Genomic DNA, 56,010 nt, shown 5'->3' with positions numbered 1-56,010 from the left:
ATGGCCACCGCCATCCGCTATGCCCGCGATGGCTTCCGCCTCGAACAGGGCGATGTCGCCTCGCTCGCCGGCGGTGCGGTGCGTCTCGCCAAGGACAAGGCCGCCGCTGGCATCTTCTTCAAGGACGGCAAGCCCTATCAGATCGGTGATGTCCTCAAGCAGCCGGACCTGGCAAAGAGCCTGGAAGCGATCGCCAAGGACGGACCGGACGCCTTCTACAAAGGCTGGATCGCCGACGACATCGTCAAGACGAGCGAAAACATGCACGGCCTGCTCGCCAAGGCCGATTTCGAGCAATACAGGGTGCGGGAACTCAAGCCGGTAAGCTGCAATTACCGCGGCTACGAGATCATCTCCTCGCCGCCGCCGAGCTCGGGCGGGGTGATCATCTGCGAAATCCTCAACATAATCGAAGGCTATCCGCTGGAAAAATACGGCCCGGCCTCGGCCGAGACCGTGCACTACATGATCGAGGCGATGCGGCATGCCTATGTCGACCGCAACGCCGCGCTCGGCGACCCCGATTTCATCAACAACCCGGTCTCGGCCCTGCTCGACAAGGCCTATGCGAAAAGAATTCGCGACACGATCAGCCCCGACAAGGCCGGCAGCTCGCCGAAGCTGAAGCCGCTTGGCCTCGCCGAAAGCGTCGAAACGACGCATTATTCGATCGTCGACAAGGACGGCAATGCCGTGGCCGTCACCTATACGCTGAACGGCTCCTTCGGCACCGGCATCGTGGCGGCGGGCACCGGGATCCTGCTCAACAATGAGATGGACGATTTCACCTCCAAGCCGGGCGTCGCCAATCTCTACGGGCTGGTGCAGGGCGAAGCCAATGCGATCGCGCCGAAAAAGACGCCGCTGTCGTCGATGAGCCCCACCATCATCACCAAGGACGGCAAGCTGTTCATGGTGATCGGCAGCCCCGGCGGTGCCCGCATCATCACCATCACGCTGGAAGCGATCATCAATGTCGTCGATTTCGGCATGAACATCCAGGAAGCCATCGACGCACCGCGCATCCATCACCAATGGCTGCCGGAAAAGGTGGCGATGGAGCCTTTCGCGCTGTCACCCGACACGCTCAAAGCCTTGTCCGCCATGGGCCACACTGTCCAGGTCGACATGAACTGGCCGATCTGGGGCCAGGCCGCCGGGATCCTGGTCGGCGGCAAGGACCTTGCCGAGATCAGGGACGGCAAGGGCGCAAGACTGAACGGCGCGATGGATAGCCGCGCCTATTCCGGCGCGGCAATCGGTTATTGATGGGGGCCATCAAGGAAGTCTCAGAGCAATGTTGTCTGCTCAGGCCGAGTGCAAGCGCCTGTAAGTGACATAGGCGGCCATGATGAAAATCAGACCGGCATTGAAACAGGCAATGGCAACAAGGAGATTGATCCAGAGCGCCCCATGGGCAAACAACGCCACGAGGAACACGACTGCGATCAGGAAGGCGACCAGGATGACGGCAAGCATCGACCGCAGCAGCGCTGTGGTGAGTCCGATCAAGAAGGATGTAGCCACAACCATCATTGGCTCCTGAGCAATTGTTTCGCCAACCTTGCGCCGGAAGCTTTGAAAATTCTTTGATCTATATCGGGATGATTTTAGTGAAACGATCATTTGCCGCATTTCACTCCCCCACTCCGTCCACCGCCGCATAAAGGATGCAGCAATGGGGGCGTATTTCAAACTATTTTTGGGATGATTTACCCAGTGGATTGAATCCAAACAGTAAAAACTACTGGCCGTGGCGGTGCTTTGTCTTGAAAAATTCACATCTGTCAGTCCAAAGCCGGAATCACCGCATGTGATTCGCATGCGTGAACCCTTCACATGGTTAATATTATCATGACAAAAGGCGCGTCGGGTCTGACGCGCCTTCGGTTTGGCTGAAGCGACTCGCAATGCTCAGGCGGCGATGGCGCCCGGACCGGGCTGCGCCGCCGGCGGGCATTTGCCGAGGATGATCATGCCCAGCACTTCATCCTTGGTCACATGCTCGGTGCGGGCATGGCCGACGACGCGGCCGTTCTTCATCACCGAGACGCGGTCGGCAAGGTCGAAGACATCATGGATGTCGTGGCTGATCAGGAAGATGCCGATGCCGTCTTTCTTCAACTCCTTGATCAGTTCGCCGACCTGCGCCGTCTCCTGCGGCCCAAGCGCCGCCGTCGGCTCGTCCATGATCAGGATGCGGGCGTTGAACAGGATGGCGCGGGCAATCGCCACCGATTGCCGCTGGCCGCCGGAGAGCGCCTTGACCGGCTCCTTGAAGCGCCGGAAGTTCGGGTTGAGGCGCCCCATCACCTTGCGCGCCTCTGCCTCCATGGCGACGTCGTCGAGCGTCCCCCATTTGGTCAGGATCTCGCGGCCGAGGAAGAGGTTGGCAGCCGCGTCGACATTGTCGGCAAGACCAAGCGTCTGGTAGATGGTCTCGATGCCATAGGCCTTGGCGTCGCGCGGATTGTGAATCGCCGCTACCTCGCCATTGATCAGGATATCGCCATGGTCGCGGTGATAGGCGCCGGACAGCGCCTTGATCAGCGTCGACTTGCCGGCGCCGTTATGGCCGAGCAACGCCACCACCTCGCCGGGGAACAGGTCCACGGAAGCGTGATCGACGGCGCGGATACCGCCGAAGGCGATCGAGACGTCCTTCATCTCGACGAGCGGTGTGCCGGAGGGCCTCTGGTACATTGCAGTCATTTGAGATCCTCCTTACTTGGCGTGGCGGCGATAGAGATTGTCGACATAGACGGCGAAGACGAGCACGGCGCCAACGACCAGGCTCTGGATCGAGACGTCGAAGCCGATCAGTGACATGCCGGAATAGAGCGACTGCATCACCAGGGCGCCGATCAGTGCGCCGTAGATCGTGCCGGAGCCGCCTGCCAGGGACGTGCCGCCGATAACCGCCGCGGCGATGACATAGAGTTCGTCAAGCCGGCCAAGATCGGCCGTCGATGCACGCAGGCGCGCCGACGAAATGCAGGCCGAAATACCGACCAGCAGCCCCATCACCGAGAAGATCAGCATCGTCAGACGCTTGGTGTTGATACCGGCGAGATCGGCAGCCTCGGGATTGCCGCCTGTTGCGAAGACATAGCGGCCGAATTTCGTGCGTGTTGTGACAAAGGTCATGATCATGACGACGGCCAGAGCGATCAGAACCGGGATCGCCCAGCCATGACCGATATCCACCAGCGTCGCGGGATCGATATTGTGCTCCTTGGCATATTCGCGAACGATGCCCTTYGGCCAGTAATAGTGGTTCACGGTCCAGGTCGCCGCCAGGATAACGACGGCGCTGGCGATGCCGATCAGATACTCGGCCCAGATCGGCCGCATCGGAAAGCCGAAGCGCGAGCGCTGCCGCCGCGCCGACACGAGACTGAACGCCACGCCGATACAGGCGATCACGGCGAGGACCCAGCTTGCAGAGGCTCCGATCGAACCATAAGGGCCGCCGCCGATCAGCGAGAATGTCGGGTCAAGCGGCGAGATCGTCTCGCCGCGCGCCAGAAGCCACGCGACGCCGCGCCACACCAGCATGCCGCCAAGCGTTACGATGAAGGAGGGAATCTCGAGATAGGCGATCAGGAAGCCGTGAAAAGTGCCGATCAGCGTGCCGATAATCAGGCCGACGATGACGGTGATGATCCAGGTCGTCGGATTGTCGAGCCCAAGATATTTYGGCAGGACCCAGACCTGCAGTATCCCCATGATCATCGCCGTCGCGCCAAGCATGGAACCGACCGACAGGTCGATGTTGCGCGTGACGATGATCAACACCATGCCCGTCGCCATGACGGTGATCGAAGAGGTCTGGACCGAGAGGTTCCAGAGATTGCGGTAGGTGATAAAGGCGCCGAAGCCGTTAAAGATATAGCCGTAGAGGTCAAAGCCGAGCCAGATGACGATCAGCGCTGCGATCATGCCCAGCATGCGCATATCGACTTCCGTCGCCCTCAGAAATGTCTTGATTGGACCTTCACTCACAAGCGTCGGGCCGCTCGTTACCTGCACTTGGGCCATTGGATCGCCTCCCCAAACCCCGAGACGTCAGTCTCTCTGTCGAAATTGTCCGCCGGACCCCGTGATTTGTCCAGCATACTTATTGTTAGCACGAAGAACTTTCCGTGATCCGCCACCACTGGTTCTCCCGGCCTCATTCCTTGAAAAATGCGCCGCCTTTTCTCAAAGGCGGCGCACGATATTACCGTCGTTCCAGCAATTACTTGCAGGCGTCGACCGAACCGGCTGGCACGCTGGCGCAGACAGTGGCCTTGTCGACCCACTTGGCGTCGATGACGTCCTTCAGGTTGGCCTTGGTGATCGGATCCGGCGTCAGCAGGACCGCGTTCATCTCGACATGGCGGGCGCCATCCTTGAACTTGGTGACGTTCGGGATCTGGTCCATCGTCTTGCCGTCGGCGAGCATCAGGGCTGCTTCAGCGGCGAGCTTGCCGAGCTGGCGCGAGTCCTTCCAGATCGACACGGTCTGGGTGCCGAGCGCGACGCGGTTCAGAGCGGCCTTGTCGCCGTCCTGGCCGGTGACCGGGGTGGTACCCTGGAGACCCTGGGCCTGGAGGGCAGCAACGACGCCGCCGGCCATGCCGTCGTTTTCAGACAGAACCGCATCGACCTTGTTGTCGTTGGCGGTCAGGATCTGTTCCATGTTCTTCTGGGCATTTTCCGGCTTCCAACCATCAGACGAAGCCTCGCCGACGATCTTGATCTTGCCGCTGTCGATGGAGGGCTTCAGCACTTCCATCATGCCGTTGTAGAGGAAGGTGGCGTTCGGATCGCCCGGGTCGCCCTTGATGATGGCGAAGCTGCCGGAATCCTTGACCTTGAGCACTTCCTTGGCCATCAGGCGGCCAACGCCCACGTTGTCGAAGGTCATGTAGAGAACGGCGGGATGCTCGATCTGCACGTCATAGGCGATCATCGGGATGCCTTCGGAGGCAGCCTTCTCGACGGCCGGCATGATGGCTTCCGAGTCCCAGGGGCAAATCAGGAGAACGTCGGCACCCTGCGACATCAGCGATTCGATGTCGGTCAGCTGCTTGGCGGCCGAACCCTGCGCATCGGCAGAGATATACTTGTCGCCATTGTCTTCGACGATCTTCTTGATAACGGCTTCGTCAGTCTTCCAACGCTCTTCCTGGAAAATCTTCCAGGAGACGGCAATCGTCTTGCCCTTGGCCAGAACCGGCCCGGCAAGCGACAACGCAAATACGGCGCTCGCAAGCGCAATCGCAAGTTTCTTCATCTTGTCCTCCCGATGCGGATCGCATCAACAAAATTGCGGTCCCTGTCCCCGATGCCCACTCCTGACGCACACACCGGGCGAAACCCTTGTGAGCCTCTTTTTTTCGAGGTTCGAAAAAAGGAGTGACTCACATCGTGTTCCATGTCAAGAATGATTTTCAAATCGATTAGAGTACGTGAGTTTGCTGTTGCGGCGCACTGTTTGACGCTATTGCGACGCGGAAATAATCGTACAAATGGGAGGAACCTGCTTGTCCCTGTTCGTACGTCAGGACGACGTCCGGCGTCAAAACCAATTCGGCGTGCTGATGGCGCTTCGGCGCCAGGGTTCGTTGTCGCGTACCGATCTCAGCGCGCTGACTGGGCTGTCGGCCTCCACCGTGACTGTCATTACCAACAGCCTGCTCGAACGCGGCGCGTTGGTGGCCGAGACGGTCGGCGATTTTGCCGGCGCTCGCCGCGGCCGGCCGCAGGTCAGGCTGTCGCCCAATCCGACGCATGCCACAGTGGCGGCGATCTTCCTCGGCCTGGATACGGTCGAGATCAGACTGGCCGATTATGCCGGCTCGGCGATCGGTCAGGTGACCGTGCACACCCCCACGCACCACATGAGCGCGGACGAACTCTGCGCCGCCGTGGTCGCGCCGCTCAGACGCCTGCTCGAGGCCCAGCCTGCCAATCGCGCCCCGCTCAGCCGTATCGCCATCGGCGCTGAAGGCATTGTCGACGCCGGGGGGCAGACGCTGCTGTCCTCGCCGGTGACGGTGACCTCCAATGTCGATCTTGGTGCAGCGCTACAGAAGGAATTTGGCGCCAGCGTYGAGATCGCCAACGAAAGCAACATGATCGCCGAAGCGCTGCGCTGGAAGGCGCCGGATCGCTACGGCTCGGATTTCGCCACCGTTCTGCTCTCCGTCGGCGTCGGCATGGGACTCTATCTGAACGGCAAATTGTTTTCCGGCGTCCGCTCGTCGGCCGTGGAGTTCGGCCACACATGCTATCGGCTTGACGGTGCGATCTGCCGCTGCGGCCGGCGCGGCTGTATCGAGGCCTATGCCGGCGTCAACGCCATATGGCGGGCCGCGTCCTGCATCGACGAAGACATATTGGTCGAGGACGAACTGCCGGACAATGCGCTGGCGCTGCTCGCTGCCAAGGCGCGCGCCGGCGACGGGCCGGAACGGCGCGCCTTCCGCGAAGCCGGCCGCGCCATCGGCACCGGTCTCTCGAACCTCTTCACCATGTTCGACCAATTGCCCCTCGCCTTTACCGGGCCGGGCGTCGCCTTTCTCGATCTGATGATGGACAGCATCAAGGACGAACTCTCCAAGACCAGCTTCGGGCTGCCGGTGGTGATGAGCATCATCGACAGCTATCTCGACTATCGCGCGCTGATCCGCGAGGGCGCGCTGATGCGGGCGCTGGTCTTCCTCGACCAGACCATGCCGGCGCAGGGCGAGACGCGCGAGCCGGCTGCATCCATGCCGTGAGGAGTGCATGATGCCCTGGTTTCAAACGGAACCGGTCAATCCCGGGGTCCAGCGCTTCATCGAGAAGCCCGTCCACAGCTTCTACCGCGCCAATCTCTACCGGATCAAAGGCCGCGATTTCGATATCCAGCTCGACTTCGGCGTCAGCATCAAGAGCCTGACGGAGGTGTCGCCGGCGGACGGCCATCCGGTGCTCGCCATCGCCTCGCATGCCCATGTCGACCATATCGGCAGCTTTCACGATTATGCCCGCCGCGCCGGCCATCGCCTGGAGGCCGACACATTCGCCAATCTCGATGATGACGGCACGGTCGAATCCTGGTTCCGCCGGCAGCCAGGCGCCGTCGACACCCTCCCCTATCCCAGCTGGACCATGGACGACTTTCGCATCGTCCCGGCACCGTTGACAGAATTCCTCGACGAGGGTGACGTGGTCGATCTGGGCGATCGGAAATTCACCGTCCTGCACCTGCCCGGCCACTCGCCCGGATCGATCGCACTGCTCGACGAACACAATGGCGAATTCTTCAGCGCCGACGCCATGTATGACGGTGGCATCGTCGACGACGTGCCAACGTCTAACGTCGCGTCCTATCTCGGGACCATGAAAAGGTTAGTGGAACTGGACATTGCGGTCGGCTACGGCGGCCACGGCCCGGATTTCGACAGGAAGCGGATGCGGGAAATCGCCGAAGCCTATATCGCCTCGCGCGGCGGCTGACGACTTCCCCGGCCCAACACGCAAAAAAGGCCAGGCATTTGCCTGACCTCCCTGGCTCCCGATCCATCCGCGCCAGTTCATCCGTGGTCGCCAAGATCGGAATGGTTAAAGGATAACTGCCAATTGTTACCGATTTATTACCAGTTTTAGGAAATTTGAAGGCGAGCAGCCATCGAGCTTCCGCTCAATGGCTATCCTTGCCAACGGCATTCCCACGACATCCCTTCAGGAAGTCAAGGTCGGCGCCCGTATCGGCCCCTTGAACGTGCTGCTGATGCAGCCAGGCATAGCCTGATGCCGGTATCTCATGGGTTGGCTCCCATGCAGCAAGCCGGCGCGCCAGTTCCTCGTCGGGAATGTCGAGATGCAGGCGCCGGTTCGGGACGTCGAGTTCGATCATGTCGCCGTTCTTCACCACGGCGAGTGGTCCACCGACCRCCGCTTCCGGCGAGGTGTGCAGCACGACAGTGCCATAGGCGGTGCCCGACATGCGCGCATCCGAGAGGCGCACCATATCGGTGATGCCCTTCTTGAGCACTTTCGGCGGCAGGCCCATATTGCCGACCTCGGCCATCCCGGGATAACCCTTCGGGCCGCAGTTCTTCAGCACCATGACGCAAGTCTCGTCGATATCGAGATTGTCGTCGTTGATCTTGGCCTTGTAGTCGTCGATGTCCTCGAAAACCACGGCCCGGCCGCGATGCGTCAGCAGATGCGGTGACGCGGCGGATGGCTTCAGCACCGCTCCCTTCGGCGCGAGATTGCCGCGCACCACGACGATGCCGCCCGACTGCGTCAGCGCCTTCTCGGCCGGCAGGATCACATCCTCGTTCCAGTTGACGACGTCCTTGACCTCGTCCCAGATCGTCTCACCGGACACGGTCTGCGCATCCCTGTGCAACAGGCCCGCCTCGCCCAGGCGCTTGAGCACGACCGGCAGGCCACCAGCGTAGAAGAATTCTTCCATCAGGTACTTGCCCGAAGGCATCAGGTTGACGATCGTGGGGATATCGCGGCCGCAGCGGTCCCAGTCATCGAGCGTCAGGTCGACGCCGACACGGCCGGCGATGGCCATGAGATGGATGACCGCATTGGTCGAGCCGCCGATCGCCGCATTGGTGCGGATGGCATTCTCGAAAGCCTGTTTGGTCATGATGTCGGAGGGCTTCAGGTCGTCCTTGACCATCTGCACGATGCGGCGCCCCGTCAGCTGCGCCATGACCTTGCGGCGCGAGTCGACGCCTGGGATCGCGGCATTGCCGGACAGCGCCATGCCCAGCGACTCGGCCATGGACGCCATGGTCGAGGCGGTGCCCATCGTATTGCAGGTGCCGGAGGAGCGGCTCATCGACGCTTCAGCCTCGAGGAACTCGGCCTGCGTCATCTCGCCGGCCTTCACCATTTCGGAGAACTTCCACAGATGCGTGCCGGAACCGACGCGTTCACCGCGGAAATAACCGTTGAGCATCGGCCCGCCGGTCACCACGATCGAAGGCAGGTCGCAGGAGGCCGCGCCCATGATCAGCGATGGCGTGGTCTTGTCGCAGCCGACCATCAGCACGCAGCCGTCGATCGGCTGGCCGCGGATCGCCTCTTCCACCGCAAGCGCCGCGAGATTGCGGTACATCATCGCGGTCGGTCGGAAGGTGTTTTCGGATGCCGAGAAGACCGGGACTTCGACCGGGAAGCCACCCGCCTCCCAGACACCCGCCTTCACTTTTTCAGCGAGTTCGCGCAGATGTCCGTTGCACGGCGTCAGGTCCGACCAGGTATTGAGGATACCGATCACCGGGCGACCGTCGAACAGATCGTTCGGGTAGCCTTGGTTCTTCAGCCAACCGCGGTGGTAGATCACGTCACGGCTCGTTCCGCCGTACCACTCCTGAGACCGGAGCTTGCGCGGCCAATCAGCTTTCTTTGTCATTTGGAATTTCCCTTGGCCGGCTGTGTCCCGACCTCAACATCAGAGCATGCCGACGGATACTGTTTCCTCACGGGCGATCTGCAGCGAATTGCGCAGCGGATAGCCGAATTCCGGCACTTCGATTTCGAAAATATCGCCTTCCTGCGGCTTGATGCCCTCGGCGAAGGAGAGTGTCGCGGTGCCGAACATATGCACGTGCACATCGCCCGGCTCGCGGAAGAGCTTGTACTTGAAATGGTGATATTCGAGGTTGGCGAATGTATGCGACATGTTCGCTTCGCCCGACAGGAACGGCTTTTCGAAGATCACCTGGCCGTTGCGGCGGATGCGTGACCAGCCCTGGATATCGTCCAGCGGCTCGCCAACCCAGATTTCCGGGCCGAAGCTCGCCTGGCGCAGCTTCGAATGGGCGAGATAGAGATAGTTGATCCGCTCCGTCACGTGATCGGAGAATTCGTTCGACAGCGCGAAGCCGACGCGGAACGGCTGGCCGTGCTTGTTGATCACATAGATGCCGGCGATCTCCGGCTCTTCGCCGCCGTCCAGGGCGAACGAGGGCGAGGTGAGCGGCTGGCCGCTGGCTATGGCCTGCGTGCCGTTGCCCTTATAGAACCATTCGGGCTGCACGCCCTTCTCGCCAGCCTTGGGCTTGCCGCCTTCGAGGCCCATGCGGAACATCTTCATCGAATCGGTGAGGTTCTCCTCCGCCGTCTCGGCCGTCTTCTTGTGCATGGAATCGCGCGCAGCCGCCGAACCGAGATGTGTCAGCCCCGTACCGGTGAGATGCAGATGCGACGGATCGGGATGCTCGATCGGCACCAGGAAGCGGCCTTCCGCATGCACCCGCATCAGGTCGATCGAATAGTCGCCGAAGCCATGATGCGAGATGACCTCCATCAGCGACCGGCCGCTATCGGCCGCTTCCATGGCCAGCGCATAGACGCTCGACGCATCCTTGACGACGCGCGCCTCTTCGTCGACCGTGTTTCGGACGACGACGGCAGCGCTACCAAAGCCGTTGTTGATTTGCGATATCAGCATTTCCTACTCCTTTTACGGATGGCCGCATGGCGTGAATTCCGCGCTAACGGCGGTCAGCCATGTGGTGGAGCGAGGCCGATGGCCTCAGCCCTTCCTCTTGTTGTAAACGTCGAAATAGACAGCGGCGAGCAGCACCAGGCCCTTGACCAGTTGCTGGTAATCGATGCCCAGGCCCATGATCGACATGCCGTTGTTCATCACACCCATGATGAAGGCGCCGATCACCGCGCCGGTGATCTTGCCGACGCCGCCGGACGCCGAGGCGCCGCCGATGAAGCAGGCTGCAATGACGTCGAGTTCGTTGCCAACACCGGCCTTCGGCGTCGCCGAATTCAGACGTGCGGCAATGATCATGCCGGCGAGCGCGGCGAGCACGCCCATGTTGACGAAGACATAGAAGGTCAGCCGCTCGGTGTTGATGCCGGAGAGCTTTGCCGCCTTCTCGTTGCCGCCCATGGCAAAGATGCGCCGGCCGATCGTCGTCCGCGTCGTAACGAAGGCATAGAGCGCGATCAACAGGCCCATGACGACGAGCACGTTCGGCAGGCCGCGATAGGTGGCGAGCTGGAAACCGAGGAAGATCGCCACGATGCTGGTGATCCCCATCTGGATGGCGAAGAAAACGAAAGGTTCATTCTCGGTGCCGTGCGCTTCGTTGCGCTGACGTGCGCGCAGCCCGTTGAAGACCGCCAGCGCCACCAGCACCAGCACCACGATCAGCGCCAGATAGTTCTTGATCAGGCCGGTCTCGCTGACCGGCAGGAAATCCGGGATGAAGCCGGTCGACAGCAGCTGGAAGTCTTTGGGGAACGGACCGAGAGAACGATTTTCCAGCACCAGATAGGTCAAGCCACGGAAGACCAGCATGCCGGCCAGCGTGACGATGAAGGCCGGTATCTTCTGGTAGGCGATCCAGTATCCCTGTGCGGCACCGACGGCGCCGCCGATGATCAGGCATATCGGCACGACCAGAGCGAAATGCCAGCCCCATTTGACGAACATCACCGCCGATATACCGCCTGTCAGCGCCACGATCGACCCAACCGACAGGTCGATATGGCCGGAGACGATGATCAGCAGCATGCCCAGCGCCATGATGATGATGAACGAGTTCTGCAGCACCAGGTTGGTGATGTTGACCGGCTTGAACAGCACGCCATGGGTGACGAACTGGAAGAACACCATGATGACGACGAGCGCGACCAGGAGCCCATATTCGCGGATGTTCTTGCGCAGATAGTCGCCGATCGAGGGGACATTGCTGGTGGTGGTGGTTTCGGAGACCATTAGTGTTTCTCCCCCGAGCGCATGATGGCGCGCATGATGGATTCCTGGCTTGCTTCCTTCTTCGAAAGTTCGGCGACGATGCGACCTTCGTTCATCACGTAGATGCGGTCGCAGGTGCCGAGCAATTCGGGCATTTCCGACGAGATCATCAGAATGCCTTTGCCTTCGGAAGCCAGCTGGTTGATGATGGTGTAGATTTCATACTTTGCGCCGACGTCGATGCCGCGCGTCGGCTCATCGAGGATCAGCACGTCGGGCTGGGTGAACAGCCATTTCGACAACACGACCTTCTGTTGGTTACCGCCCGAGAGGTTGACTGCCTCCTGATAGATCGACGAGGAGCGTATTCTGAGCCTGGCGCGATAATCGTTGGCGACCTTGGCTTCGGCATGGTTGTCGATGATGCTGGCCCGCGCCACCGCCTGCAGATTGGCGAGCGTGGTGTTCTGCATGATGTTGTTGATCAACACCAGGCCGAGCTGCTTGCGGTCCTCGGTGACATAGGCAAGGCCAGCGTCGATCGCCTTCGGGATCGTGCTGACATCAACCGACTTGCCGCGCATCTTGACTTCGCCGGTGATCTTGTGGCCCCACGCGCGGCCAAAAATGCTCATCGCCGTTTCGGTGCGGCCCGCGCCCATCAGCCCGGCAATGCCGACGACCTCGCCGGCGCGGACATTGAAGGCGACATTGTGGAGGAATTGCCGGTCGCGATGGTTCTGGTGGAAGACGTTCCAGTCGCGCACATCGAGCAGCACGTCGCCGATCGGCACATCGCGCGGCGGATAGCGATCATGCAACTCGCGGCCGACCATGCCGCGGATGATCCGGTCTTCGCTGACTTCTTCGGTCGCGGCATTCAGGGTCTCGACCGTGCCGCCGTCGCGCAGGATGGTGATCTGGTCGGCGACCTTCTTCACCTCGTTGAGCTTGTGGGAAATGATGATCGAGGTCAGGCCCTGCTTGCGGAATTCCATCAGCAGGTTGAGCAGCGCGTCGGAGTCGTTTTCGTTGAGCGAAGCGGTCGGCTCGTCGAGGATCAGCAGCCTGACCTTCTTGGACAGCGCCTTGGCGATTTCGACGAGTTGTTGCTTGCCGACACCGATATCGGTGATCAGCGTGCGCGGCTGCTCCTTGAGGCCGACCTTGCGCAGCAATTCCTGCGTGCGCGAGAATGTCTGCGGCCAGTCGATGACGCCACCGCTCGCCACTTCGTTACCGAGGAAGATGTTCTCGGCGATCGACAGCAGCGGCACCAGCGCCAGCTCCTGGTGAATGATGATGATGCCCAGATGCTCGCTGTCGGAGATCGTGGAGAAATGGCGGACTTCGCCATCGTAAAAGATGTCGCCTTCATAGGTGCCATAGGGATATACACCGGACAGCACCTTCATCAGCGTCGACTTGCCGGCGCCGTTTTCGCCCACAAGGGCGTGGATCTCGCCTTCGCGCACCTTGAAGCTGACGTTGTTGAGCGCCTTGACGCCTGGAAACGTCTTGGTGATGCCGCGCATTTCGAGAAGAATTTTATCCATACTTGGTATTCCATCGCCGGCAGGCCCACGACGGACCCGTCAGGGACTATAGAAAGTCACGCGAGAACTGAGAAGGGGGTCCGCCAACCGGCGGACCCCCGGATTTTACCTTACCGGATCACTTCGTGACCTGGTCTTCGGTGTAATACTTCGAACCGACCAGAATGTCCTTCCAGTTGCTCTTGTCGACGGCAACCGGGGTCAGGAGGTAGGACGGAACGACCTTGACGCCGTTGTCATAGGTCTTGGTGTCGTTGACCGTCGGCGCCTTGCCGGACATGATGTCGTTGACCATGTCAACGGTGGTCTTGGCGAGTACGCGGGTGTCCTTGAAGACAGTCGAATACTGTTCGCCGGCAAGGATCGACTTGACCGACGGCAGTTCCGAGTCCTGGCCGGTAACGATCGGCATCTTCAGGTCGCCAGAGCCGTAGCCGACACCCTTGAGGGCCGAAAGAATACCGATGGAAAGGCCGTCATAGGGCGACAGAACCGCGTTGACATGCGCATCGGTATAGGTCGAGGAAAGCAAGTTTTCCATGCGAGCCTGTGCGACAGCACCGTCCCAGCGCAGGGTACCAACCTGGTCCATGCCCATCTGACCGGACTTGATGACGATTTCCTTCTTGTCGATCATCGGCTGCAGAACAGACATGGCGCCATCATAGAAGAAGAAGGCGTTGTTATCATCAGGCGAACCGCCGAACAACTCGACGTTCCACGGCTTGACGTCGGGGAATCTCTCCTTCAGGCCCTGAACGAGCGAATTGGCCTGCAGCACGCCGACCTTGAAGTTGTCGAAGGTGGCATAGTAGTCGACATTGCCCGAGTCGCGGATCAGGCGGTCATAGGCGATGACCTTGACGCCGGCGTCATGGGCCTTCTGCAGGATGTCGGAAAGCGTCGTGCCGTCGATGGCGGCAACCACGAGAACCTTGGCACCCTTGGTGACCATGTTTTCGATCTGCGACAGCTGGTTCGGAATATCGTCGTCAGCATATTGCAGGTCGGTTTCGTAGCCGGCAGCCTTGAACAGCTTTTCCATGGTTTCGCCGTCGGAGATCCAACGGGTCGAGGTCTTGGTCGGCATGGAAATACCGATTTCGCCCTTGTCGGCGGCGAAGGACGGAGCAGCAAAGGCCGCGACCGAGATTGCGGCTGCGGCGAGCAGCGAGGTGATGAGTTTCATTAGTCTCTCCCTTAGTTATGGCAGGCGGAACACCGGGAGGAGAATGACAGCTTTCGAAGGCTGGTCCCCCGCCTTTTTCAAGGGCTTGCGGCCAAGCGCGACGACGCTCCTCCACATTCCCTCCCATGCGTTCTGTCGTTACCTGCCTATAAACCTGTATACCTGTCAAATAGAATAACTTGCGACTTCTATACCAGATCCGGTATAATATCCAAAAAGTCATACTTTTCAAAAGGAAGAGCGACATGGACCTTCGCGAAAAAAATTCCGACAACCTCATTTTGACGCGGCAAGGGCAATATCTGTCTGAAAATGAGGGCGATTCTCTAATCAAGGCGGGACTCAAACTCAGCCATCTCAGATTGATTTCGGCGCTCTCCCACCACGGCCAGGTGAGTTCGGCGGCCCAAGCGCTCAACATTTCCCAGCCGGCCGCCTCACGCATGCTGAGCGAAGTGGAGTCGATTCTCAAGGCCCCGCTCTGCGAACGTGTCGCCAAGGGCATGGTCATGACCCGATTCGGAGAGGCCATGGCGCGGCGCGCCAGCTCCATCCTGCTCGAAATCCGCGAGGCCAATCGCGAGATCACCGAACTCAAGACCGGCTATGGCGGCTCGGTCAATATGGGCTCGGTAACGGCGCCGGCCATCAGTTTCGCCGTACCGGCGATCCGCAAGATCCGCAGCCTTTATCCGTCGATCCAGGTCAACTGCCAGATCGAGACGAGCAACATCCTGACCCGTGACCTGATGTCGGCGCGCTACGATTTCGTCATCGGCCGCATTCCCGACGAGCTCAATCCGCGCCAGTTCCATGCACAGCAACTCGGTGTCGAGAAAGCCTGCCTGATCGTCCGTGCCGGCCATCCACTCCTCGACGGCACGCCGCGCCGGCTCGATGAGCTCAACCGCTACGATTGGGTGTTCCAGCCGCAGGGCGCCATGCTGAGCCGCGCCCTGGAGACAATGTTCATCGAGGCGGATGTGCCACTGCCCGACAACATCGTCACCACCTCGTCGGTTTTGCTGACCATGGCGCTGATCGCCGGAAGCGACGCGATCGCGCCGATTGCCGAGGAGGTCGCCACCTTCATCGCCAGCCAGCCAAGCCGCATGGGCGAGATCGCCATCCTGAAAACCGATTTCGACATCGTGCTGGCGCCCTATAGCCTGATCACCGCCCGCGGCCGGGCGTTGCCGCCCTCAGCCAAGCTGCTGCATGACCTGATATTGCAAGAGTGTGGGCGCGGACGCGGCTGACGGCATCCCTGAAATGCTCACGCCACAGTCAAGCCTCGCTCAATTGACATTTGCTCCATTGCGCCGCCACCAAAGCACGGGAACCGAATGCCTGTTTTCGGAAAATCGCTGTTCGAAACGGTCCTCGACGGGCTGGACGATCCTGCTGCCGAGGAAGAGCAGGACGCGCCTGCGCCGGTGCGCGGCTTCCACGCCAGCTTCGTCGGCCGTGAATGGAGCGCCGATCCGGATATCGAAGCGCGGTCATCGAAGTTCGACGAATTCCTGGCCGAGCCGTCTCCTATCGAGCCGATTCTGCCAGTCATGCCGGATTGGATCGGGCGTACGAGCGAAGCGGAGATCGCCGAGGACCTCGCACTTTCGGCCTGCCGCAGCGAACAGCAACTACGCGAACGGCGCCGGCTCTTCGCACTCGAAAACCATCCCGACCGGGTGCCGCCGGAATTCCGCGACCAGGCGACGCGCAGGATGATGATCGCCAATCAGATGATCGACGCGGCGCTGAAGAAACTGCACTAGCCGACCGGTTTCCCGTCGCCTTCACCGTCCGGCTTGGAGGCCATTGCTTCCGGCTCGATATCGGCTTCGTCATTCTCGGCAACGGCAGGAACAGCGGGCATATCTTCCGGCGCCTTGTAAGTCCAGAAAAGCGTATAGACACAGTAGACCGCGCAGGCGAGCGAGATCACCGACCAGAACGGCTCGTGATGCCACCCTTCCAGGGCCGCCCAGGCGATCGCCGCCAGGCAGATGACGAGCCGCCGGCCAAGCGGCTTGTAGAAGGGCGAGCTGGTGTCGATCAGGTAAATCGGTGTTTTGTTCTTTTTGTCTGCCATCACATTCCGTCCAAAGTCCCTCCGAAATGGCATTTTTGCCCAGGCCTGACAAGCAGGTGTGATCGGTGCGGCTGAAATGAAACATCGGTGTCGATTGCGGAGATACGGAATAAACATTCCATATTTTGAGAATTGATCATTCCGTTCCGTTTTGCTAGACCGTGGCGACGATATGCGCCGGCCGCAGTCCGGCAAAGAGGAGAGAGAAACAGATGACGGTAAGATTTGGGGTTCTGGGCGCGGGACGCATCGGCAAGGTGCATGCGAAAGCCGTCAGCGGCAATGCGGACGCGAAACTTGTCGCCGTCGCCGACGCCATGGCGGATGCGGCCTCGGCGCTCGCTGCGCAATACGGCGCCGAAGTGCGCTCAATCAGCCAGATCGAGGCTGCCAACGACATCGATGCGGTGGTGATCTGCACGCCGACCGACACGCATGCCGACCTGATCGAGCGCTTTGCCAAGGCTGGCAAGGCAATCTTCTGCGAAAAGCCCGTCGACCTCGACGCCGAGCGGGTGAAAGCCTGCCTGAAGGTCGTGGAAGAAACCAACGCCAAGCTGATGGTCGGCTTCAACCGTCGTTTCGACCCGCATTTCATGGCCGTGCGCAAGGCGATCGACGCCGGCAAGATCGGCGCCGTCGAGATGGTCACCATCACCTCGCGCGACCCCGGCGCGCCGCCGGTCGATTATATCAAGCGTTCGGGCGGCATTTTCCGCGACATGACCATCCATGATTTTGACATGGCCCGCTTCCTGCTGGGCGAAGAGGTCACCTCGGTCAGCGCCCATGCCGCCGTGCTGGTCGATCCGGCCATCGGCGAAGCCGGCGACTATGATTCGGTCACCGTCATTCTCGAAACCAAGTCCGGCAAGCAGGCGGTGATCTCCAATTCCCGCCGCGCCACCTATGGCTATGACCAGCGCATCGAAGTGCATGGCTCCAAGGGCGTCGCCTCGGCCGAGAACCAGCGGCCGGTGTCGATCGAGATCGCCAATGGCGACGGCTATACCCGCCCGCCGCTGCACGATTTCTTCATGACCCGCTACACCGAAGCCTATGCCAACGAGATCGCCGGCTTCATCTCGGCTGTTGAGAAGGGCACGCCGATCAGCCCGAGCGGCACGGACGGCCTGATCGCGCTTCAGCTCGCGGACGCCGCAGTGCAAAGCGTCAAGACCGGCAAGCGCATCAGCGTCTAAGATGGTTGCGCCACCAAGATCCGGGCGGCTTCGGCCGCCCTTTTCTTTTCAGCTCAGTTCGATCTCCACGATCTCCGGCCAGGCGCCCAGTCGGATCGGCAGGATGGAGCAGCCGAGCCCGCGCGACACGATCATATGCCTGTCGTTTTCAACGAAATGCCCACCCGGATAGCGCCGGCCGGATCGGGATGGCGAAAGCGGTATCCAGCCGAAAATATTGATCTGGCCGCCATGCGTGTGGCCTGACAAGGTCAGTGCAACCCGCGGCGTAACTGCCTTGAATATGTCGGGCTCATGCGCCATCAGGATAAGCGGGCTCGTATCGCTGACCTGCGCCAGGGTCGACGGCAGATCATTGATGCCAATGAAAGAGTGCCGGCCGAAACGCTTTCCCGGACGCATTGCCATCTGATCGCCGAGCCCGGCAAGCCAGAAAGGATGCCCGTCCTTTTCCAGTCGCACGGCCTCGTTGACATAGACGGGGATGCCGACATTGCGGAGCGCCTTTTCCCCGAACGTCTCCAGCTGCGGATCGCGCTGATAGGCTACGTCTTCCCAATAGTCATGATTGCCCAGGATCGCATGTACACCGAGCGGCGCTTTCAGACGGGCCATCGCTTTGGACCAGTCCCGCGAGTGGACATGGGCGAGCACTGCATTCATGCCGGTTGCATAGTCACCGAGCAGAAGGATGATATCGGGGCTCAGCGCATTGGCCTGATCGCAGATTGTCTCGATCCGATCCGCCGTCATCCAGGGATCGCAGGCATGGAAATCGGCGAGCGCCACGACCTTGAGCTTCAGCCCGGGCGTCCAATTCGGTGGCGTGAGCCGATAAGATGTGATGCGCGGTTCCGCCATTGCTTCGGCTATCGGATATCCGGCAAGGGCTGCGGCTGCAATCACGCCTTCCGCGACAAGCTTCAGGAAGCCTCTTCTCGTGATCACCCGGTCATCATCCTGAAACAGTGCAAGCTCAGCCGCCGCCAGATGGGCCGGCGGATAAGGCCTGATGCTTCCACGCATTTGCGTTCAAAACACGGCCGCACAACCCGCGTTGAAAAAATCACTGCCGAGGGAGATTCAACCGAGATCGATTTCCAGGATTTCCGGCCAGGCACCCAGCCGGATCGGCAGACCGGAGCAGCCAAGCCCGCGCGAGATGATGATGTGGCGGCCCTCTTCGACAATATGACCGCCGACATAGCGGCTGCCATAGCGCGATGGTACGGCGGGTGTCCAACCGAACAGGTTGACCTGCCCACCATGCGTATGCCCCGACAGCGTCAGCGATATGCGACCAGGAACTTCGGGAAAGATATCGGGCTCGTGGGCCATCAAGATGACCGGAGCCTTGTCTTCGACTTTCCGAAGCGTGGCCGGGAGGTTGTCGATACCATGGTCCAACAGCGCCAACTGGTCGCCGAGACCGAGAAGCCAAAATGGCTGCCCGTTCTTCTCCAATCGGACGGCATCATTGATGTAGACAGGAATCCCCACATTGCGCAGCGCCTTCTCGCTGAACGTCTGTGACGTACGCCGGCGCTGAAAATCGAGATCATCCCAATAATCGTGATTTCCCAGCACCGCATGGACGCCAAGCGGTGCGCTGAGGCCGGTCAGCGCCCGCGACCAGGCCTCCGGCTCGACATCGCCCGCCAGCCGCATGGCGGCGGCAAAGTCGCCGAGCAGCAGGATAATGTCCGGCCGAAGTGCATTCGCCTGGTCGCAGATCGCCTTGATCCGCTCCGCCGTCATCCAGGGATCACAGGCATGAAAATCCGCGAGCACCGCCATCTTCAGCTTCAGGCCGGGCGTCCAGCCGGGCGGCGTCAATTGGTATCGGGTGATCCGCGGCGTCGCCCCGGCCTCATAGAGCGGATAGCCGAACACCGCAGCAGCAGCCACGGCACCGCGCAGGACAAGCTTCAAAAAGCCTCTTCTCGTCAGCAATCAGTCATCATCCTGGAACAGCGCGAATTGGGTCGCCGCCAGGTTGGCAGGCGGTGTGAGGCCCAGATGCTTCCATGCATTTGCGGTCAAAACGCGGCCGCGTGGCGTGCGCTGGATAAATCCCTGCTGGATCAGATAGGGTTCGATAATATCCTCGATCGCGTCGCGCGGCTCCGACAGACCTGCCGAGATCGTCTCGATGCCAACCGGCCCGCCGCCGAAATTCATCGCGATCATGGTGAGATAGCGCCGGTCGAGCTGGTCGAAGCCCATATGATCGACGTCGAGCCGGGTCAACGCCATGTCGGCGATCTCGCGCGTCACCGATTGCGCCTTCGCCACTTCGGCGAAATCGCGCACGCGCCTGAGCAGCCGTCCGGCAATGCGCGGCGTGCCCCGGGCGCGGCGGGCGATCTCGCGCGCGCCCTCTTCCGTCATGCCGAGCCCCATCAGCCGTGCCCCACGGCGCACGATCAGTTCCAACTCCTCGACGGTGTAGAAATTCAGCCGCACCGGAATGCCGAACCGATCGCGCAGTGGATTGGTCAGCAGGCCGAGCCGCGTCGTTGCCGCGACAAGCGTGAATTTCGACAGGTCGATCTTCACCGACCGCGCCGCCGGTCCCTCGCCGATGATCAGATCGAGCTGGAAATCCTCCATCGCCGGATAGAGGATTTCCTCGACGGCTGGATTGAGCCGGTGGATTTCGTCGATGAACAGCACATCGCGCTCTTCGAGATTGGTCAGCAGTGCGGCCAGATCGCCCGCCTTGGCGATGACCGGGCCGGAGGTCGAACGAAAATTGACGCCGAGCTCCTTGGCCATGATCTGCGCCAGCGTCGTCTTGCCGAGCCCGGGCGGGCCGACGAACAGCACATGATCGAGCGCCTCGCCGCGATTCTTCGCCGCCTCGATGAAAATCTTGAGATTGGCCCGCGCTTCCGCCTGCCCGGTGAACTCGTCGAGCGACTGCGGCCGGAGTGCCGTATCGATATCGTCGCCGCGCCGTTCGGGCGTAAGCAATGTATTGGCGCCGGTCATTGCAGCAGTTCCATTTGCGGGACAGACAGCACTGCTTTCCGGTCGAATGTGACGACCCTTTCACATCCTGCTCTTGCGCAAGACCAGGCAATCAGATGATCCGCAAGGTCTCCCTCTGGCTTTTCCTCCCCGTTGATCAACGCGTCCAATTCTTCCATATTCTCAATGATGAATCCGTCCGCCGCGAGCAAGGCTCGCAACATGTCGAAAATGACTGGCATGGAATAGTTCAATCGCCGATGTAGCACCCAAACGGTCTCCGCCAACGCCACCGCACCCAGATAGACCGGATCATCCGCTGTTCGTTCGGCCATGAAGGCGCGTGCGATGGCATTCTGCTTGACGTCATCATCGACCAGGAAGCGCACGAGAACATTCGTGTCGATGCCTATCATTTATTCTGCCCCGACCATTCTTCCGTGATGCGCCGATCATCCGCGGCCGCAGCGTCCATCACAGCGTCGTTCATTTCTTCTATTGTCAGGGAAATGTTGCTCGGTGGTGAACCCAACATGCCTGCCAATTCCGAAAGCCGCCTGTTCTTCGGCATGGCCATGACCGCGCCGTTCCGCTCCGTGACATAGAAACGCGTACCTGGCGCGAGATTCAAGCTCTCGCGGACCTCCTTGGGGATGGTAAGCTGTCCCTTGGAAGTCAATGTCGTGAATGCGCCCATATCTTACTTTTTCCAATTCGTCTTACGTATTTACATTAGTAAGAAATCCACTCAAAGACAATCACCGCGCCAGTTCCTTCAAACCCAGCCGGATCAGCCGGGCGCTGTCCGCCCCCTCGCCGCCGTTCTTGAGCGCCGCAGCAACGGCGCTCGCCGCCTGGTCGCGCGAATAACCGAGATTGGTGAGCGCCGACACCGCATCGGAAACAGGCGCAGGCGCAACACCCTCGCCGAGCTCCTGCTTCAGGCCAATATTGATCGAGGCCTCGCCGGCGAAGGCCGGGGCCTTGCTCTTGAGCTCAGTCAGGATACGGATCGCCACCTTTGGCCCCACACCCGGAGCACGGCTGATCGTCGTCTTGTCCTGTAAGGCTATCGCATTGGCAAGCTCGGCCGGCGTCAAGGTCGACAGCACGCCAAGCGCCACCTTAGAACCCACGCCCTGGACGATCTGCAGCAGCCGGAACCATTCGCGCTCCAGCGCGGTGGTAAAGCCGAACAGCCGGAACTGGTCCTCGCGCACATAAGTCTCGATGAACAACACCACCGCCTCGCCCACGCCCCCGAGCTTCGACAGCGTCCGCGACGAGCAATGGGCGACATAGCAAACGCCATGCACGTCGACGAGGACGTAATCCTCGCCGATTTCCTCGACCGTGCCTTTGAGTTTTCCGATCATGGTGCTGCTTTCAGGGATGGGTTTCGGGAGTGATCAATTCGACGGACGGAAAATAGCTGCGGTAACCCTTGGGGTCGCGCGTCAGGATCGAGTAGCCGCGCACCACCGCATGCGCACCAATCAGGAAATCGGGCAGAACCCGTTCGCGGTCACCGCCGGATTGCCGATATTTTCGGAATGCGGCACCCGCCGCAAAAGCGGCCGTCCAGGGCAGATTCTCTCTGTGGAAGTCACCTTCCGGCAGCAAGTAATCCACCTGCTCCGGCGAGGCATAACGCACGGCAAATTCCGCATAAATAACTGGATTGATCACCAATGCGCCCGCCGATTCCGCAAGCTGTCGACGCGACCAATCCAGCCAGACCTGATCCCGCACCGCGATATCCACGAGGACATTGGTATCGACCAGAACAGCCATGGCTCACCTGTCCCGCGTCATCGACATCAGCGCATCGGCATCGATATCCTGATCGCCTGTGCCCTCCAATCGCTTCAGCGTATCGAGGAACGCATCAAGACGTGCCTTGTCGGCGGTTTCCTGCACCCCATCCTTCGGCGTCACGACAAGCTTGCCTGCTTCGATGGAAAAAACGACCTCGCTATTCGGCTTGATGCCGGTGAGCTCGCGAAGATCGCGTGGAATGGTGACCTGACCTTTGGACGTGACGCGCATGACTTGATCCCTTCAATGTAAGAAATATTCTTACCGGCAGAACAAGTCAAGAACAAATCAGCCGCCGAGCGCCTTCAGCCGGCTGCTGGCGCCGCCTGTATGGTGCGCATGGCAGATGGCGATCGCCAGCGCGTCGGCGGCGTCATTGCCAACGAAGGTCGCCTTGGGCATCAGCACTTTCAGCATCATGTGGATCTGCTGCTTCTCGCCATGACCGACGCCGATCACCGCCTTCTTGACCGCGTTCGGCGCATATTCGGCGACCGGCAGGCCGGCGCGGGCCGGCACCAGCATGGCAATGCCGCGCGCCTGGCCGAGCTTCAGCGTCGCGGTCGCATCCTTGTTGACGAAGGTCTGCTCGACCGCCGCTTCGTCCGGCTTGTGCAGGTGGATGACATCCGCGAGGCCGTCATGCAATTGGCAGAGCCGCGAGGCCAGATCGGCCTTCTCGTCCGACGTCACTGTGCCGGAAGCGACGAAGCGCAACGAATTGCCGAGCGTTTCGATAATGCCCCAGCCGGTGCGGCGAAGACCGGGATCGATGCCGATAATGCGAATCAAGCTAGCCATGGCTCAGCTATAGTCGCTTGTGGCGCACAACGCCAATCGGCCGGACGCCGCCTTTGGTCCAAAACCGTGCCGATTTGTGACAAAAATCAGGCAATTCCGGGCCTCTTTACGCGCATTTAACCGTTCACTGTTGAAAGTTAGACCATTCGGAACGCCCTGACAGGCACTTCCCGGCGGCATCTCTTCGCGCCGGAGCGTGTAGCCTTCTTAACCTGAGGCGAATCCCCGTTCGTTGGAGAATTCGATGCCGAAAATGCTGCATTCGCTTCAGGCCAAAGCCGTCGCCCTGTTTCTCGTCTTCACCGCACTGTCCGTCATCGGCCTGTCGATCCTCGGTTATTTCGGTTCGAGCGGCATCTTCATGGGCCAGACATCGGCGTCGATGAACAGCATCCTCGAATTCCGCGGCAGCAATCTGCTCAGCCAATTGCACCAGGTGCGCGAACAGGCTGCCTCACTCGCCAAGATCGAGGCCCTGCAGCAATCCATGGTCAACCTCAAGGGCGGCTGGAAGAGCCTCGACAAGAAGCCGGGCGACGCCAAGGCCCAATTGCAGAAATATTTCGTCACCGACAATCCCAACAAGGACAAGCCGGAACTGCTCAACAAGCCGCAGGGCCCGGGCGGCTATTATTACTCCGCCCATGAGGCGCTGCAGCCCGAAGCCGGCAAGCTGCTGTCGACCAGTCCGTTCAGCGACCTCCTGATGACCGACGCCAAGGGCAACATTTTCTACTCCTACCGCAAAGGCAAGACCTTCGCCGAAAACGCCAACGATGCCGCCTGGGCGCCCACCGGACTCGGCAAGGTGTTCGCGCTCGTCAGCGCCAGCGTCAAGAATGCGCAGAACGACGACATTCCAGCATCGTTCTCGGGCCTCACCATGGACCGCGGCAGCGTGACCTCGGACGTGTATGTCGGCGTGCCGCTGACCGAACTCGGCGTTTTGCGCGGCATCATGCTGTTCAAGGTTCGCGACGAGGTCCTGAGCGGCCTGCTGACCATGGCGATCCCGGAAGGCAGCGCCGAACAGGCCAATATCATCACCAAGGACGGCACGGTGATCGGCGTCATCGATAAGCATCTCACCATTCCGGATGTCGCTGCCTATGACTATGGCAATGCCGCCTTAGTCCATTCTGGCATGACCACCGCGAGCTTTGCGCGCGCCGACGGCCCGGCACACAGCTTCAGCCTGCCGGTCACCGACGGCAGCGACACGTATCTCCTGTCCGAGAGCGTGCTCGATCGCGATCTCAATGCCGGCTCGCTGCAGATCGCCACCTGGCTCACCGTGTTCGGCGTCGTCGTGCTGGTGGCAACATCGTTCGCGGCCTGGCTGGCGCTGAAGCACATGTTCGCGCCGCTCGGCCGGCTGGCAGCCGCGACAGAGACGGTCGCCAACGGCAATCTGGAAGCACCGATCACCGGCGAAGCGCGCAAGGACGAGATCGGCACCATGTCTCGCGCCCTGATCCGCTTCCGCGACTCGCTCGTCGCCCAGCGCTCGCTCGAAGCCCAGGCCCGTGCCGCCGAACGGGCGGAAGAAGAGGCCGCCGGCCGACGGCTGGCGGAGCAGCAGGCACAGGCAAAACGCCAGGAGCGCGTTGTCACCGCCCTTGGCCAGGGCCTCAACGAAATGGCCGGCGGCAATCTCGCCTATCAGATCACCGAAGCCTTCCCGCAGGAACTGGAAAGCCTGAGGGTCGACTTCAACGAATCCGCCGCCCGCCTCGCAGAAGCGCTGACGGCGATCGGCGGCAATTCCAACGCCATGCGCTCCGGCTCCGACGAAATGCGGGTCAGCGCCGACCAGCTTGCCGCCCGCACCGAGCGGCAGACAGCTTCGGTCAGCGAAACGGCCAGCGCCATCGATGCAATGACCCAGAGCGTCAAGACGCAGATGGGCCGTGCCGAAGACGCCACCCGCATCGCCCGCGACGCTATGGCCGGCACGGAATCCTCAGCAAAAGTCATGGGCGAGACGATCAAGGCAATGGAAGCAATCCAGAACTCGTCGCAGCAGATCAACACCATTATCGGCGTCATCGACGAAATCGCCTTCCAGACCAACCTGTTGGCGCTCAATGCAGGCGTCGAGGCCGCCCGCGCCGGCGAATCTGGCAAGGGTTTCGCCGTCGTCGCCCAGGAAGTCCGCGAACTGGCCCAGCGCTCGGCCAAGGCCGCCAAGGAGATTTCCGAGCTGCTCAACAAGTCGACAGCGGAAGTCGAGGCCGGCGTGTCGCTGGTCGAAAAGGCCGGCAGCTCGCTCACCGCCATCGGCGACCATGTCCGATCGATCGGCAGCCGCATCGAAGCGATGATGACGGCGACGCGCGAGGAATCCGAGACGCTGCGCGACATCAACCAATCAGTCACCCAGATCGAAGCAATGACACAGCAGAACGCCGTCATGGTCGAGGAAACCACTGCCGCGATCCACCAGCTGGCGCAGGAAGCGGCGGAAATGGACAACCGCCTCGGCGAGTTCCGCCTGGCTGACCAAGTGCAGACCGAATGGCGCCGCGCCGGCTGATTTTGCCGCCGCTTGCTTGATCGCCTACCATCGAGTCCCTAAATGCAACAAAATTGCGTTAGGGACTTCTCATGATTCCGTTTTCCATCCTTGACCTGTCGACCGTCGCGGAAGACAGCACGATCCCCGAATCCTTCGAAAACACCCGCAGGATGGCCCAAAAAGCCGAGGAGCTCGGCTATAGCCGCTATTGGCTCGCCGAACACCACGGCATGCCGGCGGTGGCGAGTGCGGCGACCGCGATCCTGATCGGCCATGTCGGTGCTGCGACGAAGAAGATTCGTGTCGGCTCCGGCGGCGTCATGCTGCCCAATCATTCGCCGCTGGTGATCGCCGAACAGTTCGGCACGCTGGCTTCGCTCTTCCCCGGCCGCGTCGATCTCGGCCTCGGTCGGGCGCCGGGTACCGACATGCGCACCGCCCGCGCACTGCGCCGCGACCTCGAAGCCGGCGCCCACAGCTATCCCAATGACGTACTGGAACTGCAGCAATATTTCGGTCCGGTGACGCCGGAAACCCAGATTCTCGCCGTGCCCGGCTACGGCACCGGCGTGCCGCTCTGGATTCTCGGCTCCAGTCATTACAGCGCCCATCTCGCTGGCATGCTCGGCCTGCCCTATGCCTTCGCCTCGCATTTCGCCCCAGACGACCTGTTCGGCGCACTGGAAATCTACCGCGAGCGCTTCCAGCCTTCGGCCCAGCTCGACAAGCCTTATGCCATGGTCGGCATCATGGGCGTGATCGCTGAGACGGATGAGGAAGCGGCTTACTATTTTACCTCGTCGCAGCAGCAATTCGTCAACCTGCGCCGCAATGTCCGCGGCCAATTCCCCAAACCGATCCGCAACATGGATGAATTCTGGAGCCCGCAGGAACAGATCGGTGTCGAACATTCGTTGCGCTATGCGGTGGTGGGCTCACCGGACAAGGCGTCGGCCAGGCTGGAGTCATTCCTGGCCGACACCCGGGCGGACGAGTTGATCATCTCGACGCCCATTCATGATTTCGATGCCCGGCTGCGCTCACTGGAATATTTTGCCAGGCTGAAGAGCTTCAAGCCTGCCGCTTGAACAGGCCGGCGAGCCAGGGCTCGATGAAGTGATCGAGCGAGATCGCCCCTGCTCCGGCAGCCATCAGGGTGAACATGCCGCCGGCAATGCCGAGATCCTTCTCGAAATGCAGCAGTTCGTTCTGGTCGGCCAAATTGGTATGGAACATGAAGGCGGTGCCGACACAGAAGAGGCCGAGGCCAAGCGCGCCAAGCCGGGTCAGCAGCCCGACCACCAGCGCCAGGCCCGCGCCCAACTGCAGCGCGATCACCATCACGAACAGCGGCAGCGATATGCCCTGCTTGGCCATGTAGTCTGCGCCGCCGGCGAAATGGGTGACGAGCGTATAACCCTCGTGGACGAAGATCAGCGCCAACAGCAGCCGGCCGACCAACAGCGCTATGTCCTTTAATCCGGTCATCGTGTCATCTCCTGAGACCACGGGCAGGGCACGAACAGGCGCTGACCGCCTGCTCGCAAGATAGTCGTCAATGACGGTCCTAGTCGGCATCCGGTTTGCCGGCGATCGCCGCCTTCAGGTCGTCAAGCTCTTCGCAGCCATTCGGGCACAGCTTGCTCAGCGCCGCAAGCTGCTCCTGGGCCTTGGGCATGTTGCCGGTCTCGACATAAAGCTCGCCCAGATATTCATGCGCGCCCTTGTGGTCCGGCTCGAGCTCCAGCGCCTTGGTATAGTAGGTCAGCGAGGTCTTGAAATCGCCGGTCTTCCTGAGCGTGAAGCCGAGCAGATTATAGACGTCGGCTTGCTGGTTGTCTTCGGCCAGGTCGCGCAATTCTGCGAGAGCGCCCTTGTAATCCTTGGCCGCGATCTTGGCGCGCACCGAGGTGAGGTCGACCGGCGTGCTGGCGTCCATGTTGTCGACGGCAAAAGCAGGGATGGCGGTAGAAAGGGCCATGGCCAGCGAGGCAGCCCAGAGGATGTGTCTGATCATGATGTTGTCTTTCGAATAGCTCGCCTGACATCAGGCCTGAACCGTGGGGGTGAACGTGTAGGCATTGCCATCCTTGGCAAACGTGCCCGAACCCGGGAACGGAAAGTGCGAGCCGCAGATGCGGATATTGTCGGCGATGACGCGGTCGACCAGCTTGCGGCGGGTGGCGATCGCCGTCTGGCCGTCCTGGTCATAGACGCCTTGCCATTCCGGATGCGGGGCCAGCAGCGCCGGCACATACATGATGTCGGCCGAGACCATCAGCTGTTCGCTGCCGCCATCGAACAGATAGACCGAATGGCCGGGCGTATGACCAGGCGCCTCGATGATGCGGATGCCCGGCGCCACTTCGGTGCCGTCGTCGACCAGCCGCCAGTTCTTCCATTTCGGGAACACCGAGGCGATACGCTTGCCGGCCGGCTTGCGGCCTTCGGCGAGCTTGGCGACACGACCCGGATCGGTCCACCACTTGTATTCCTTGGCGTTGACGATCAGTTCGGCATTGGTGAAGACCGGATCGTTGGTGCCCTTTTCCATCAGGCCCCAGACATGGTCCGGGTGGAAATGCGAGATCATCACCGTGTCGATCTTGGTATAGTCGATGCCGGCGGCCTTCATGTTGGCGGGCAGATGCGTGGCGTTTGCCTGCCACTGGCCGACGCCGGAGCCGGCATCCATCATGATCAGCTTGCCGTTCATGTTGATCACCACGACGGTGAGCGGGATCGGCATGAAGTCGGTGGTCAGGCCGGCGGCGGCAAGCGCCTGCTTGGTGTCGTCGACCGAGGCATTCTTGATGAACATCGGGTCATGCGGCTTGCGCCAGATGCCGTCATAGATGGCAGTCACTTCGATCGAACCGACCTTGTATTTGTAGTGGCCGACCGCCGGCTCCAGCGACGAGGCAGCATAAGCGGGCGGAATGAATTCCAGCTGGCCGGCAAGACCGAAGGCGGCGCCGGCAGCAGCAGCGCCGAGAAATGTGCGGCGTGACATATCGAGCATATTCGCATCTCCTCTTTGGGTGGGCACCGGAATTGCCTCAGTGCGGCCACTGACGAACAAGATCGAAGACTGGGTCCGAATATTCCCGACGGCGCGAAGAAAAATTACAACAGATTGAAAAGACGTGGTTATTTCTTCTACACTCGATTTTCGAATTCTTGGCCTCAAAATAAATTTGAAAAAATTGATTTCGCCGGGAATAAACTCCCTCTCCAGACGATCTAGTGGTCGAATGCAGTCCAATCGAAGAAGATCATGACAGCCCTGGCCGCCTCTCCATTTCTGTTCTCCCCTCGCCCCGCGCCGCTCGTCCCAACGCATGCGTGGACATTGGCGGAGATGCTGCTCGACCTCACACGCCGAAAGACGATGCAAGCCTGGGCGCTGATCAGCGCCATGGTCCGTCCGGCAGAAGCCGCGGCGCCTGCCATGTCACGCGAGACTTTGCAGCGCTTCCAGTCGACCATCGTGCCGCATCTCGACTCCGCCTATAATTTCGCCCGCTATCTCAGCCGTGATCCGGATGCGGCCGGCGACATCGTCCAGGATGCGTTCCTGCGCGCCTATCGCGCCTTCGATGGCTTTCGCGGTGGCGATTCCCGCGCCTGGGTGTTCGCGATCATCCGCAATTGCCATCGCGCCTGGCAGAACGAAGGCCGCTACAAGGCGCGCTACGAGATCTCGATAACGCCAGACAGCGACGACGATGCGGAACATCCCGTGCATCGCATCGCCTCCGACGCCGACACGCCGGAAGTCTCGACCATGCGCCAGAGCGAGTCGGCACGCGTGCGGGCAGTGATCGCCGGCCTGTCGGAGCCGATGCGTGAAGTGCTGGTACTGCGGGAACTCGAGGATTTCTCCTATCGCGAGATTTCCGAAGTGCTCGACATTCCCGTCGGCACCGTCATGTCGCGACTGGCCCGCGCCCGCGCCGAATTCGGCGAAGCCTGGCGCGCCCATCAGGCTGGCGAGGCCGGCCGATGAGCACCGAGGATCATTCCAACTGGAATGCCATGCTGCACGGCTATGTCGATGGCGAGCTCGACTCGATCCACGTGGCCGAATTCGAGGCCCATCTTGCCACTTGCGCCGGCTGTCGAATCGAACTGCAACGCGTCGAGGCGATGCGCGCCTTGCTCGCCAAGCCGGATGTCAAATGGCGGGCGCCGGAAGAGGTGCGCCGCCAAGTCATCGCCGCCCTCAACCGGGAGACCCGCTCCGCTCGGCCTGCGGAAAGCACCTGGCAGCGCATCACCAGGCTCGCCGGCCAATGGTCGCTGGTGCCGTCGATGGCAGCCCTGGCTGCGAGCTTGTTCCTGTTCTTCAACGTGCCGAACACGCAGATCGCCCTGCAGGATCAGATCGTCGCCAACCACGTCCGCTCGCTGCTCGCCGATCACCTCGCCGATGTCATGACCTCGGACCGTCACACGGTCAAACCCTGGTTCGCCGGCAAGATCGACTTCTCGCCACCGGTTGTCGACCTCAAGACCGTCGGCTTCCCGCTGGTCGGCGGCCGCGTCGATTATCTCGACGGCAAGGTCGTGGCGGCGCTGGTCTATCGCCGCGGCGGCCATATCATCAACCTGTTCATCTGGCCGGGTGCGACGGAGCGCGGCAAGGCGACGAGCCACGAGAGCTATAACATTCGCGAATGGTCGGAAGGCGGCCTCGCTTTCTGGGCCATCTCGGACACGGAGGCCAGCGAGCTCGAAAGTTTCCACGAAAAATTCGTGGCCGCTACGAGTGCGCCGGACGTGAAGATGCCAGTCTCCACCAAATAAAAATGCCGACGCGAAGCCGGCATTTTTCAGATTCCGGCCAACGTGATCAGGCCGACAGCTTGGCCATGATCTCTTCGGAAATGTCCATATTGGTGTAGACGTTCTGCACATCGTCGTCGTCTTCGAGCGAATCCGTCATCTTCAACATAGATTCCGCCCGCTCTTCATCAACAGGCACATTGTTCTGCGCCCGCCAGATCGCCTTCACGGTCGAGGCTTCGCCAAGCATGCCTTCCAGCGCCTTGGAGACCTCACCCATCGATTCGAAAGCGCAATAGATCCAGTGGCCGTCGTCGTCGGTCTGCACATCGTCGGCGCCGGCTTCGATCGCCGCTTCCATCACCTTGTCGGCATTGCCGGCCGACAGCGGATACTGGATTTCGCCGACATGGTCGAAGGAGAAGGACACAGAGCCGGTTTCGCCGAGCGCCCCGCCGGCCTTGGTAAAGATCGAGCGGACGTTGGAAGCCGTGCGGTTGCGATTGTCGGTCAGCGCTTCGACGATGATGGCGATGCCGCCCGGGCCATAGCCCTCGTAGCGGACCTGATCGTAGTTTTCGGCATCGGCGCCCGAAGCCTTCTTGATGGCGCGGTCGATATTGTCCTTCGGCATCGACTGCGCCTTGGCGTTCTGGATCGCCAGGCGAAGCGCCGAATTCATCGACGGATCAGGCAGGCCCGCCTTGGCGGCAACAGTGATTTCGCGCGCCAGCTTGGAAAACATTTTCGAACGGATCGAATCCTGCTTTCCCTTGCGGTGCATGATGTTCTTGAATTGTGAATGACCGGCCATGACATCCCTGCAGTGTTTTTCGGCGTCTGTTTTTGAATGCGGCCTTATATTGCCTGAAAAGCCTGCATTCAAGGGGGAAGCGACAGGCTTATGGGCAATCGCGTGCAGTACCCCCTTCTGCGCTGCCGGCGCAGTTCAGCTCCAGAAATCCGGCACGGTTTCCTTGAGCCGCGCCCCGAGCCGGAGCGGCGCGATATTCTCCGCCAGTCCCGTGCTGTCGGAAATCTCGACGCCGACGCCGCAGATCGTTGCCGGGCCGCTCGCCGCCTCGAAACGGCCGCGCGGCACCTTGGTGAGGAAGCGCTGCAGCGGCTCCTCCTTCTCCATGCCGAGCGAGGAATCATAATCGCCGCACATGCCGGCATCGCTCATATAGGCCGTGCCGCCGTTGAGGATCTGGTGGTCGGCGGTCGGCACATGCGTATGCGTGCCGACGACGAAGCTGGCGCGGCCGTCGACGAAATGGCCAAAACACTGTTTCTCGCTGGTCGCCTCGGCATGGAAATCGAAGATGATCGCATCCGCCTGCTCGCCGAGCGGACAGGCTTCGAGGATGGTCTCAGCCGACTTGAACGGGTCGTCGAGATCCGGGCTCATGAACACCCTGCCCATGATATTGGCGACCAGCACGCGCGCGCCGTTTTTCGCCATGAACACCCCCGAGCCCTTGCCTGGCGTGCCTGCGGGAAAATTGGCCGGCCGGAGGAAATTGTTATAACGGTCGGCGAAGACCAGTGCTTCGCGCTGGTCCCAGACATGGTTGCCGGTGGTCATCACATCGGCACCGGCCGTGATTGTCGCCGAGAAAATGTCCTCGGTAACGCCGAAGCCGCCGGCGGCATTCTCGCCGTTGACGATGACGAAATCGAGCTTGAAATCGGAGATCAGGCCCGGCAGCCGGTCGAACACCGCCTGACGGCCGGTCCGACCCACCATGTCACCGAGAAACAGAAGCCGCATCAGTATTCCTTTCCAAAGGCCCTGAGGCCGCTTTCTGTCAGCACCGCATCGAGCGCCACGTCATGCGGCTCCTCCGGCACGGCGTCGACTTCCTGGCAATCGAAGGCAACGCCGATCAGCCGGGGTGCCATGCCCTTGTCGCGGAGGCGCCAGATAGCACGGTCATAATAACCCGCGCCATAGCCGATGCGATGGCCGCGCCGGTCGAAGGCCGAGAGCGGTACCAGCATCACGTCGGGATCGAGTTCGGCGGCATGCGGCCCCGGTCCGGATGTGCCGAAGCCAGTTTCGATCAGCGGAATGCCATCCTCGACCTGGCGGAAGACAATGGTCTGCTTGTCGATGATCGCCGGCACGCAAAGCCGCGCCCCCCGACCCTTCAGGCGATGCATCAGCGGCCGGATATCGGCCTCCGAACGGATGGGGAAGAAGCCGGACACCACCTCGCCAGGTTCGATCGCGATGGCATTGGCGGCAAGATCGGCCATGACGAGGCTTTTCGTCATTCGGTCGTCGACAGATATTGCGTCACGCGCGGCGAGCCGCGCCCTGCGCATATCCGCCTTCAATGCCTTGAATTCCATGATTTTACTCGAGGTGTGGTTCATCGGCGTTATCTAGGCCGAATTTTTGGGCGGGGCAATGTGGATGATTTGAGCTTAATCATCCGGGGCATCCCGGACGCAACCTACAAAATACTCGACACGATATTGATACTCAGCGCCAGGATCGTCGCATTGAAGAAATACGAGATTATAGAATGCATCAGCACCAGGATACGCATTGGCCGCGATTGGATGGAGATGTCGGCCGTCTGGTTGGCGACACCAATCGTGACGGTGAAATAGAGAAAATCCACGTAATCCGGCTTGCCCTTGTCGGGAAAGCCGAGACCTGAGCCTTGTTCGTCGCGCTTGCGCCGCCCCTCATGGGTCTTCATATAATATTCGTGCGCATAGTGCTCGGTGAAAATGATCTGGATGAAAGACCAAGACACCAGGATCGTGACCACGGAAAGTGCGATATAGAATGTCGCGTCACGACCGCTTGCATCCTTAATCCGCGACAATTCGACGACGATTGTGGCAAGGCTGGCGACTGCGGCAATCACCGATGTGAACAGCACGGCGAAACGACCCTCATCGGTGCGCTGCGCGCGCAGCTGCATGTCCTCGTCGTTCGAGCGCAGCATCATGGTAATGATCGTCACCAGGAAGCATGTGGCGGCGATGTTCCAGGAGATCAGCAGTCGCGTGGATGTTTCACGCGGCAGCGGCGCCAGGAAATAGACCAAAATGCCGATGATCGTCGAAATAAACAGCCGCGGCCGCGCCTTGACATGGCGCACACCAACCCACGTGGAAACTCCGCTGTCGCTCAACGCCTTACTTTCGAAACAGGCTCTCGGCCGAACTGCGGCTCGACGATTTCGATGCGACCTCGGCCTCGATGCGGCCGATCTCTTCTTTCAACAGCGCGATACGCGCCTTGAGCTCGTCCACCGAGATCGCCGACAGATCGGCGCCGATCTCGTGGCTCACCTTTTTCACCGGTCGATCGTCATCGAACATGCTCATGCTGCGGCCGTCCCTGCATCCTTTTCGGCGAGTGGCGCAGCACTCGTCTCCTCGGGCGTGACGTTAGTCGTATCCTGGGCCGGCTGCAAGGGTTGGGCAGCCTGTGAGCGCGGGCTGAGCGCCAGGCTTTCCGGCGTCGTGGTCGTGCCGGAGGAGACGCTGGAATAGCTGTCGCGCTCGCCGACCGGGATCGGCGCACGCAGCCGCGAACGGATGATCGCATGCACGGTGATGAGGATATGCGCCGTCGAGGTGACGCCGAACAGCGCATAGGGCCCGAATGTCTGCATGATCGGCCCGCCGAGCGACGGCCCGATCACCGTACCGATGCCGTAGAGAAGCAGCAGTCCGCCGGAGACGTTGAGGAATTGCGACGGCTTGGCGAAGTCATTGGCATGCGCCACCGCGATCGGATAGAGCGAGTTGGCCGTCGCGCCATAGACCCCGACCAGGATCAGCACGGTGATGTTGTTGATCGGCTCGAGCAGGAACATCTGTATGCCGGCGAGAAAGGCGATGCCGGCAAGAATGGCGAGCACATAGCGCCGGTCCATGCGGTCCGACATGCGGCCTGCCGGAAGCTGCATCGCCGCACCGGCGAAAATCGTGATCGTCATCATTAGCGCGATATCGCTCGGCGACAGCCCGGCCTTGGCGCCGAACACCGCGCCGAGCGTGCCCCAGGCGCCATTGGCAATGCCGACCAGCAGGATGCCGACGAAGGAGACCGGCGAATTCTTGTAGAGCGCAGTAAGGTCGAGGCTGATTTCATTGAGTGGCTTCGGCGCCTGCGCCGTCGAAATCAGCGTCGGCAGCATGGCGATGCAGTAGGCGATGCCGGTCATCATGAACAGGATCGGCGTATGGTAATCGACGAAGGCCACCGCCATTTGGCCGCAGACGATGCCGATCAGCGTGATCGACATATAGAGCGAGAAGATCATCCCGCGGCTCTCATTCGAAGCGCGCTCATTGAGCCAGCTCTCGATGATCATCGCCACCGCTGCCGCCGAAAAGCCGGTGGCGGCGCGCGACAGCAACCAGAAGGTCGGATGAACGAAAATACCGGTCAAGAGCGCGGTGATGGCACAGAGCGAGATGAAGCCGGAAAACGCCCGCACGTGCCCCATGCGCTTGACCAACCGTCGGGCAAAGATGCAGCCGAGCACGAAACCTGCCGCCCAGGACGTACCGAAGAAACCGAGCACCGTCTCCGAATAGCCTTCCGCGGTGCCGCGCATCGGCAGCAGCAGGCTGTGCAGGCCGTTGCCGAGAAACACAAACAAGGTTCCGGTGAGCAGTGCCAGGACGGAAATCAGGTTTTGTCTCATCAACAGTCTCTTTGCGTGGATGGGCGCGGCTGGATAATGCACTATCGCACAGCCGGATGGCTTGTAAAACCATGTTACAGACTTGGCGGGAGACCCGATTCGCGTATTTCCGAACCCCGCGCAGCCCCCACCGGCGGTAGCGGCAACCAATTGAATAATCATGCCGATTATATGGCGGAAGACTTAAGGAAGATCAGATTTGGCGAAAATCGTTCCGCTGCTCGCAATCATTCTAATGGTGCTGCATCTGATCAAGCCGTTCGACGTTCCGGGCTTGCGGCGGAGACGGGATTTCTGGAAGATCGCGATCGTGATGGCGGTGGTGATCGTGGTGACGGCAGCGATACGGCAGTAGGTGAAACTCGTAGGTTTCCCGTTCGCCCCTCCCCTCCCCTCACTTCTCCGTCAATTTCAATTCAATACGCCGATTCTGATTCCGCGCATCCGGCGAATCCCCCGGTGCGATCGGCTGGAACTCGCCGAAACCGGCCGCCACCAGCCTGTCCGCCGGCACGCCTTGCGAAATCAGGTATTTCACCACCGAAATCGCACGCGCCGAGGAAAGCTCCCAATTGTCCCTGTAACGTCCATTGCCGGACAGCGGCACGTTATCGGTATGTCCGTCGACGCGCAGCACCCAGTTGATCTCGGGCGGGATTTCCTTGGCAAGCTCGATCAGTGCGGTCGCCAGCTTGGCCATTTCCGTCGTGCCCGCATCGTTCAGGTCCGAACTGCCGGAGGGGAACAGCACTTCCGACTGGAAGACGAAGCGGTCGCCGACAATGCGGATATTCTCGCGGTCGGAGAGGATTTCGCGCAGCCGGCCGAAGAAGTCGGAGCGATAGCGGTTGAGCTCCTGCACCCGCTGCGCCAGAGCCACGTTGAGCCGTCGGCCGAGATCGGCGATCTGCGCCTGCGACGACTTGTCCTTGCCTTCCGAGACCTGCAGCGCCCCTTCGACGGCGGCGATCTGGGCACGCAACGCGGCGATCTGCTGGTTGAGGAGTTCGACCTGATTGAGCGCCCGCTCGCTGACTTCCTTCTGCTGGCCGAGCTGGCCGGTCAGGTCGCCGATCTTCGCCTTGTCGGTCTCGTTCGTGCCGGTGCCCTGATCGAGCATTTTCTGCAGCCGGGTCTTGTCGGCCTCGGCGCTGGCGAGTTGCGCCTGCAGGTTGGCAAACGTGTCTTCCATATCCTGCTTGCCGCTTTTTTCCAGCGCCAGCAGCTGCGTCAGCGAGTTGATCTGGTTGTTGAGCCGGTCGAGCACCTGGTCCTTGCCGGACATCTCCCGGCTCATGACGAACTGGCCGAGCACGAAGACCGTGAGCAGGAACATGATCGCCATCAGCAGCGTCGACAGCGCGTCGACGAAGCCCGGCCAGTAGTCGACGCTTCGCTCTCTGCGGCGCAGGGCCATTTACTTGCCCTCGATCTTGTCGCTGAGCTTGTCGAGTGTGCGGCGCAGGAGTTTCGATTCTTCCTGCTGCGCCTCGATCCAGTCGCGCAGCATCTGCTGCTCGGTGCGCATGTTGCGCACCAGGCCCTGGATGCCTTCAGCGAGATTGGCCATGGCGGCGGTCGAGCGTTGCGTGTTGCCGCCTTCCTGGGTGATCTTCACCAGATGTTCCGACAGTGCCTTGAGGTCCTCTGACGAAGACGCCGCATTGCCCTCGATCACCGGCGCCACGGCGAAATCGCCGGAAATGTCGGTCACCGACGACAGCCAGTTTTCCAGCTCGTTATAGAAGCGGTTCTGTGCCCGGCCGGCCTGCAGGTCAAGGAAGCCGAGGATCAGCGATCCCGAGAGACCGAAGAGCGAGGCCGAAAAGGCCGTGCCCATGCCGGTCAGCGGCGCCGAAAGATTTTCCTTCAACGTATTGAGGATATCGCCGGTCTCGCCGCTGCCTGGATCAAGGTTCTGGATGACGGTGTTGATCGAGCCGATCGTGCCGAGCAAACCCCAGAAGGTGCCGAGCAGGCCGAGGAAAACGAGCAGGCCGGTGAGATAGCGGCTGGTGTCGCGCGTCTCGTCGAGGCGCGAGGCGATCGAATCGAGGATGGAGCGCAACGTCGCCGTGGAGATCGCGCCGGTGCTGCTCGACGCAATCAGCGCCCGCATCGGTGCCAGCATGACAGGGTCCCGGCCGACCTTCTCGGCACTGCCGGCGGCGCGGAAGGAATTGAACCAGCGCACTTCTGGCCGGAGCGCAATCACATGATTGAAGGAAAGCAGGATGCCGATCAACTCCACGCCGATAATCAATCCGTTGAGGCCCGGATTGGCGACGAAGGCGTTGTGCGCCTGCCGGAAGAGAATGGCGGCGACAAACCCGACGAGGATGAGGAAGATCACCATCGTCCAGAGAACGGACATCGGACTGGAAAGTTTGCGGCCATAAACCGCGGCCTGGGCGTCACTGTCGTCCCGATCGAAAAAGCCTGGTGCCGCCATGCGATTCTACTATCCCCAAAATTTGTGCCATAAAACTAGATGAAGATTGCGCCGAATTGAAGGGCCTATCCTTGCGCCTCCGTCGTCATAAGCCAAGGCCTGCACTCCTTGGCCTCGATACCRTCGCCTGCGTCCTGAAATTGCCCGCGTCAATTGACATTTATCCATTGGATTAAAGGTTTATTAACCTTTCTGCGTTATTACTGTGGTTATCCAGAGCTTCTGGACTCAGGCAATTTCCTCTCGGATTGGGTCTGATTTTTCTCCCTGTTTTACCTTGAGAGCCGCTTCTTGCGGCTCTTTTTTTGTGCTTTGTCTCTCGCCCGCGGCGCCTGGCGTCAAATCCCTTGTAACAGGTGGTTTTTACGAGTATTTAAAGCAAACTGTGGAGATTAACCGTTCCTTAAGATTCAAGTTGCGTGACATCCCAACGAACGGCATGATCCTGGTATCGGGAAAGCGAGCAGGGAACATTTCCTCCCCGCCGGTTTTGTTAGTGATGCGTACACAGGGTTGATAAATGATGCGTGAATCCGGAGCCAACACGATCAGCTTCGCCGGCCATGCGGCCTCCTCGGCACAGTTCAAGAATCTTTATTCCGAAGGCATGGCGCTGGTCGAAGAAACTGCGAGCTATCTCGACGGTGCGGGCCGATCGGCCTCCAAATCCCTTCCGCGCATGGCGTCCGTCCTCTACGCCGCCGAATCGATGCGGCTGACCACCCGCCTGATGCAGGTCGCCTCCTGGCTGCTGCTGCAGCGCGCCATCAACAATGGCGAAATGACCCGCGACCAGGTCGTCTCGGAGAAGAAGAAGGTCCGGCTCGACACGTTCAATGTCGACCACAGCGCGCCCGGCTGGAACGACCTGCCGCAGGCCTTCCGTGAACTGATCGAGAAGTCGGTGCGCCTGCAGAGCCGCGTCGCCGTGCTCGACCGCGATATCTACCGCCCGGCCGATGCCCAGAGCATCACCGCCAACCAGAATTCCGTCCAGGCGCAGCTGTCGTTGCTGAAGACCGCTTTCGGCGGCCACTGATCGCTCCGGACACTCACGAGAATGCCTGATCAAGCCGGCGAAACGCCGGCTTTTTCAATAAAGCGCAGACGCGCTTTATTTCTTGGCTTTTTCCGCATGTCGTTATCCCGAAACCGGGGGCCACTTTCGGGCGACATGCTGTAGAAAGCAGGGTGTGGGCAGCGAAATAACCATGACAGATGGTTGACAGAACGCCTCTCTGCCGGTACATGCCTGCCCAACTTGAGGCGCGCCCTTGAAACCGGCGCGCTTTTGATTTGAGTAACCGGGGCAACCCGAAACAACCGTCGCGGATCAGAACAATGAAGATCAAGAACTCGCTGAAAGCGCTTAAGGCACGTCATCGTGAAAACCGTCTGGTCCGCCGCAAGGGCCGGATCTATATCATCAACAAGCTGAACCCGCGCTACAAGGCTCGCCAGGGCTGAGGCCCTTCTCGGCTTGAGCCGCAGATTTCAGTTTGAATCTTTGCACTGGCGGGCTACCATGCCCGCCATGCGCTTTTCTACGTTTGCCCTGTCGATCCTGATTTCCGGTGTGACCGCGACCGCAGCACTGCCGGCCGACAAGCCGGCCACGGCAGCAAAGCCTGCCGCCCAGGAAAGCGAACTCGGCCCCCTCGCCCCGCAGGACCAGCAGCTCAACCTGCTCTATGCCAAGCTCAAGCGCGAGCGCGATCCGGACAAGGCCCGCATCCTGGCCGACAATATCCGCGAAACCCTTGCCCAGTCCGGCAGCGCCACCGTCGACATGCTGATGGCCAATTGTTCCAAGGCGCTTGACGACAAGCGTTATGGCGCCGCCCTCGACTTCGCCGATCAGGTCACGCTGCTGGCGCCGAAATTCGCCGAAGGCTGGAACCGCCGCGCCACGATCCACTACCTGATGGGCAATGCCGGCAAGTCGATGTCCGACGTCGCCCATGTCCTGGCGCTGGAGCCGCGCCATCTCGGCGCGCTCTCCGGCCTGGCCGGCATTCTCGAGGACACCGGCCATGACACCGATGCACTCAAGGCCTGGCAGACCTATCTTTCCTACTATCCCGCCGATCGCGACGCCCAGAAAGAGGCTCTCGATCTGATCGACAAGCTGAGCGGCCAGAAAACATGATCTGACATTGCTCACGCGCGCGTATAAGCGCCGAGGCTCTTCTCATCGAACATTTGCGGATGCTATTCTTTCTCAAGCTCATCGCCTACGTCCTGTTGCTGTTCCCAGTGATTCTCGCCGGGGGCTTCATCTACACCCGCTGGCAGTCCACGAAGATCGGCCACCGCTATCCGAATATCGGCCGGCTCACCGACATCGGCGGCTTCAGCATGAACAGCGTCCACTGGCAGCGGCCCGAAACCGCCGACCTGCCGCCGCTGGTCTTCATCCATGGCGCCAGCGGCAATCTGCGCGACCAGATGACAGCCTTCCTCGAACCGCTGAAGACACGCGCGGAAATGCTGTTCGTCGACCGGCCCGGCCACGGCTATTCCGAACGCGGCGGCCTCGACAACCGCACCCCGGACGGCCAGGCCGACGCCATCGCCCGGCTTATGGCCGCCAAGGGTATCACCAGCGCGATCATGGTCGGTCATTCCTTCGGCGGCGCCACTGTCGCCGCCTTCGCGCTACGCCATCCGGATAGGACGTCCGGACTGCTGTTTCTTTCCCCCGCAACCCATCCGTGGAAGGGCGGCGTCGACTGGTACTATCATCTGGCGGCCATGCCGGTGATCGGCCCGATCTTCTGCAATACGCTCGTCGCGCCGATTGCCCGCATGCGGATGGATCGCATGATCCCGGGCGTCTTCCATCCCAATCCGGTGCCGGAAGGTTATGTCGACGCCGCGGCGATCCCGCTGCTTTTGCGATCCCGGAATTTCCGCAACAACGCCTTCGACGTAGCCAATCTGCTGGCGCACGTCCAGCGCACCCAGCCGCGCTACAGAGAGATCACCGCGCCGACAATCGTCATCACTGGCGACAGGGATGAGATCGTCTACGAGGAACTGCATTCACGCGGCCTGAAGCGCGACATAGAAGGTGCGGAGCTCTATTGGGTGCGAAATCTCGGCCACAAGCCGGACTATGTAGCAACCGACCTGGCGATCGCGGCAATCGAGCGGTTGTCCGGCAGGGATATCGATCTGATGGAGTTGGTGCGAGCGGTCGAAAGGCGGGCTACCCGAGTTTAGTCCGCCGTACTCGCTCACGGGCATCGCCTCCTCAAACTGCTTAAAATCTAAGCAGCTGCCCAACCGATAATCTTCCTATAATTCTGATTTTATTTAATATTCTCGATTATGGTGCAGCTTTTCAACCATGCCGGCTGCACAATGACTGCGTTAAAAAAACAGGTTTTGAACATGGCCGAGAGCGATTTTCGCTCGCTGTTCGAGATCCATCCCTCACCGATGTGGATCTATGATCCCGTGACCCTGCGCTTCCTCATCGTCAACAAGGCGGCGCAAGACCTCTATGGCTATTCGGAGTCCGAATTCGCTGCGCTGACTGTGCTCGACATCCGGCCGCATTCCGAGCGGCAGCGCATGCTCGACGCCGTCCAGGCGCGCAGCGATATGGAAAAGGCCGAGCGCTGGGAGCACCTGAAATCCAATGGCGAGGTTTTTCAGGTCCTGACCTATGGCCGCGAAATGCTGTTCGACGGCAGGAGTGCCATCCTTGCCATCGTGCAGGACCGAAGCGAACTCAGCGCCGCGCAGAACGAAGCGCTCTCCACCCGCACCCTGCTCGACAGCATCGTCGACAATCTGCCGGTTGGCATCTTCGTCAAGGACATGGCCGACAACGGCCGCTATATCCGCTTCAACGACGCCTGCGGCGCGATCACCGGCCTGCCCTTCTCCGATGTGGTCGGCAAGAACGACGCCATGCTGTTCCCGCCGCATCTGGCGCGGGATTTCCGCAGCGAGGACATGCGCGCCTTTTCCTCCGAGACAATCACCTATGTCGAAGAGAAGTTCGACCGTCCGGACGGCACACGGCGCACGGTCCACACCGTCCGCCGTGTGCTGCCGTCGACCGACGGACTGCCGCCGCGCTACCTGATCGGCATCAGCCGCGATGTAACGGAAAAGCGCGAATTCGAGGCCAGGCTCGAACGGCTTGCCATGCATGACGTACTCACCGGGCTCGCCAACCGCGCAGCGTTCATGGAGCGCATCCGCAATCGCCTCGACGACACCGAAGCTCTCGGACCGTTTGCCTTGATGTGCGTCGACGTCGATCATTTCAAGCATGTCAACGACAGCATGGGCCATCCGGCCGGCGACGCTCTGCTACGCGAAATCGCCCGCCGCCTGAACCATCTCAAGGGGCAGACCGACTTCGTCGCGCGTTTGGGCGGCGACGAGTTCGCCGTCATCCTCGATCTAAGCTCGGATGGCAACCGCTCACATAGTTTCGCGGAGGACCTGTTCCGGCTGCTGGAAAAACCTTTCGATCTCGATGGCGCCAGAGAATATGTCAGTTGCAGCGTCGGCATCGCACTTGGCCCCGAGGATGGCGATAGCGTCGACGTGCTGATGCGCAGTGCCGACCTCGCCCTCTACGCCGCCAAGGATGCCGGGCGCTCTACCCACCGTTTCTATGCCAACGACATGCGCATCGCCGCCGAACGACGCCACCAGATGGCGATCGAATTGCGGGACGCAATCGCCGGCCACGAGCTCGAGCTTTTCTATCAACCGATCACGCAGGCCGGCACCGGCGCGCTTACCGGCTTCGAAGCGCTGATCCGCTGGCGCCATCCGATCCGCGGCCTGGTGCCGCCGATGGAATTCATCCCGGCGGCCGAAGAAAACGGCCTGATCGTGCAGATCGGCGAATGGGTGCTGCGCGAGGCCTGCAAGACCGCCGCACTCTGGCCGGAACATCTCAAGATCGCCGTCAACCTGTCGGTCAGCCAGTTCCGCGACGTAGGCCTGCTGCAGACCCTGGTACGCATTTTGGGCGACACCGGCCTTCAGCCGGATCGGCTGGAAATCGAGGTTACCGAGAGCGTCTTCCTCTCCGACGCCGTTCAGGGCGTGCCATTGCTCAAAGCCATCAAGGCACTTGGCGTGCGGATCGCCATTGACGATTTCGGCACCGGCTATTCGTCGCTGGCTTATCTCCGATCCTTCCCCTTCGACAAGATCAAGCTGGACAAGAGCTTTGTCGCGGGTATCGACGACGACGCCGGCGATCTCGCCATCGTGCGCGCCGTGGCCGGCATCGCACGCGGCTTCGGTGCCACGGCGCTCGCCGAGGGCGTCGAAACGGAAGGGCAGTTGAAACGACTGCGTGCGGAAGGTTTTGATGAGGTGCAGGGCTATCTGCTCGGACGGCCCATGCCCCGCGCGCAAGCAGATGCGCGGGCTCTACCTGTTGCCATCGAGAGGCGAGCCGCCTCTCGATAAGCTTTGTCGATAGGCATCAGATCCCGCTCTCTCCGTCCGCCGCAATATAGGCAATACGCAGCATGTTGGTATTGCCCGGCGTCCCGAGCGGCACGCCAGCGGTGATGATCAGACGATCGCCCGCCTTGCCAAAACCTTCGGCATGGACGATGCGGCAGGCACGGTTGACCATGTCGTCGAGGTCGCGCGCATCCTCGGTGACCACGCAATGCAGGCCCCAGACGAGGGACAGCTTGCGCGCCGTCTCGATGATCGGCGACAGCGCGATGACCGGTGTGAACGGACGTTCGCGCGCGGCGCGCAGGCCGGTATTGCCGGAGCCGGTGTAACAGACGATTGCCGCCAGCTTCAGCGTCTCGGCGATTTCGCGGGCGGCGAGCGAGATAGCGTCGGCGCCGGTCGGCTCAGGCTGCGTCCGCTGCGCATGGATGATGTTGGGATAATAGGGATCGCGCTCCACCGTGCTGGCGATCGAAGCCATCGTGGTGACCGCCTCGATCGGATATTGGCCGGAGGCCGACTCGGCCGACAGCATGATCGCATCCGCACCTTCGAACACCGCAGTCGCCACATCCGAGACTTCGGCGCGCGTCGGCACCGGCGCCGTGATCATCGATTCCAGCATCTGGGTGGCGACGACCACCGGCTTGCCGACGCGGCGGCAGGCGCGCGTCAACTGCTTCTGGATGCCCGGCACGGCTTCGAGCGGCATTTCCACGCCGAGGTCACCGCGCGCCACCATCAGCGCATCGGAGAGCTCGATGATCTCGTCGATCCGCTCGACCGCCTGCGGTTTTTCGATCTTCGACATGATGCCGACGCGGTTCTTGGCGATCTTGCGCACTTCGGCCAGATCTTCTGGGCGCTGCACGAAGGAGAGCGCCACCCAGTCGACGCTGTTGGTGGCCAGCACCGCGTCGAGGTCGGCACGATCCTTCTCGGTCAGCGCGCCGATGGCGAGCAGCGTATCGGGCAGGCTGACGCCCTTCTTGTCGGAAATCTTCGTACCGGCGACGACCTTGGTGACGATGCGGGTACCATCGCACTCGATGGCCTTGAGATGCAACTTGCCGTCGTCGATCAGCAGCCGGTCGCCCGGCTTGACGGACTGCAGGATTTCCGGATGCGGCAGGTAAACGCGATTGCCGTCTCCCGGCTCGTCACGATTGTCGAGCGTGAACGTCTGGCCTTCCTTGAGCTCCTGCGGGCCATTGGCGAATTTGCCGACGCGCAGCTTCGGTCCCTGGAGGTCGGCCAGGATGCCGATCGGCCGGCCCGAACGCGCCTCGACGGCGCGGATGCGGCCGATGAGCGTCCGCATCATATCATGGCTGGAATGGCTCATATTGATGCGGAAGACATCCGCACCGGCCTGGTGCAGCTTCTCGATCATGCTCTCTTCGCTGGAGGCCGGCCCCAGGGTGGCGAGGATTTTGACTTTCCTGTTCCGCTTCATCAATTCTGGCTTTCTTGAGATGCGGGCGTATCGGTGAGCTGAACCATCCAGCTTCCCTGGCGCCCCGTGTCATATTCCTTGAAACCGAACTGCTGGTATCCCCGCGCGTAGCAATCCTGCACGCCCGTGATCTTGAATTCGTTTTCCGCCACGCACATGTTGACATTGCCCGTCCAGCGCCCGCCATGCGTGGCGTCCTCGGCGTAGAGATAGTAGTAGCGGCTCTGCAACTGGCCCTCGATCAGGGTCGCGCATGTGGTCGCCGGTATCTGCCACCATCCCTCCGAGATCCAGCCTTCCTTGGCGCGATAGCCGATCGCCACGCCGACAAGGTTCTGTGTCGCGTTGCAAACCCGGAACTCCGCGGCGGCGGGACTGGCCAGCGACAGTGAGGCCCCGCACGAAACGATGAACAAGCCGACCAAAGCCAAGACTCGCAGCCGGCTCGTCCGAATCGAAGAGACCTTGGCAAGTCGTGTAAGGGAATTAGATGTAACGAGCATGACGTTTCCGTTGGCTCCCCGGCTGAGGCCCTTTTGCGTCGACAGGCCATGAATGTCAACGCACTTTCAATCGATTATATTACGCGAAGCTGTGACGATTCATCTCAATCGGACCATCATGGCCCGGAAGATCGCGCGATGTGATGCCGCCCGGCATTTACGGCGGTCTTGCGTGACTGACATTCATATGCGTCCTTGTGCTAACGCACAATAAAAGCTTGCAAAACCGCCCTTGAAAGCGGCTTCTTCACATGCAAAACAGCATAATCATGTCAAAAAGTGTGGCGATGCAGGACTTTCAGGCTTTCGAAATCATCCCCGGCAATCTCGATAGCGGCTGCATCCTGCTTGGAGATCACGCGACCAACCGTCTGCCGGCCGAATATGGCTCGCTCGGCCTGCCGATGCAGGCATTCCAGCGTCACATCGCCTACGACATCGGCATCGAGGCGCTGACGCGGGCGCTCGCCGCCCGCATCGGCTGCCCTGCTGTCATGAGCTGCTTCTCGCGTCTGCTAATCGATCCCAATCGCGGCGAAGACGATCCGACGCTGATCATGAAGATCTCCGACGGCGCCATCATTCCCGGCAATCATCCGATCACCGAGGAGGAGTGGAACCGCCGCATCGCGCGCTATCACCGCCCCTATCACCAGGCGATCGACGGCATGATTTCCAACGTGGCGGAGCGAACCGGCGCAGCGCCACTGGTACTGTCGCTGCATTCCTTCACGCCCTTCTGGAAAAACATACCGCGTCCCTGGCATGCCGGCGTGCTCTGGGATGCCGATCCGCGCGCACCGATCCTGATGCTGGATGCGCTGGCCGCAATGCCTGATGTGGTGACCGGCGACAACGAACCCTATGACGGGGCGCTACGCGGAGACACCATGTATCGCCACTGCATGAAAGCGGGCATTCCGCACCTCCTGCTCGAAGTCCGGCAGGACCTGATCGGCGACGCCTCCGGGGTGGACGCCTGGTGCGACCGGCTGGCGCCTGTCTTCGCCGCGTTGAATGCCGAGCCCGGCCTGCATAAATACCATGTCTACCGCTCGCGCACCGGACCCTATGAGGCATGACATGACCGAACTTACCCGAGAGCAGCAGACCGAACTGGAAGCAGCAGCCTTCCGCAGGCTCGTCGAGCATCTGCGAGAGCGCAGCGACGTGCAGAATATCGACCTGATGAACCTCGCCGGCTTCTGCCGCAACTGCCTGTCGAACTGGTATCTCGACGCCGCCAACGAAGCCGGCCTGCGGGTTTCGAAGGATGAGTCGCGCGAGCATGTCTACGGCATGCCTTACGACGACTGGAAGCGCCTGCATCAGAAGGATGCCAGCGATGCACAGAAAACCGCCTTCGAGATCAACCGCCCGAAGGAGTAGCGGCGAACGCGTCCTCACGCGTCCGATTCCGCTTGACCTTGCCTGCCTTTCACGGCAGGGGAACGGCCCTGATCGACAGAAAAGAATCACGAAGGAGCAGGCATGGCGGATGCAATGGGCGTAGCCCGTGATCAGCTCAAATCATTCATCGAGCGGATCGAGCGGCTGGAAGAAGAAAAGAAGACGATCGCCGACGACATCAAGGATGTCTACGGCGAGGCCAAGGGCACCGGCTTCGACACCAAGATCCTGCGCAAGATCATCTCGATCCGCAAGCAGGACAGGGACGAACGGCTGGAACAGGAGGCGATCCTGGAAACCTACATGATCGCGCTCGGCAYGGTGGAAGCGCCGCCGGAGGAGTAAGCCCTCCCGTCGTCTGTTTGAACAACCGCCGGACCAATCCGGCGGTTTTCTTTTGTCCGCTGTTTATCAGCGATCCCACAGGCGCAAATGAATAACTTCGCCTTGCAATTCATGGGATTGCCAGCCGCCGCGATTTGAACCTATGTTGCCGGGTAGCGCTTTCGCGCCAGGGGAATAGAGGGAAGGGAAATGCATCGAACCGGGTTGGCCGCTATCGTCTTGGCTCTTGCACTACCACTTCCCGCTTCCGCCGATTTCTACGCCGGCGACACGATCAAGAAACTCTGCACCGACGACAGCCCGCTCCTGCTCGGCTATCTGGCGGGCTGGATCGACAAATGGGGCCGCGATACCGATCTGCTGGCCAAAGGCTTCGAACAGGAGAAGTCGCCGCAGGCCAAGAAGCTCATTCTGACCTATCTGCAGAAAACCACCGAAGGCATCTGTGTGCCTGACGATGCCGATCTCGGCCAGATGCAGAACATCATCTGCAACTATGTCGAACGCAATACCGGCAAGCGCAAACTCGGCTCGGCGGAACTGATCTCGGCGGCGCTGAGCCAGGCCTGGCGCTGCAAGCGCTGATCGCAGGACAATTTTCGGCCACGCCGCCAGCGAACGCCTGTCGCCAACAACCGCGCAAAACAAAACCGCCGAATTTCTCCGGCGGTTTCACATATTCAGCTCAACTATGATCAGAACCGGCCCGGGTCGATCTGAACCGTGTTGCCTTGCCTCTGCTCAGGCTGCTGGCTGGGCATGATCCGGGTGGCGACGCGCTGCGTCTTGATCGGCTTCTGCACCAGTTCCAGACGGCCCTTGGCCAGTGCCCATTGGGCGATCATGTTCTTCGACAGCCGGGCATGCTTGACGATCTGCTCGGCCGTCAGCTTGCGGTTCGGTTTGGTCTTCGGCGTGTCGGCAGACTGGTCCGACATCTGGTCGGCTGCATTGGCCGGCAGGACGAAGGAGCGGGTCACGGACTTCGTGTCGTTCGGCACGTCGATCGACGCCATCTCGGCCATGTTGCTCTTCTGGTCGTTTTTGTCGACATTGTCGAGCGTATCGGTGATCGCGTCGGCCTCATCCTCGTCGGTCGTGGCATCAGCCTTGGCGGCGTCGGAAGTCTGCGCCGCAAGCGCCGCGATCTCCGCCGGCTTGATATCGCCTGCCGGAACCTTGATCTCGTCAGCCTTGGCCGTCGTTGTCGCAGTCACCGTCTGGTCGGCATCCTTGACCGCCGTGTCATCCTCAGGCCGCGCATCCGGCACCGGCACGGCAGCCATGGCGGCGGTATCCTTGGGATCGAGCGAAGCGGTCATCACCGTATCGTCTGCATCGCCAGGCCGTTTGCGCTCGCCGAGCAACTGCGGGACCGGGACACGATAGGACTTCAGATCGGCGAATTCGGGCTGGTCGGCATTGTCGTCAGCATTCGCCTGGTCGGCGGGCTGCGGCGTCAGCGCGGCCTGCATCGCTTCTTCGGCCGGGTTCTTCTTCTGGCCGAGCAGCGCCGTCTCCAGCGTCGTCGGCTGGTCGTCATCCGTATAGGCCGGACGGCTCTTCGGCACCGGCGCGTTGAACGCCGTCTCGGTGTCCTTGCTGTCCTGCTTGTCCGCCTTGCCGTCGTCTTGAGCCGTCAGGATCTGATCGTTCTTATGGCTGCGATCAACCTTGGCCGGCGTCGAATCGATATCGGCATCGGCCATATCGTCTTCGCTCTCGTCGTGGGTATCGAAGAGAGCAGCGAGCAGGCTCTTGTGATGCGTACCGCCGGTATCGTTATCGGAATTGCTGGACGGGTTGCCGGCGACACGGATCGAATCGGAGTCGACACGGCGATGATAATCGGCGAGAGCGGCGGCATAGCCGGGCATTACGCCGCCTTCGAGCGGCTTATGCAGCGTCCTGCCGTCGGGAAACAAGCGGGCCAGTTCGCGGCGCGGCATACGCGGCCAAGCACGGACATTACCGACATCCATGTGGACGAAGGGCGAGCCGGAAGTCGGGTAGAAGCCGACGCCGCCGACCTGGAATTTCATGCCGATCTCGCGCAGCTTGGAAAGCCTGACGTCGGGCAGGTAGAAGTCCATCGCCTTGCCGAGCATGTGCTGGCTTTTCTCGGCCACGCCGCGGGTGCGCGAGCGCAGCATCGCATTGGTTTCCGGGGCACGATAGCCGCAGACGACGTTGATATATTCGTGCGAACCGGACTTCTGGTAGACTTCCCAGATCAGATCGAAGAGCCTGGGATCCATACGGGTCGGCTCGTCGCGGCGCCAGTCGCGCAGGATGTAATTGAGCTTTTTGAGCCCGGCCGGATCATAGCGGCCGTTGCGCTTGAAGACGATGATCGCCTTCTCATGAGTGTGCAGGTGGTAAATCTTCAGCGCCCGGGTCTGGCCGGCCTGCGCCGAGGTGGTAAGCAACCCGACCGCGATCGCGAGCGCCGGCACGGCAATCGCCAGATGGTTAACGACCTTCCGCGTCCATGCGGTCAAGCCCCCCACCATCCGTGAAACCCGGCCTTTGGTCTCTGCGTTTTGATACAACTCGATCCCCGTCCACTGGTCACCGTCCCACGTCGCCCTATGGCGGGCAAATACGTTTAGACGATGGCAAATGCGTTCGTTAACGTCATATCCCCATTTATAGTGAACGATGCACTAACAAGGTTTAAACGCCAACCAGGTTTTTTACCAAGTCACGCTTTATGCCGATTTTAACGCTCTTTTCCAGCGTTTTTTTCCGAATCAGCAAGGCGCTTAGGCGGATGATGACGGGGTTTTCTTGTACGAAACTGAATCGCCGGTCTGTGACATAGGTCAAAAAAGCCCGCAAAAACCGCATTTTTCAGCAGTAGAGCGCTTTCATCTCGAAACGCTAAAAGAAATCACGCCCGGCAAATTTTGTTACCGGGCGTGAATCTTTTTTTAACGAAAAGCAGGCAATTCGATGCGATTCCGCGTCTTCCGACTCAGAATTCCGCCTCTTCGAGGCTCGGTTGCTTCAGCGGATCATCGGGATCGATTCCGTAATCCTTCAGCTTGCGGTAGAGCGTCGAGCGGCCGATTCCGAGCCGGCGGGCGACCTCGCTCATCTGTCCGCGATAGTATCGGAGCGCGAAGCGGATGAGGTCTTCCTCGACCGCGGCGATCGTTCGCACGCCGCCATCCTTGCCCAGACCCGCAATCATGCCGTCAGCGACATGCGGTCCGGCAACCGGTGCGGCATCGTGCCGGGCATGTATCCGGGCTTCCGTGTGGGTGCTGCCGAACTCCGGATAGGCCGCCGGCATTTCCGCCGCCGAAAGGCTCGGCACCGGCATCACTTCGCGGTTGCCCGAGAAGATGCTTTCGCCGCTCTCGGTGATGTAGCCGGGAATCTGCGCCGCGATCTGGGTGAAATCCTCCACCGTCAGTTGATCGCCGCGCGCCAGCACCACGGCGCGGAAGATGGTGTTTTCGAGCTGGCGGATATTGCCCGGCCAGTCGAAGGCGGTCAGCAGCGCCATGGCCGGCGGCGTCAGTTCCGGGACCCGTTCCAGTTTCTGGCTCGCGGCAAAGCGCTCGACGAAGGCCCGCGCCAGAACCGGGATGTCTTCCTTGCGCCGGCGCAAAGCCGGAATGGTGATCGGGAAGACATTCAGGCGATAGTAGAGATCCTCGCGGAACTCGCCTCGCTTGACGGCGGCGATCAGGTCCTTGTTGGTGGCCGAGATCAACCGGACATCGACCTTGAGCGGCCGGCGGGCGCCGATCGTCTCGATCTCGCCGTGCTGGATGGCGCGCAACAGCTTGACCTGGACGTCGAGCGGAAGTTCGCCGATCTCGTCGAGGAACAGCGTGCCGCCATCAGCCTCGACGAACTTGCCGGCATGCTTCTCCGTGGCGCCGGTAAAGGCGCCCTTCTCATGGCCGAAAAGAATGCTTTCGACCAGGTTGTTGGGGATGGCGCCGCAATTGACCGTGATGAACGGCTTGTGAGCGCGGTCGCTGCCGGACTGGATGGCGCGGGCAACCATTTCCTTGCCGACGCCGGATTCGCCTTCGAGCACGACGGGGATTTCGGATTGTGCCGCGCGGCGGGCAAGCTCCATCACCCGGCTCATCGCCGGACTGACGGCGACGATGTCGTTGAAGCGGATCGTGCCGCTGCGCACCTTGGCCGGCGCCCGGGCGCCGCTGCTGCGGTCGACTTTGAGCGCATTGCCGATCGCCGAGCCGATGCGTTCGGGGCTGACCGGCTTGACGACGAAATCGAAGGCGCCGGCGCGCATGGCCATGACGACCGTTTCGATGCCGCCCTGCCCCGTCTGCACGATAACAGGGATTTCGATGCCCTGTTCGCGCATGGCGTTGAGGAAGGCGATGCCGTTCATTTCCGGCATCATCAGGTCGAGAATGATCACCCCGATCTTGTCGCCATGCCGCTGAAGCGATTCCAGCCCCTGCTTGCCGTTTTCGGCAAGATGGGGGACATGCCCGATCCGTTCGACGGCGTGCTTGAGCAGCCGCCGCTGTACCGGATCGTCATCGATGACAAGAATGTGCGTGTTCACAGATTACCCCCTGTTTTATGGGTCTATGCTCGCAAAATGACACGCAGGCTTGAAAATCCCGTTTTGAGAAATGTTAGGATTTTAGCGAAGGCTGAATTTGCAGTTTGTTCAGAAAATTTACCGGAACGGTTCAAACGCCTGTTGCTTTGCTCTAAGACAGCTTCTCTTTGATTTGTAAGGAGAGCCGCCTTGGTTAATGACCGCCCCCCCTTCCGTTTTTCGAGCCGTGCTGAAATTACAAATGCAATGGCGAGTGAAAGCGGCACAGCACATGAACTGGGCGACCTGCCGGTGTGGAATCTCGGCGATCTCTATCCTGCTCCCGACAGCGCCGAATTCACCGGCGACCTTGAAAAGGCGCGCGCTCAGGCGCTCGCTTTCGAGGAAAAGTGGAAGGGCAAGCTCAGCGACGTCTCCGTCGAGAGCAGCAAGGGTGGCATCGGCCAGGCGATCCGCGAATTCGAGGCGCTGGAGGATATTCTCGGCCGCATCGGCGCCTATGCCGGCCTCACTTATTACGGTGACATGACCGACCCGGCCAAGGGCAAGTTCTTCTCCGATATCAGCGACGCGATCACCGAGATCGCCACGCATCTGCTTTTTTTCAGCCTCGAACTCAACCGCATCGATGACGACGTGCTGCAGGCAATGATGACCTGGGACAAGCTCGCCGATCATTACCGCCCCTGGATCGAGGATCTGCGCAAGGAACAGCCCTACCAGCTCGACGACAAGCTCGAACAGCTGTTCCTGGAAAAGTCGCAGACCGGCGCCGGCGCCTGGAACCGCCTGTTCAACGAGACGATTGCAGGCCTGCGCCTGCCGCTCGACGGCGTGGACGTACCGCTCGAAATCGCGCTCGACAAGCTTCAGGAACCGTCGAAAGAGGTGCGCAAGGCGGCCGCCGAGGCGATCAGCAACGTCTTCAAGAGCAATATCCGCATTTTCACGCTGATCACCAATACGCTGGCCAAGGACAAGGACATTTCCGACCGCTGGCGCGGCTTCAAGGACATTGCCGACAGCCGGCATCTGTCCAACCGCGTCGAAGGCGAAGTGGTCGAAGCGCTTGTCGCCGCCGTTCGCGCCGCCTATCCGCGGCTTTCGCATCGCTATTATGCGATGAAGGCGCGCTGGCTCGGCATGGAGCAGCTCGATTATTGGGACCGCAACGCGCCCTTGCCGGAAACACCCGCGCATGTCGTCTCCTGGACGGAAGCAAAGGAAACGGTGCTGTCGGCCTATGGCGATTTCTACCCCGAAATGGCCGATATCACCCGGCAGTTCTTCGACAAGAACTGGATCGACGCGCCGGCCCGGCCCGGCAAGGCGCCCGGCGCCTTCGCCCACCCGACCGTGCCGTCGGCCCATCCCTATGTGCTGGTCAACTATCTCGGCAAGCCGCGCGACGTGATGACGCTGGCCCACGAGCTCGGCCACGGCGTCCACCAGGTGTTGGCCGGCGAACAGGGTGCCTTGATGTGCGCCACGCCGCTGACGCTGGCCGAAACCGCATCGGTATTCGGCGAAATGCTGACCTTCCGCGCGCTCTTGGCACAGACCAGGGACAAGGCCGAGCGCAAGGCGATGCTCGCCCAGAAGGTCGAGGACATGATCAACACGGTCGTGCGCCAGATCGCCTTCTACCAGTTCGAGCGCAAGCTGCACACCGCCCGCAAGAGCGGTGAAATGACCTCGGAGCAAATCGGCGAACTCTGGCTGTCGGTTCAGGCTGAAAGCCTTGGGCCGGCAATCCGCATCTCCGAAGGCTATGAGAACTGGTGGGCCTATATCCCCCACTTCATTCACTCGCCCTTCTATGTCTATGCCTATGCGTTCGGCGACTGCCTGGTGAATTCGCTCTACGCGGTCTACCAGAACGCGGCAGAAGGCTTTCAGCAGAAATATTTCGAATTGCTCAAGGCCGGCGGCACCAAGCACTATGCCGAACTGCTGAAGCCGTTCGGCCTCGATGCCACAGACCCGTCGTTCTGGGACAAGGGCCTGTCGATGATCGAGGGCCTGATCGACGAATTGGAGGCGCTTGATAAAGCCGGTTAAAGCGCGCTGGCTGACAGCACGCTAACCCGGCAGGACAAGGCGTATGCAGATCGAAAAACCTTTCGTGCTCCTGAAGGACGATCGCAGCGATCGGACGCTGGTCTTCGTCGAGCCCGAAAGCCTGGTCATCGCCCACACCCCGGCCGAGTTCTTCGCCGGCCTCGATGCCCTGGAAGAGGCCCGCCGCGCCGGCAAATGGATTGCCGGCTTCATGGCCTATGAGGGCGGCTACCTGTTCGAACCCAAGCTTGCGCCCCGCGCCGCGACGGGACGGCAAACGCCGCTGATGGCCTTCGGCATTTTCGATGCGCCGCGCACCGATCATGCCCTGGCTGAGCCGCGCCAGAGAACCGAGAACGAGCCCTTTCTCAGCGAACCCCGTGCCGGATGGGATTTCGACAATTATAAACAGCGGTTCGACCGGCTGCACTGGCATCTCCGGCAGGGTGACTGCTACCAGGCAAACCTCACCATGCCGATCCGCGCCCGCTGGAGCGGCGATCCCGTTGCCGCCTTCTGGTCGTTGATCGAACGCCAGCCGGTGCACTATGGCGCACTGGTCAATCTCGGCGGTCCGGTGGTGCTGTCGCGCTCGCCGGAACTGTTCTTCGAGGTCGACGGCGATGGCTGGATCGAGACGCATCCGATGAAGGGCACCGCGCCGCGCGGGAATTCTCCGGCCGAGGACGAGGCGATCATCGCCGCGATGCAGGCCGACGAGAAGAGCCAGGCAGAGAACCGGATGATCGTCGACCTCCTGCGCAACGACGTTTCGCGCATCACCGAGGTCGGCACGCTCGACGTACCCAGGCTCTTCGACGTCGAGACCTATCCCACCGTCCATCAGATGGTGTCGCATGTGCGGGCAAAACTGCTGCCCAACCTCACGGTCCGCGACATCTTCGCCGCCCTCTTCCCCTGCGGCTCGGTGACTGGTGCGCCAAAAATGCGGGCGATGGAAATCCTGCACGATCTCGAGACGGGGCCGCGCGACGCCTATTGCGGCTCGATCGGCTATATCGCCCCCGACGGGCGCATGTGCTTCAATGTCGCCATCCGTACCATCTCGCTGTTCGAGACTGGCGAAGCCATCTTCAATGTCGGCGGCGGCATCGTCTTCGATTCCCGCGCCGATGACGAATATGCCGAATGCCTGCTGAAAGCGCGGTTTGCCGTCGGCGACATGGAGATCGCCCGGTGAGCGGCTTTTCGCTGATCGAAACCATGCGCTGGGAGCCTTCGACCGGCATTGCGCGCGCCAGATTGCATCACGCCCGGCTGCGCAATTCCGCCCACAAGCTGGGCTTCACCGGCCATGAAGCGGCGTGGAGTGCGATCGAGGCCAAGACCTCCGAACTCACCCAGACAAGCCGGCTGCGCCTCGAACTCTTCATGGATGGACGCTTCGACATCGCCGCAGTGCCGTTCACGCTGCAGGCTGACGATACCGTCTGGACGGTGCGCCTGGCGGCGAAAGCGCGACTGGCATCCGGCATGCCGCTGCAGCGCCACAAGACGTCCCAGCGTTCGATCTACGATGCAGCCCGCGCTGAATTCGACAAGGTCGAGGCCGACGAGGTGCTGCTGCTCAACGAAAAAGACGAGATCTGCGAAGGCACGATCACCAATGTCTTCGTCGAGGCGGAGGACAAGGTGCTGTTGACCCCTGCCCTCTCCTCCGGCTGCCTAGCCGGCGTCCTGCGCACGTCGCTGATCTGCGCCAGACGGGCGCGTGTCGCGCGGCTCTCAGTCGCCGACCTGGAAAGCATGCCGCTTTACGTCGGAAACTCCCTGCGCGGCCTCATTCGCGCAAAACTTCTAAAATAGAACCGATTATGTGCAAACCGGCCTTGTTTGCATACCGATAGCGCGGCAAAGCTGGTTCATCCCTGCTTGCCTCCTCCCAGAAACGGCGACGTCTGCGTTGCCAGCAAAGCCAATGACGTCGCACGCCCAGAAGACCGGTTACCTCTTCGCACTCCTCGCTTTCACGATATTCTCCGTGCAGGACGCGATCTCCAAGCATTTGTCGGATCACTATCCGCCGATTTTCATCAGCATGATCCGCTATTGGGTGTTCGCCATCTTCGTCATCCTGTTCACCGCCAGGTCGCGCGGCGGCTTGCGCCAGGGTGCCGCCACCAGGCGGCCATTCCTGCAGATCTTCCGCGGCATGCTGCTCGGCAGCCAGGTGGCACTGGCGCTGACGGCCTTCCGTGTCGCCGGACTCATCCATTCGCAGGTGCTGTTTTCCGCGACCCCGCTTTTCGTCGCCATGCTCTCCGTCCCGGTGCTGGGCGAGCATGTCGGCTGGCGGCGCTGGACGGCCATCGGCGTCGGACTATGCGGCGTTCTCGTCATCCTCAAGCCGGATCCCAGCGGCTTCGACACCAGCCTTGTCGTGCCGTTGATCGGCGCGGTCATGAG

Annotated in this window: 57 protein-coding genes and 1 pseudogene (1 of these 58 only partly in view); 24 read left to right on the top strand and 34 right to left on the bottom strand. The window is 61.0% G+C overall.

Annotated elements, in window-relative coordinates; genetic code table 11:
• Window positions 1-1,269, top strand: partial view of a gamma-glutamyltransferase gene (ggt, locus tag AC1DYF_RS23540; RefSeq protein WP_477879195.1) — the 3' portion only. Its footprint begins 474 nt before the window's first position; the window shows 1,269 of its 1,743 coding nt (coding positions 475-1,743); its start codon lies beyond the left edge, outside the window; its stop codon occupies window positions 1,267-1,269.
• Window positions 1,270-1,308: 39 nt separating this feature from the next.
• On the opposite strand, the gene AC1DYF_RS23535 is transcribed toward ggt, so the two are convergent.
• The 4 genes from AC1DYF_RS23535 to AC1DYF_RS23520 all read right to left on the bottom strand — a co-directional run bounded on the left by AC1DYF_RS23535 (window position 1,309) and on the right by AC1DYF_RS23520 (window position 5,281).
• Entirely contained in the window at window positions 1,309-1,533 is a 225-nt protein-coding gene (locus AC1DYF_RS23535; protein ID WP_477879194.1) for a hypothetical protein, read from the bottom strand.
• 381 nt (window positions 1,534-1,914) lie between these two features.
• A complete protein-coding gene (locus AC1DYF_RS23530; RefSeq protein WP_477879241.1) occupies window positions 1,915-2,703 on the bottom strand; it encodes an ATP-binding cassette domain-containing protein in 789 nt (262 codons plus the stop codon).
• Window positions 2,704-2,724: 21 nt separating this feature from the next.
• Entirely contained in the window at window positions 2,725-4,041 is a 1,317-nt protein-coding gene (locus tag AC1DYF_RS23525) for a sugar ABC transporter permease (protein ID WP_477879193.1), read from the bottom strand.
• Between the two features lie 199 nt (window positions 4,042-4,240).
• Entirely contained in the window at window positions 4,241-5,281 is a 1,041-nt protein-coding gene (locus AC1DYF_RS23520) for a substrate-binding domain-containing protein (RefSeq protein ID WP_477879192.1), read from the bottom strand.
• Between the two features lie 250 nt (window positions 5,282-5,531).
• On the opposite strand from AC1DYF_RS23520, the gene AC1DYF_RS23515 reads away from it, so the two are divergent.
• Both AC1DYF_RS23515 and AC1DYF_RS23510 read left to right on the top strand, forming a co-directional pair.
• Window positions 5,532-6,770, top strand: coding sequence for an ROK family transcriptional regulator (locus tag AC1DYF_RS23515; RefSeq protein ID WP_477879191.1), 1,239 nt, complete (start codon window positions 5,532-5,534; stop codon window positions 6,768-6,770).
• Window positions 6,771-6,780: 10 nt separating this feature from the next.
• Window positions 6,781-7,491: an MBL fold metallo-hydrolase gene (locus AC1DYF_RS23510; protein WP_477879190.1), complete on the top strand. Its 711-nt coding sequence runs from the start codon at window positions 6,781-6,783 to the stop codon at window positions 7,489-7,491.
• Window positions 7,492-7,675: 184 nt separating this feature from the next.
• On the opposite strand, the gene araD is transcribed toward AC1DYF_RS23510, so the two are convergent.
• The 5 genes from araD to chvE all read right to left on the bottom strand — a co-directional run bounded on the left by araD (window position 7,676) and on the right by chvE (window position 14,467).
• Entirely contained in the window at window positions 7,676-9,415 is a 1,740-nt protein-coding gene (gene araD, locus AC1DYF_RS23505; protein ID WP_477879189.1) for an L-arabinonate dehydratase, read from the bottom strand.
• A 39-nt stretch (window positions 9,416-9,454) separates the two neighbouring features.
• Window positions 9,455-10,456 (bottom strand): AraD1 family protein, encoded by a 1,002-nt coding sequence (gene araD1, locus AC1DYF_RS23500; protein WP_477879188.1) that lies wholly within the window; start codon window positions 10,454-10,456, stop codon window positions 9,455-9,457.
• Between the two features lie 84 nt (window positions 10,457-10,540).
• Window positions 10,541-11,743, bottom strand: coding sequence for a multiple monosaccharide ABC transporter permease (gene mmsB, locus AC1DYF_RS23495; protein ID WP_477879187.1), 1,203 nt, complete (start codon window positions 11,741-11,743; stop codon window positions 10,541-10,543).
• On the bottom strand, window positions 11,743-13,278 hold the full coding sequence (gene mmsA, locus AC1DYF_RS23490; protein ID WP_477879186.1) for a multiple monosaccharide ABC transporter ATP-binding protein: 1,536 nt from the start codon (window positions 13,276-13,278) through the stop codon (window positions 11,743-11,745). The genes mmsB and mmsA overlap by 1 nt, the downstream gene beginning before the upstream one ends.
• Window positions 13,279-13,396: 118 nt before the next feature.
• Window positions 13,397-14,467 carry a multiple monosaccharide ABC transporter substrate-binding protein gene (gene chvE / locus AC1DYF_RS23485; RefSeq protein ID WP_477879185.1) on the bottom strand — a complete coding sequence of 357 codons (1,071 nt, stop codon included), beginning with the start codon at window positions 14,465-14,467 and terminating at the stop codon, window positions 13,397-13,399.
• A gap of 245 nt (window positions 14,468-14,712) precedes the next feature.
• On the opposite strand from chvE, the gene AC1DYF_RS23480 reads away from it, so the two are divergent.
• Both AC1DYF_RS23480 and AC1DYF_RS23475 read left to right on the top strand, forming a co-directional pair.
• On the top strand, window positions 14,713-15,726 hold the full coding sequence (locus tag AC1DYF_RS23480) for a LysR substrate-binding domain-containing protein (protein WP_477879184.1): 1,014 nt from the start codon (window positions 14,713-14,715) through the stop codon (window positions 15,724-15,726).
• Window positions 15,727-15,813: 87 nt separating this feature from the next.
• The gene (locus tag AC1DYF_RS23475; protein ID WP_477879183.1) at window positions 15,814-16,245 is read left to right on the top strand and encodes a hypothetical protein; all 432 of its coding nucleotides are present in this window, start codon (window positions 15,814-15,816) and stop codon (window positions 16,243-16,245) included.
• Here the strand turns inward: AC1DYF_RS23475 and AC1DYF_RS23470 are convergent.
• Window positions 16,242-16,562: a hypothetical protein gene (locus tag AC1DYF_RS23470; RefSeq protein ID WP_477879182.1), complete on the bottom strand. Its 321-nt coding sequence runs from the start codon at window positions 16,560-16,562 to the stop codon at window positions 16,242-16,244. The two genes, AC1DYF_RS23475 and AC1DYF_RS23470, sit on opposite strands and share 4 nt — an antisense overlap.
• Window positions 16,563-16,774: 212 nt before the next feature.
• On the opposite strand from AC1DYF_RS23470, the gene iolG reads away from it, so the two are divergent.
• On the top strand, window positions 16,775-17,764 hold the full coding sequence (iolG, locus tag AC1DYF_RS23465) for an inositol 2-dehydrogenase (RefSeq protein ID WP_477879181.1): 990 nt from the start codon (window positions 16,775-16,777) through the stop codon (window positions 17,762-17,764).
• A 48-nt stretch (window positions 17,765-17,812) separates the two neighbouring features.
• Here iolG and AC1DYF_RS23460 read toward each other — a convergent pair whose 3' ends face one another.
• From AC1DYF_RS23460 to ruvC, 9 genes are all read right to left on the bottom strand, one after another.
• Entirely contained in the window at window positions 17,813-18,712 is a 900-nt protein-coding gene (locus tag AC1DYF_RS23460; protein WP_477879240.1) for a metallophosphoesterase, read from the bottom strand.
• Window positions 18,713-18,847: 135 nt separating this feature from the next.
• Window positions 18,848-19,717 (bottom strand): metallophosphoesterase, encoded by an 870-nt coding sequence (locus AC1DYF_RS23455; protein WP_477879180.1) that lies wholly within the window; start codon window positions 19,715-19,717, stop codon window positions 18,848-18,850.
• Complete coding sequence (gene ruvB, locus AC1DYF_RS23450; protein WP_477879179.1) at window positions 19,718-20,758, bottom strand: Holliday junction branch migration DNA helicase RuvB; 1,041 nt, start codon at window positions 20,756-20,758, stop codon at window positions 19,718-19,720.
• Window positions 20,755-21,153 (bottom strand): PIN domain-containing protein, encoded by a 399-nt coding sequence (locus tag AC1DYF_RS23445; RefSeq protein ID WP_477879178.1) that lies wholly within the window; start codon window positions 21,151-21,153, stop codon window positions 20,755-20,757. Before AC1DYF_RS23445 ends, ruvB begins: the two co-directional genes overlap by 4 nt.
• Window positions 21,150-21,434 carry an AbrB/MazE/SpoVT family DNA-binding domain-containing protein gene (locus tag AC1DYF_RS23440; protein WP_477879177.1) on the bottom strand — a complete coding sequence of 95 codons (285 nt, stop codon included), beginning with the start codon at window positions 21,432-21,434 and terminating at the stop codon, window positions 21,150-21,152. Before AC1DYF_RS23440 ends, AC1DYF_RS23445 begins: the two co-directional genes overlap by 4 nt.
• A gap of 61 nt (window positions 21,435-21,495) precedes the next feature.
• The gene (gene ruvA, locus AC1DYF_RS23435; protein WP_477879176.1) at window positions 21,496-22,113 is read right to left on the bottom strand and encodes a Holliday junction branch migration protein RuvA; all 618 of its coding nucleotides are present in this window, start codon (window positions 22,111-22,113) and stop codon (window positions 21,496-21,498) included.
• A 10-nt stretch (window positions 22,114-22,123) separates the two neighbouring features.
• Entirely contained in the window at window positions 22,124-22,531 is a 408-nt protein-coding gene (locus AC1DYF_RS23430) for a type II toxin-antitoxin system VapC family toxin (RefSeq protein ID WP_477879175.1), read from the bottom strand.
• 3 nt (window positions 22,532-22,534) lie between these two features.
• On the bottom strand, window positions 22,535-22,786 hold the full coding sequence (locus AC1DYF_RS23425; protein WP_477879174.1) for an AbrB/MazE/SpoVT family DNA-binding domain-containing protein: 252 nt from the start codon (window positions 22,784-22,786) through the stop codon (window positions 22,535-22,537).
• 57 nt (window positions 22,787-22,843) lie between these two features.
• Window positions 22,844-23,356: a crossover junction endodeoxyribonuclease RuvC gene (ruvC, locus tag AC1DYF_RS23420; protein ID WP_477879173.1), complete on the bottom strand. Its 513-nt coding sequence runs from the start codon at window positions 23,354-23,356 to the stop codon at window positions 22,844-22,846.
• Between the two features lie 244 nt (window positions 23,357-23,600).
• On the opposite strand from ruvC, the gene AC1DYF_RS23415 reads away from it, so the two are divergent.
• Both AC1DYF_RS23415 and AC1DYF_RS23410 read left to right on the top strand, forming a co-directional pair.
• Complete coding sequence (locus tag AC1DYF_RS23415) at window positions 23,601-25,892, top strand: methyl-accepting chemotaxis protein (RefSeq protein WP_477879172.1); 2,292 nt, start codon at window positions 23,601-23,603, stop codon at window positions 25,890-25,892.
• 71 nt (window positions 25,893-25,963) lie between these two features.
• Entirely contained in the window at window positions 25,964-26,962 is a 999-nt protein-coding gene (locus AC1DYF_RS23410; protein WP_477879171.1) for an LLM class flavin-dependent oxidoreductase, read from the top strand.
• On the opposite strand, the gene AC1DYF_RS23405 is transcribed toward AC1DYF_RS23410, so the two are convergent.
• The 3 genes from AC1DYF_RS23405 to AC1DYF_RS23395 form a co-directional block, all read right to left on the bottom strand.
• On the bottom strand, window positions 26,946-27,362 hold the full coding sequence (locus tag AC1DYF_RS23405; RefSeq protein ID WP_477879170.1) for a DoxX family protein: 417 nt from the start codon (window positions 27,360-27,362) through the stop codon (window positions 26,946-26,948). The genes AC1DYF_RS23410 and AC1DYF_RS23405 overlap by 17 nt on opposite strands.
• A gap of 79 nt (window positions 27,363-27,441) precedes the next feature.
• A complete protein-coding gene (locus AC1DYF_RS23400; protein ID WP_477879169.1) occupies window positions 27,442-27,891 on the bottom strand; it encodes a tetratricopeptide repeat protein in 450 nt (149 codons plus the stop codon).
• A 30-nt stretch (window positions 27,892-27,921) separates the two neighbouring features.
• The gene (locus tag AC1DYF_RS23395; RefSeq protein WP_477879168.1) at window positions 27,922-28,896 is read right to left on the bottom strand and encodes an MBL fold metallo-hydrolase; all 975 of its coding nucleotides are present in this window, start codon (window positions 28,894-28,896) and stop codon (window positions 27,922-27,924) included.
• A 255-nt stretch (window positions 28,897-29,151) separates the two neighbouring features.
• Between AC1DYF_RS23395 and AC1DYF_RS23390 the strand changes: the two genes are divergently transcribed.
• Both AC1DYF_RS23390 and AC1DYF_RS23385 read left to right on the top strand, forming a co-directional pair.
• A complete protein-coding gene (locus AC1DYF_RS23390) occupies window positions 29,152-29,883 on the top strand; it encodes a sigma-70 family RNA polymerase sigma factor (protein ID WP_477879167.1) in 732 nt (243 codons plus the stop codon).
• A complete protein-coding gene (locus AC1DYF_RS23385) occupies window positions 29,880-30,683 on the top strand; it encodes an anti-sigma factor family protein (protein WP_477879166.1) in 804 nt (267 codons plus the stop codon). The genes AC1DYF_RS23390 and AC1DYF_RS23385 overlap by 4 nt, the downstream gene beginning before the upstream one ends.
• A gap of 46 nt (window positions 30,684-30,729) precedes the next feature.
• Here the strand turns inward: AC1DYF_RS23385 and AC1DYF_RS23380 are convergent, their stop codons facing one another.
• From AC1DYF_RS23380 to AC1DYF_RS23355, 6 genes are all read right to left on the bottom strand, one after another.
• Window positions 30,730-31,476: a YebC/PmpR family DNA-binding transcriptional regulator gene (locus AC1DYF_RS23380; protein WP_477879165.1), complete on the bottom strand. Its 747-nt coding sequence runs from the start codon at window positions 31,474-31,476 to the stop codon at window positions 30,730-30,732.
• 135 nt (window positions 31,477-31,611) lie between these two features.
• Window positions 31,612-32,436 (bottom strand): TIGR00282 family metallophosphoesterase, encoded by an 825-nt coding sequence (locus AC1DYF_RS23375; protein WP_477879164.1) that lies wholly within the window; start codon window positions 32,434-32,436, stop codon window positions 31,612-31,614.
• Window positions 32,436-33,020: a 5-formyltetrahydrofolate cyclo-ligase gene (locus AC1DYF_RS23370; RefSeq protein ID WP_477879163.1), complete on the bottom strand. Its 585-nt coding sequence runs from the start codon at window positions 33,018-33,020 to the stop codon at window positions 32,436-32,438. The genes AC1DYF_RS23375 and AC1DYF_RS23370 overlap by 1 nt, the downstream gene beginning before the upstream one ends.
• Window positions 33,021-33,124: 104 nt before the next feature.
• Window positions 33,125-33,817 (bottom strand): DUF1345 domain-containing protein, encoded by a 693-nt coding sequence (locus AC1DYF_RS23365; protein ID WP_477879162.1) that lies wholly within the window; start codon window positions 33,815-33,817, stop codon window positions 33,125-33,127.
• 4 nt (window positions 33,818-33,821) lie between these two features.
• Window positions 33,822-34,013: a DUF1192 domain-containing protein gene (locus AC1DYF_RS23360; protein ID WP_477879161.1), complete on the bottom strand. Its 192-nt coding sequence runs from the start codon at window positions 34,011-34,013 to the stop codon at window positions 33,822-33,824.
• On the bottom strand, window positions 34,010-35,344 hold the full coding sequence (locus AC1DYF_RS23355) for an MFS transporter (RefSeq protein ID WP_477879160.1): 1,335 nt from the start codon (window positions 35,342-35,344) through the stop codon (window positions 34,010-34,012). Before AC1DYF_RS23355 ends, AC1DYF_RS23360 begins: the two co-directional genes overlap by 4 nt.
• A gap of 199 nt (window positions 35,345-35,543) precedes the next feature.
• Between AC1DYF_RS23355 and AC1DYF_RS23350 the strand changes: the two genes are divergently transcribed.
• Window positions 35,544-35,699, top strand: a complete 156-nt coding sequence (locus tag AC1DYF_RS23350) for a hypothetical protein (protein WP_477879159.1) — start codon at window positions 35,544-35,546, stop codon at window positions 35,697-35,699.
• 39 nt (window positions 35,700-35,738) lie between these two features.
• Here the strand turns inward: AC1DYF_RS23350 and AC1DYF_RS23345 are convergent, their stop codons facing one another.
• Together AC1DYF_RS23345 and AC1DYF_RS23340 are read right to left on the bottom strand one after the other, a co-directional pair.
• On the bottom strand, window positions 35,739-36,761 hold the full coding sequence (locus AC1DYF_RS23345) for a peptidoglycan -binding protein (RefSeq protein WP_477879158.1): 1,023 nt from the start codon (window positions 36,759-36,761) through the stop codon (window positions 35,739-35,741).
• Window positions 36,762-37,796, bottom strand: a complete 1,035-nt coding sequence (locus AC1DYF_RS23340; protein WP_477879157.1) for a flagellar motor protein MotA — start codon at window positions 37,794-37,796, stop codon at window positions 36,762-36,764.
• Window positions 37,797-38,319: 523 nt separating this feature from the next.
• Between AC1DYF_RS23340 and rcdA the strand changes: the two genes are divergently transcribed.
• The 5 genes from rcdA (at window position 38,320) to AC1DYF_RS23315 (ending at window position 43,247) form a co-directional block, all read left to right on the top strand.
• Entirely contained in the window at window positions 38,320-38,835 is a 516-nt protein-coding gene (rcdA, locus tag AC1DYF_RS23335; RefSeq protein ID WP_477879239.1) for a protease adaptor protein RcdA, read from the top strand.
• 302 nt (window positions 38,836-39,137) lie between these two features.
• Complete coding sequence (ykgO, locus tag AC1DYF_RS23330) at window positions 39,138-39,263, top strand: type B 50S ribosomal protein L36 (protein ID WP_025557146.1); 126 nt, start codon at window positions 39,138-39,140, stop codon at window positions 39,261-39,263.
• A gap of 58 nt (window positions 39,264-39,321) precedes the next feature.
• Entirely contained in the window at window positions 39,322-39,945 is a 624-nt protein-coding gene (locus AC1DYF_RS23325; RefSeq protein ID WP_477879156.1) for a hypothetical protein, read from the top strand.
• 59 nt (window positions 39,946-40,004) lie between these two features.
• Window positions 40,005-41,021, top strand: a complete 1,017-nt coding sequence (locus tag AC1DYF_RS23320) for an alpha/beta fold hydrolase (protein WP_477879155.1) — start codon at window positions 40,005-40,007, stop codon at window positions 41,019-41,021.
• Between the two features lie 171 nt (window positions 41,022-41,192).
• Window positions 41,193-43,247, top strand: a complete 2,055-nt coding sequence (locus tag AC1DYF_RS23315) for a sensor domain-containing protein (protein WP_477879154.1) — start codon at window positions 41,193-41,195, stop codon at window positions 43,245-43,247.
• A 16-nt stretch (window positions 43,248-43,263) separates the two neighbouring features.
• On the opposite strand, the gene pyk is transcribed toward AC1DYF_RS23315, so the two are convergent.
• Complete coding sequence (pyk, locus tag AC1DYF_RS23310; RefSeq protein ID WP_477879153.1) at window positions 43,264-44,703, bottom strand: pyruvate kinase; 1,440 nt, start codon at window positions 44,701-44,703, stop codon at window positions 43,264-43,266.
• Window positions 44,703-45,077, bottom strand: a pseudogene (locus AC1DYF_RS23305) (DUF1036 domain-containing protein); the annotation flags it as partial. The gene pyk and the pseudogene AC1DYF_RS23305, both read right to left, overlap by 1 nt.
• Before the next feature lie 416 nt (window positions 45,078-45,493).
• Between AC1DYF_RS23305 and AC1DYF_RS23300 the strand changes: the two are divergent.
• From AC1DYF_RS23300 to AC1DYF_RS23285, 4 genes are all read left to right on the top strand, one after another.
• Complete coding sequence (locus AC1DYF_RS23300) at window positions 45,494-46,288, top strand: N-formylglutamate amidohydrolase (RefSeq protein ID WP_477879238.1); 795 nt, start codon at window positions 45,494-45,496, stop codon at window positions 46,286-46,288.
• Between the two features lies 1 nt (window position 46,289).
• The gene (locus AC1DYF_RS23295) at window positions 46,290-46,595 is read left to right on the top strand and encodes a DUF1244 domain-containing protein (protein WP_477879152.1); all 306 of its coding nucleotides are present in this window, start codon (window positions 46,290-46,292) and stop codon (window positions 46,593-46,595) included.
• Between the two features lie 102 nt (window positions 46,596-46,697).
• On the top strand, window positions 46,698-46,961 hold the full coding sequence (locus tag AC1DYF_RS23290) for a DUF2312 domain-containing protein (protein WP_477879151.1): 264 nt from the start codon (window positions 46,698-46,700) through the stop codon (window positions 46,959-46,961).
• 189 nt (window positions 46,962-47,150) lie between these two features.
• Window positions 47,151-47,546: a Rap1a/Tai family immunity protein gene (locus tag AC1DYF_RS23285; RefSeq protein WP_477879150.1), complete on the top strand. Its 396-nt coding sequence runs from the start codon at window positions 47,151-47,153 to the stop codon at window positions 47,544-47,546.
• A gap of 110 nt (window positions 47,547-47,656) precedes the next feature.
• Here the strand turns inward: AC1DYF_RS23285 and AC1DYF_RS23280 are convergent, their stop codons facing one another.
• Entirely contained in the window at window positions 47,657-49,462 is a 1,806-nt protein-coding gene (locus AC1DYF_RS23280) for a peptidoglycan L,D-endopeptidase MepK (RefSeq protein ID WP_477879149.1), read from the bottom strand.
• A 476-nt stretch (window positions 49,463-49,938) separates the two neighbouring features.
• Window positions 49,939-51,522 carry a sigma-54-dependent transcriptional regulator gene (locus AC1DYF_RS23275; protein WP_477879148.1) on the bottom strand — a complete coding sequence of 528 codons (1,584 nt, stop codon included), beginning with the start codon at window positions 51,520-51,522 and terminating at the stop codon, window positions 49,939-49,941.
• Between the two features lie 246 nt (window positions 51,523-51,768).
• Between AC1DYF_RS23275 and AC1DYF_RS23270 the strand changes: the two genes are divergently transcribed.
• The 4 genes from AC1DYF_RS23270 to AC1DYF_RS23255 all read left to right on the top strand — a co-directional run.
• Window positions 51,769-53,583 (top strand): M3 family oligoendopeptidase, encoded by a 1,815-nt coding sequence (locus AC1DYF_RS23270; protein ID WP_477879147.1) that lies wholly within the window; start codon window positions 51,769-51,771, stop codon window positions 53,581-53,583.
• Window positions 53,584-53,626: 43 nt separating this feature from the next.
• A complete protein-coding gene (locus AC1DYF_RS23265; protein ID WP_477879146.1) occupies window positions 53,627-54,784 on the top strand; it encodes an aminodeoxychorismate synthase component I in 1,158 nt (385 codons plus the stop codon).
• On the top strand, window positions 54,781-55,410 hold the full coding sequence (locus AC1DYF_RS23260; protein WP_477879145.1) for an aminotransferase class IV family protein: 630 nt from the start codon (window positions 54,781-54,783) through the stop codon (window positions 55,408-55,410). The genes AC1DYF_RS23265 and AC1DYF_RS23260 overlap by 4 nt, the downstream gene beginning before the upstream one ends.
• A 112-nt stretch (window positions 55,411-55,522) precedes the next feature.
• Window positions 55,523-56,010, top strand: a 488-nt coding sequence (locus AC1DYF_RS23255; protein WP_477879144.1) for a DMT family transporter, incomplete at its 3' end; no start/stop codon positions are given.

Source organism: Rhizobium sp. P2_G9, from assembly GCF_056403475.1.
The sequence above is the reverse complement of the archived record's forward strand: the minus strand, read 5'-3'. Positions and strand labels throughout refer to the sequence as shown.

Bases quoted from the DNA above. Each gene is read 5' to 3' on its own strand.
- AC1DYF_RS23535 (WP_477879194.1), bottom strand. From the start codon at position 1,533: ATGGTTGTGGCTACATCCTTCTTGATCGGACTCACCACAGCGCTGCTG.
- AC1DYF_RS23530 (WP_477879241.1), bottom strand. From the start codon at position 2,703: ATGTACCAGAGGCCCTCCGGCACACCGCTCGTCGAGATGAAGGACGTC.
- AC1DYF_RS23520 (WP_477879192.1), bottom strand. From the start codon at position 5,281: ATGAAGAAACTTGCGATTGCGCTTGCGAGCGCCGTATTTGCGTTGTCG.
- AC1DYF_RS23510 (WP_477879190.1), top strand. From the start codon at position 6,781: ATGCCCTGGTTTCAAACGGAACCGGTCAATCCCGGGGTCCAGCGCTTC.
- araD1 (WP_477879188.1), bottom strand. From the start codon at position 10,456: ATGCTGATATCGCAAATCAACAACGGCTTTGGTAGCGCTGCCGTCGTC.
- mmsB (WP_477879187.1), bottom strand. From the start codon at position 11,743: ATGGTCTCCGAAACCACCACCACCAGCAATGTCCCCTCGATCGGCGAC.
- mmsA (WP_477879186.1), bottom strand. From the start codon at position 13,278: ATGGATAAAATTCTTCTCGAAATGCGCGGCATCACCAAGACGTTTCCA.
- chvE (WP_477879185.1), bottom strand. From the start codon at position 14,467: ATGAAACTCATCACCTCGCTGCTCGCCGCAGCCGCAATCTCGGTCGCG.
- AC1DYF_RS23480 (WP_477879184.1), top strand. From the start codon at position 14,713: ATGGACCTTCGCGAAAAAAATTCCGACAACCTCATTTTGACGCGGCAA.
- AC1DYF_RS23475 (WP_477879183.1), top strand. From the start codon at position 15,814: ATGCCTGTTTTCGGAAAATCGCTGTTCGAAACGGTCCTCGACGGGCTG.
- AC1DYF_RS23470 (WP_477879182.1), bottom strand. From the start codon at position 16,562: ATGGCAGACAAAAAGAACAAAACACCGATTTACCTGATCGACACCAGC.
- iolG (WP_477879181.1), top strand. From the start codon at position 16,775: ATGACGGTAAGATTTGGGGTTCTGGGCGCGGGACGCATCGGCAAGGTG.
- ruvB (WP_477879179.1), bottom strand. From the start codon at position 20,758: ATGACCGGCGCCAATACATTGCTTACGCCCGAACGGCGCGGCGACGAT.
- AC1DYF_RS23445 (WP_477879178.1), bottom strand. From the start codon at position 21,153: ATGATAGGCATCGACACGAATGTTCTCGTGCGCTTCCTGGTCGATGAT.
- AC1DYF_RS23440 (WP_477879177.1), bottom strand. From the start codon at position 21,434: ATGGGCGCATTCACGACATTGACTTCCAAGGGACAGCTTACCATCCCC.
- ruvA (WP_477879176.1), bottom strand. From the start codon at position 22,113: ATGATCGGAAAACTCAAAGGCACGGTCGAGGAAATCGGCGAGGATTAC.
- AC1DYF_RS23430 (WP_477879175.1), bottom strand. From the start codon at position 22,531: ATGGCTGTTCTGGTCGATACCAATGTCCTCGTGGATATCGCGGTGCGG.
- AC1DYF_RS23425 (WP_477879174.1), bottom strand. From the start codon at position 22,786: ATGCGCGTCACGTCCAAAGGTCAGGTCACCATTCCACGCGATCTTCGC.
- ruvC (WP_477879173.1), bottom strand. From the start codon at position 23,356: ATGGCTAGCTTGATTCGCATTATCGGCATCGATCCCGGTCTTCGCCGC.
- AC1DYF_RS23415 (WP_477879172.1), top strand. From the start codon at position 23,601: ATGCCGAAAATGCTGCATTCGCTTCAGGCCAAAGCCGTCGCCCTGTTT.
- AC1DYF_RS23410 (WP_477879171.1), top strand. From the start codon at position 25,964: ATGATTCCGTTTTCCATCCTTGACCTGTCGACCGTCGCGGAAGACAGC.
- AC1DYF_RS23405 (WP_477879170.1), bottom strand. From the start codon at position 27,362: ATGACCGGATTAAAGGACATAGCGCTGTTGGTCGGCCGGCTGCTGTTG.
- AC1DYF_RS23400 (WP_477879169.1), bottom strand. From the start codon at position 27,891: ATGATCAGACACATCCTCTGGGCTGCCTCGCTGGCCATGGCCCTTTCT.
- AC1DYF_RS23395 (WP_477879168.1), bottom strand. From the start codon at position 28,896: ATGCTCGATATGTCACGCCGCACATTTCTCGGCGCTGCTGCTGCCGGC.
- AC1DYF_RS23390 (WP_477879167.1), top strand. From the start codon at position 29,152: ATGACAGCCCTGGCCGCCTCTCCATTTCTGTTCTCCCCTCGCCCCGCG.
- AC1DYF_RS23385 (WP_477879166.1), top strand. From the start codon at position 29,880: ATGAGCACCGAGGATCATTCCAACTGGAATGCCATGCTGCACGGCTAT.
- AC1DYF_RS23380 (WP_477879165.1), bottom strand. From the start codon at position 31,476: ATGGCCGGTCATTCACAATTCAAGAACATCATGCACCGCAAGGGAAAG.
- AC1DYF_RS23375 (WP_477879164.1), bottom strand. From the start codon at position 32,436: ATGCGGCTTCTGTTTCTCGGTGACATGGTGGGTCGGACCGGCCGTCAG.
- AC1DYF_RS23370 (WP_477879163.1), bottom strand. From the start codon at position 33,020: ATGGAATTCAAGGCATTGAAGGCGGATATGCGCAGGGCGCGGCTCGCC.
- AC1DYF_RS23360 (WP_477879161.1), bottom strand. From the start codon at position 34,013: ATGAGCATGTTCGATGACGATCGACCGGTGAAAAAGGTGAGCCACGAG.
- AC1DYF_RS23355 (WP_477879160.1), bottom strand. From the start codon at position 35,344: ATGAGACAAAACCTGATTTCCGTCCTGGCACTGCTCACCGGAACCTTG.
- AC1DYF_RS23345 (WP_477879158.1), bottom strand. From the start codon at position 36,761: ATGGCCCTGCGCCGCAGAGAGCGAAGCGTCGACTACTGGCCGGGCTTC.
- AC1DYF_RS23340 (WP_477879157.1), bottom strand. From the start codon at position 37,796: ATGGCGGCACCAGGCTTTTTCGATCGGGACGACAGTGACGCCCAGGCC.
- rcdA (WP_477879239.1), top strand. From the start codon at position 38,320: ATGCGTGAATCCGGAGCCAACACGATCAGCTTCGCCGGCCATGCGGCC.
- ykgO (WP_025557146.1), top strand. From the start codon at position 39,138: ATGAAGATCAAGAACTCGCTGAAAGCGCTTAAGGCACGTCATCGTGAA.
- AC1DYF_RS23325 (WP_477879156.1), top strand. From the start codon at position 39,322: ATGCCCGCCATGCGCTTTTCTACGTTTGCCCTGTCGATCCTGATTTCC.
- AC1DYF_RS23320 (WP_477879155.1), top strand. From the start codon at position 40,005: ATGCTATTCTTTCTCAAGCTCATCGCCTACGTCCTGTTGCTGTTCCCA.
- AC1DYF_RS23315 (WP_477879154.1), top strand. From the start codon at position 41,193: ATGGCCGAGAGCGATTTTCGCTCGCTGTTCGAGATCCATCCCTCACCG.
- pyk (WP_477879153.1), bottom strand. From the start codon at position 44,703: ATGAAGCGGAACAGGAAAGTCAAAATCCTCGCCACCCTGGGGCCGGCC.
- AC1DYF_RS23300 (WP_477879238.1), top strand. From the start codon at position 45,494: ATGCAGGACTTTCAGGCTTTCGAAATCATCCCCGGCAATCTCGATAGC.
- AC1DYF_RS23295 (WP_477879152.1), top strand. From the start codon at position 46,290: ATGACCGAACTTACCCGAGAGCAGCAGACCGAACTGGAAGCAGCAGCC.
- AC1DYF_RS23285 (WP_477879150.1), top strand. From the start codon at position 47,151: ATGCATCGAACCGGGTTGGCCGCTATCGTCTTGGCTCTTGCACTACCA.
- AC1DYF_RS23270 (WP_477879147.1), top strand. From the start codon at position 51,769: ATGGCGAGTGAAAGCGGCACAGCACATGAACTGGGCGACCTGCCGGTG.
- AC1DYF_RS23265 (WP_477879146.1), top strand. From the start codon at position 53,627: ATGCAGATCGAAAAACCTTTCGTGCTCCTGAAGGACGATCGCAGCGAT.